This is a genomic window from Mycetocola sp. (assembly GCF_046716805.1).
GTDB lineage: Bacteria > Actinomycetota > Actinomycetes > Actinomycetales > Microbacteriaceae > Mycetocola_A.
In genome coordinates this window covers 1-49,298 of sequence record NZ_JBKJWH010000012.1, presented here as the reverse complement: position 1 = coordinate 49,298, position 49,298 = coordinate 1, and the positions used below count along the sequence as shown (strand labels likewise).

The 49,298-nt window shown below is 66.7% G+C and carries 41 protein-coding genes and 1 pseudogene; 32 read left to right on the top strand and 10 right to left on the bottom strand.

Annotation, left to right across the window (positions count from 1 at the left end):
- From ACLQ62_RS01035 to ACLQ62_RS01020, 4 genes and pseudogenes are all read left to right on the top strand, one after another.
- Positions 1 to 1,603, top strand: a pseudogene (locus ACLQ62_RS01035) (phosphoketolase); the annotation flags it as partial.
- 66 nt (positions 1,604 to 1,669) lie between these two features.
- Positions 1,670 to 3,784, top strand: coding sequence for a phosphate acetyltransferase (pta, locus tag ACLQ62_RS01030; RefSeq protein ID WP_411719801.1), 2,115 nt, complete (start codon positions 1,670 to 1,672; stop codon positions 3,782 to 3,784).
- A complete protein-coding gene (locus ACLQ62_RS01025; RefSeq protein WP_411719800.1) occupies positions 3,781 to 5,001 on the top strand; it encodes an acetate/propionate family kinase in 1,221 nt (406 codons plus the stop codon). Before pta ends, ACLQ62_RS01025 begins: the two co-directional genes overlap by 4 nt.
- Positions 4,998 to 6,635, top strand: coding sequence for an ATP-binding protein (locus ACLQ62_RS01020; RefSeq protein WP_411719799.1), 1,638 nt, complete (start codon positions 4,998 to 5,000; stop codon positions 6,633 to 6,635). Before ACLQ62_RS01025 ends, ACLQ62_RS01020 begins: the two co-directional genes overlap by 4 nt.
- On the opposite strand, the gene ACLQ62_RS01015 is transcribed toward ACLQ62_RS01020, so the two are convergent.
- The 3 genes from ACLQ62_RS01015 to ACLQ62_RS01005 are packed head-to-tail and all read right to left on the bottom strand — an operon-like array spanning position 6,610 to position 9,411.
- A complete protein-coding gene (locus tag ACLQ62_RS01015) occupies positions 6,610 to 8,118 on the bottom strand; it encodes a glycosyltransferase family 2 protein (RefSeq protein ID WP_411719798.1) in 1,509 nt (502 codons plus the stop codon). The genes ACLQ62_RS01020 and ACLQ62_RS01015 overlap by 26 nt on opposite strands.
- The gene (locus tag ACLQ62_RS01010; protein ID WP_411719797.1) at positions 8,072 to 9,040 is read right to left on the bottom strand and encodes a HEAT repeat domain-containing protein; all 969 of its coding nucleotides are present in this window, start codon (positions 9,038 to 9,040) and stop codon (positions 8,072 to 8,074) included. The genes ACLQ62_RS01015 and ACLQ62_RS01010 overlap by 47 nt, the downstream gene beginning before the upstream one ends.
- A gap of 2 nt (positions 9,041 to 9,042) precedes the next feature.
- Positions 9,043 to 9,411, bottom strand: a complete 369-nt coding sequence (locus tag ACLQ62_RS01005; RefSeq protein ID WP_411719796.1) for a response regulator transcription factor — start codon at positions 9,409 to 9,411, stop codon at positions 9,043 to 9,045.
- A 152-nt stretch (positions 9,412 to 9,563) separates the two neighbouring features.
- Between ACLQ62_RS01005 and ACLQ62_RS01000 the strand changes: the two genes are divergently transcribed.
- The 3 genes from ACLQ62_RS01000 to ACLQ62_RS00990 all read left to right on the top strand — a co-directional run bounded on the left by ACLQ62_RS01000 (position 9,564) and on the right by ACLQ62_RS00990 (position 12,251).
- A complete protein-coding gene (locus tag ACLQ62_RS01000; RefSeq protein ID WP_411719795.1) occupies positions 9,564 to 10,139 on the top strand; it encodes a helix-turn-helix domain-containing protein in 576 nt (191 codons plus the stop codon).
- A gap of 4 nt (positions 10,140 to 10,143) precedes the next feature.
- A complete protein-coding gene (locus tag ACLQ62_RS00995) occupies positions 10,144 to 11,559 on the top strand; it encodes an MFS transporter (protein ID WP_411719794.1) in 1,416 nt (471 codons plus the stop codon).
- Between the two features lie 230 nt (positions 11,560 to 11,789).
- Positions 11,790 to 12,251 carry a methyltransferase family protein gene (locus ACLQ62_RS00990; protein ID WP_411719793.1) on the top strand — a complete coding sequence of 154 codons (462 nt, stop codon included), beginning with the start codon at positions 11,790 to 11,792 and terminating at the stop codon, positions 12,249 to 12,251.
- An 86-nt stretch (positions 12,252 to 12,337) separates the two neighbouring features.
- On the opposite strand, the gene ACLQ62_RS00985 is transcribed toward ACLQ62_RS00990, so the two are convergent.
- Positions 12,338 to 13,201, bottom strand: a complete 864-nt coding sequence (locus tag ACLQ62_RS00985; protein WP_411719792.1) for a hypothetical protein — start codon at positions 13,199 to 13,201, stop codon at positions 12,338 to 12,340.
- 436 nt (positions 13,202 to 13,637) lie between these two features.
- On the opposite strand from ACLQ62_RS00985, the gene ACLQ62_RS00980 reads away from it, so the two are divergent.
- The 6 genes from ACLQ62_RS00980 (at position 13,638) to ACLQ62_RS00955 (ending at position 22,959) form a co-directional block, all read left to right on the top strand.
- Positions 13,638 to 16,307, top strand: coding sequence for a DNA polymerase III subunit gamma and tau (locus ACLQ62_RS00980; protein WP_411719791.1), 2,670 nt, complete (start codon positions 13,638 to 13,640; stop codon positions 16,305 to 16,307).
- A 6-nt stretch (positions 16,308 to 16,313) separates the two neighbouring features.
- Positions 16,314 to 16,913 (top strand): recombination mediator RecR, encoded by a 600-nt coding sequence (gene recR, locus ACLQ62_RS00975; RefSeq protein ID WP_411719790.1) that lies wholly within the window; start codon positions 16,314 to 16,316, stop codon positions 16,911 to 16,913.
- Between the two features lie 700 nt (positions 16,914 to 17,613).
- Positions 17,614 to 18,882: an aspartate kinase gene (locus ACLQ62_RS00970; protein WP_411719789.1), complete on the top strand. Its 1,269-nt coding sequence runs from the start codon at positions 17,614 to 17,616 to the stop codon at positions 18,880 to 18,882.
- 114 nt (positions 18,883 to 18,996) lie between these two features.
- The gene (locus tag ACLQ62_RS00965; protein WP_411719788.1) at positions 18,997 to 20,055 is read left to right on the top strand and encodes an aspartate-semialdehyde dehydrogenase; all 1,059 of its coding nucleotides are present in this window, start codon (positions 18,997 to 18,999) and stop codon (positions 20,053 to 20,055) included.
- 69 nt (positions 20,056 to 20,124) lie between these two features.
- Complete coding sequence (locus tag ACLQ62_RS00960) at positions 20,125 to 21,768, top strand: sensor histidine kinase (protein WP_411719787.1); 1,644 nt, start codon at positions 20,125 to 20,127, stop codon at positions 21,766 to 21,768.
- 3 nt (positions 21,769 to 21,771) lie between these two features.
- Positions 21,772 to 22,959, top strand: a complete 1,188-nt coding sequence (locus ACLQ62_RS00955) for a GGDEF domain-containing protein (protein ID WP_411719786.1) — start codon at positions 21,772 to 21,774, stop codon at positions 22,957 to 22,959.
- A gap of 97 nt (positions 22,960 to 23,056) precedes the next feature.
- Here ACLQ62_RS00955 and ACLQ62_RS00950 read toward each other — a convergent pair whose 3' ends face one another.
- A complete protein-coding gene (locus ACLQ62_RS00950) occupies positions 23,057 to 23,671 on the bottom strand; it encodes a MerR family transcriptional regulator (protein ID WP_411719785.1) in 615 nt (204 codons plus the stop codon).
- Between the two features lie 70 nt (positions 23,672 to 23,741).
- Here ACLQ62_RS00950 and ACLQ62_RS00945 point away from each other — a divergent pair, with 70 nt between their 5' ends.
- Positions 23,742 to 24,158 carry a hypothetical protein gene (locus ACLQ62_RS00945; protein ID WP_411719784.1) on the top strand — a complete coding sequence of 139 codons (417 nt, stop codon included), beginning with the start codon at positions 23,742 to 23,744 and terminating at the stop codon, positions 24,156 to 24,158.
- A gap of 61 nt (positions 24,159 to 24,219) precedes the next feature.
- Here the strand turns inward: ACLQ62_RS00945 and ACLQ62_RS00940 are convergent, their stop codons facing one another.
- Positions 24,220 to 25,071, bottom strand: a complete 852-nt coding sequence (locus tag ACLQ62_RS00940) for an endonuclease domain-containing protein (RefSeq protein WP_411719783.1) — start codon at positions 25,069 to 25,071, stop codon at positions 24,220 to 24,222.
- A gap of 260 nt (positions 25,072 to 25,331) precedes the next feature.
- Between ACLQ62_RS00940 and ACLQ62_RS00935 the strand changes: the two genes are divergently transcribed.
- The 5 genes from ACLQ62_RS00935 (at position 25,332) to ACLQ62_RS00915 (ending at position 30,767) form a co-directional block, all read left to right on the top strand.
- Positions 25,332 to 26,810, top strand: a complete 1,479-nt coding sequence (locus ACLQ62_RS00935) for a malate:quinone oxidoreductase (protein ID WP_411719782.1) — start codon at positions 25,332 to 25,334, stop codon at positions 26,808 to 26,810.
- Between the two features lie 217 nt (positions 26,811 to 27,027).
- Positions 27,028 to 28,263, top strand: coding sequence for a glycosyltransferase family 4 protein (locus tag ACLQ62_RS00930; RefSeq protein WP_411719781.1), 1,236 nt, complete (start codon positions 27,028 to 27,030; stop codon positions 28,261 to 28,263).
- Positions 28,264 to 28,282: 19 nt separating this feature from the next.
- Entirely contained in the window at positions 28,283 to 28,897 is a 615-nt protein-coding gene (locus ACLQ62_RS00925) for a thymidine kinase (RefSeq protein WP_411719780.1), read from the top strand.
- Positions 28,898 to 28,982: 85 nt separating this feature from the next.
- Positions 28,983 to 29,537 (top strand): hypothetical protein, encoded by a 555-nt coding sequence (locus ACLQ62_RS00920; protein ID WP_411719779.1) that lies wholly within the window; start codon positions 28,983 to 28,985, stop codon positions 29,535 to 29,537.
- A gap of 222 nt (positions 29,538 to 29,759) precedes the next feature.
- The gene (locus tag ACLQ62_RS00915; RefSeq protein WP_411719778.1) at positions 29,760 to 30,767 is read left to right on the top strand and encodes a diacylglycerol/lipid kinase family protein; all 1,008 of its coding nucleotides are present in this window, start codon (positions 29,760 to 29,762) and stop codon (positions 30,765 to 30,767) included.
- Positions 30,768 to 30,864: 97 nt separating this feature from the next.
- Here the strand turns inward: ACLQ62_RS00915 and ACLQ62_RS00910 are convergent, their stop codons facing one another.
- Positions 30,865 to 31,332 (bottom strand): VOC family protein, encoded by a 468-nt coding sequence (locus tag ACLQ62_RS00910; RefSeq protein ID WP_411719777.1) that lies wholly within the window; start codon positions 31,330 to 31,332, stop codon positions 30,865 to 30,867.
- 177 nt (positions 31,333 to 31,509) lie between these two features.
- Here ACLQ62_RS00910 and ACLQ62_RS00905 point away from each other — a divergent pair, with 177 nt between their 5' ends.
- The 11 genes from ACLQ62_RS00905 (at position 31,510) to ACLQ62_RS00855 (ending at position 41,643) form a co-directional block, all read left to right on the top strand.
- A complete protein-coding gene (locus ACLQ62_RS00905; RefSeq protein ID WP_411719776.1) occupies positions 31,510 to 32,067 on the top strand; it encodes a histidine phosphatase family protein in 558 nt (185 codons plus the stop codon).
- 71 nt (positions 32,068 to 32,138) lie between these two features.
- On the top strand, positions 32,139 to 32,828 hold the full coding sequence (locus ACLQ62_RS00900; RefSeq protein WP_411719775.1) for a GntR family transcriptional regulator: 690 nt from the start codon (positions 32,139 to 32,141) through the stop codon (positions 32,826 to 32,828).
- A gap of 255 nt (positions 32,829 to 33,083) precedes the next feature.
- Complete coding sequence (locus ACLQ62_RS00895; protein WP_411719774.1) at positions 33,084 to 34,043, top strand: sugar phosphate isomerase/epimerase family protein; 960 nt, start codon at positions 33,084 to 33,086, stop codon at positions 34,041 to 34,043.
- Positions 34,040 to 35,794: a dihydroxyacetone kinase family protein gene (locus ACLQ62_RS00890; protein WP_411719773.1), complete on the top strand. Its 1,755-nt coding sequence runs from the start codon at positions 34,040 to 34,042 to the stop codon at positions 35,792 to 35,794. The genes ACLQ62_RS00895 and ACLQ62_RS00890 overlap by 4 nt, the downstream gene beginning before the upstream one ends.
- Complete coding sequence (locus tag ACLQ62_RS00885; protein WP_411719772.1) at positions 35,791 to 36,258, top strand: ribose-5-phosphate isomerase; 468 nt, start codon at positions 35,791 to 35,793, stop codon at positions 36,256 to 36,258. Before ACLQ62_RS00890 ends, ACLQ62_RS00885 begins: the two co-directional genes overlap by 4 nt.
- Positions 36,255 to 37,259, top strand: a complete 1,005-nt coding sequence (locus tag ACLQ62_RS00880) for a 4-hydroxythreonine-4-phosphate dehydrogenase PdxA (RefSeq protein WP_411719771.1) — start codon at positions 36,255 to 36,257, stop codon at positions 37,257 to 37,259. The genes ACLQ62_RS00885 and ACLQ62_RS00880 overlap by 4 nt, the downstream gene beginning before the upstream one ends.
- A complete protein-coding gene (locus ACLQ62_RS00875) occupies positions 37,256 to 38,056 on the top strand; it encodes a triose-phosphate isomerase family protein (RefSeq protein WP_411719770.1) in 801 nt (266 codons plus the stop codon). Before ACLQ62_RS00880 ends, ACLQ62_RS00875 begins: the two co-directional genes overlap by 4 nt.
- 82 nt (positions 38,057 to 38,138) lie before the next feature.
- Entirely contained in the window at positions 38,139 to 39,113 is a 975-nt protein-coding gene (locus ACLQ62_RS00870; RefSeq protein ID WP_411719769.1) for a tripartite tricarboxylate transporter substrate binding protein, read from the top strand.
- Complete coding sequence (locus ACLQ62_RS00865) at positions 39,113 to 39,664, top strand: tripartite tricarboxylate transporter TctB family protein (RefSeq protein WP_411719768.1); 552 nt, start codon at positions 39,113 to 39,115, stop codon at positions 39,662 to 39,664. Before ACLQ62_RS00870 ends, ACLQ62_RS00865 begins: the two co-directional genes overlap by 1 nt.
- Before the next feature lie 3 nt (positions 39,665 to 39,667).
- Positions 39,668 to 41,173, top strand: coding sequence for a tripartite tricarboxylate transporter permease (locus ACLQ62_RS00860; RefSeq protein ID WP_411719767.1), 1,506 nt, complete (start codon positions 39,668 to 39,670; stop codon positions 41,171 to 41,173).
- 92 nt (positions 41,174 to 41,265) lie between these two features.
- Positions 41,266 to 41,643: a hypothetical protein gene (locus ACLQ62_RS00855; protein ID WP_411719766.1), complete on the top strand. Its 378-nt coding sequence runs from the start codon at positions 41,266 to 41,268 to the stop codon at positions 41,641 to 41,643.
- A gap of 232 nt (positions 41,644 to 41,875) precedes the next feature.
- Here the strand turns inward: ACLQ62_RS00855 and ACLQ62_RS00850 are convergent, their stop codons facing one another.
- Positions 41,876 to 42,631: an SDR family NAD(P)-dependent oxidoreductase gene (locus ACLQ62_RS00850; protein ID WP_411719765.1), complete on the bottom strand. Its 756-nt coding sequence runs from the start codon at positions 42,629 to 42,631 to the stop codon at positions 41,876 to 41,878.
- 170 nt (positions 42,632 to 42,801) lie between these two features.
- On the opposite strand from ACLQ62_RS00850, the gene ACLQ62_RS00845 reads away from it, so the two are divergent.
- Together ACLQ62_RS00845 and ACLQ62_RS00840 are read left to right on the top strand one after the other, a co-directional pair.
- A complete protein-coding gene (locus ACLQ62_RS00845; RefSeq protein ID WP_411719764.1) occupies positions 42,802 to 43,743 on the top strand; it encodes a hypothetical protein in 942 nt (313 codons plus the stop codon).
- Between the two features lie 133 nt (positions 43,744 to 43,876).
- A complete protein-coding gene (locus tag ACLQ62_RS00840; protein WP_411719763.1) occupies positions 43,877 to 47,320 on the top strand; it encodes a phosphodiester glycosidase family protein in 3,444 nt (1,147 codons plus the stop codon).
- A gap of 68 nt (positions 47,321 to 47,388) precedes the next feature.
- Here the strand turns inward: ACLQ62_RS00840 and ACLQ62_RS00835 are convergent, their stop codons facing one another.
- Together ACLQ62_RS00835 and ACLQ62_RS00830 are read right to left on the bottom strand one after the other, a co-directional pair.
- A complete protein-coding gene (locus tag ACLQ62_RS00835; protein ID WP_411719762.1) occupies positions 47,389 to 48,402 on the bottom strand; it encodes an ice-binding family protein in 1,014 nt (337 codons plus the stop codon).
- A 100-nt stretch (positions 48,403 to 48,502) separates the two neighbouring features.
- A complete protein-coding gene (locus tag ACLQ62_RS00830) occupies positions 48,503 to 49,156 on the bottom strand; it encodes a cyclodeaminase/cyclohydrolase family protein (RefSeq protein WP_411719761.1) in 654 nt (217 codons plus the stop codon).
- Positions 49,157 to 49,298 lie beyond the last annotated feature (142 nt).

Sequence of the window (49,298 nt, the reverse complement as noted above, 5' to 3'; positions counted from 1 at the left end):
GGAAATCGACCGCCCTCGCTGGCCGATGATCATCCTGCGCACACCGAAGGGCTGGACCTGCCCCGCCGAGATCGACGGCGAACCGGTTGAGAACACCTGGCGAGCGCATCAGGTTCCCCTCGCCAACGCCCGCGACACGGATGCCCACACCCGCGTGCTGGAGGACTGGCTGAACTCTTACCGCCCCGACGAGCTGTTCGACGCCGAAGGGCGGCTGCGCGACGACATCGCCGTCCTCGCTCCCAGGGGAAACCTGCGGATGAGCGCCAGCGCCCACGCCAACGGCGGGATCCTCCGCCGCGACCTGGATCTCCCCAACTTCCGCGACTACGCCGTCGACGTGCCTGCGCCCGGGGCGACGACGGCGGAGGCGACGAAGGTGCTCGGCACCTGGCTGGCCGATGTGATCGCCGAGAACCCGCACAACTTCCGCATCTTCGGGCCGGACGAAACAGCATCCAACCGCCTCGCGCCGGCCGTCTACAAGCACACCGGCAAACAGTGGAACGCCGAACTCCTGCCGGTCGACACCAACCTTTCCCGCACCGGCCGGGTGATGGAGGTGCTGAGCGAGCACCAGTGCCAGGGCTGGCTCGAGGGGTACCTGCTCACCGGCCGGCACGGCCTGTTCAACTGTTACGAGGCGTTCATCCACATCGTCGACTCGATGGTCAACCAGCACGCCAAGTGGCTGAAAACCTCCCGCGAGATACCGTGGCGCCTGCCTGTCTCCAGCCTCAACTACCTGCTGTCGAGTCACGTCTGGCGGCAGGACCACAACGGCTTCAGCCACCAGGATCCCGGCTTCATCGACCACGTCGTCAACAAGAAAGCCGATGTCGTGCGGGTCTACCTGCCACCGGATGCCAACACACTGCTCTCCACATACGACCACGTCCTCCGGTCGGTCGACTACGTCAACGTCGTCGTGGCCGGCAAACAACCGCAGGCGAACTGGCTGAACATGGATGAGGCGATCGCACACTGCGGCCGCGGCCTGGGCATCTGGGACTGGGCCGGAACCGAGGTGCCGGGCAGCGAACCGGACATCGTCCTCGCCTGCGCCGGGGACGTGCCGACCCTGGAGACACTCGCTGCGGCGACCATCCTGCGTGAACGGCTCCCCGAGCTGAAGGTGCGCGTCGTCAACGTCATCGACCTGATGCGTCTGCAAGCGGCATCCGAACACCCGCATGGCCTTCCGGATGCCGAGTACGACACGGTGTTCACCACGGACAAGCCCGTCGTTTTCGCGTACCACGGCTACCCGTGGCTCATCCACCGGCTGACCTACCGGCGCACCGGGCACGGCAACCTGCACGTGCGCGGCTATAAGGAGGAGGGCACAACGACGACCCCGTTCGACATGGTCATGCTCAACGACCTCGACCGGTACCGGCTCGTCATCGACGTGATCGACCGGGTGCCCCAGCTCGCCGCAACCGCGGCCGGGCTTCGACAGGAGATGCAGGATGCCCGTCTCCGTGCCCGTCAGTACACCCGTGACCACGGTGAGGATGTTCCGGAGGTCGCGAACTGGCAGTGGCACGGGGCAGGTGCTGCCCAGGAGCGGATATCCGAGACGGGCGTTGACAACGCCTAACCGGCCAGCGGGAAGCGTCGACAGTATTGAGCAATGTGCCCCGGTCGAGGGCCGTAGGGTGGAACCGTGGCGAAAAGCATTTACATAACCTCCGCTGAAGGACAGACAGGGAAGTCGACGATCGCGCTCGGCACCCTCGACACCCTTTCTCACCAGGTGCAGCGGGTTGGCGTGTTTCGTCCGATCGCCCGGTCGACGTCCGAGCGCGACTACGTCGTCGAACTCCTGCTCAGCCATGACAGCGTCGACCTCGAGTACGACGAGTGCATCGGCGTCACCTACGACGCGGTCCACGAGGACGCCGACGCCGCCCTGTCGAACATCGTCGAGCGGTACAAGGCGGTCGAGGCCCAGTGCGACGCCGTGATCATCCTCGGTTCGGACTTCACCGACGTCGGCAGCCCCACCGAACTCGGCTACAACGCCCGCATCGCCACGAACCTCGGTGCGCCGGTGCTGCTCGTGCTCGGTGGCCGGTCGAACCAGGGCTCGGGCGAGCGCCTGGGCCAGGCCGACCCGCGCAGTGCCGATCAGATGGGCGACATCGCCGAACTCGCCCTCCTCGAACTGAAGAACGCCCACGCCACCCTCCTGGCCGTCATCGCGAACCGCGTCGACGCCGATCACCTCGGTGAGGTCACCGCGGCGATCGAGAGGGCGGAGCCGGGCGTGCCCGTCTGGGCGATCCCCGAGGACCCGTACCTCATCGCCCCGAGCATGGAATCGATCATGCGGGCCACCGACGGTGTGCTACTCAAGGGCGACCCCGGTCTCCTCGGCCGCGAAGCTCTCGGCGTCGTCGTCGCCGGCATGGGCATGGTCAACGTGCTGCCGCGGCTCATCGAGGGCGCTGTCCTCGTGGTCGCCGGGGACCGCACCGAAGTGCTGCTCGCCGCGATGATGGCGCAGAGCTCGGGAACCTTCCCGTCGATCGCCGGCATCGTGCTGAACGGCGGGTTCGACCTGCCCGAGCCGGTCGAGCGGCTCCTCGACGGGCTGCCGCAGACGTTGCCGATCATCCGGACGAACCTCGGCACCTACGACACGATCGTCGCGATCACCCGGACCCGCGGCCGCCTCGCCGCCGACTCCCAGCGCAAGTACGATGCCGCCCTCGCCCTGTTCGAGAAGCACGTCGACGCCGAGGGATTGGTCCGGCTGCTCGAGTTGAGCCGCACCGACGTCGTCACCCCGCTCATGTTCGAGTACGGGCTGCTCGAGCGGGCTCGGGCGAACACCAAACACATCGTCCTGCCCGAGGGCGACGACGACCGCATCCTCCGCGCCGCGCACACGTTGCTCGCCCGCGGCGTCGCCCAGCTCACGATCCTCGGTGAACCGTTCGAGGTCCGCTCCCGGGCCATCGAACTCGGTCTGGACATCTCCGCCGCCGAAGTACTGTCCTCGCACGACCCGGTGCTCGGCCTGAAGTTCGCTGAGGAATACGCGAGGCTCCGCGCCCACAAGGGTGTCACGCTCGACCAGGCTCGTGACCAGGTCAGTGACGTCTCGTACTTCGGCACGATGATGGTGCACCTCGGCCTTGCCGACGGCATGGTCTCCGGCGCCGCCCACACCACGGCGCACACCATCCGCCCCGGGTTCGAGATCATCAAGACGAAACCCGGCGTCAACGTGGTTTCGTCCGTGTTCCTCATGGCGCTCCAGGACCGCGTGCTCGTCTACGGGGACTGCGCGGTGATCCCCGACCCGGATGCCTCCCAGCTCGCCGACATCGCCATCTCGTCCACCGAGACGGCTGTGCGGTTCGGCATCGACCCGCGCGTGGCGATGCTCTCCTACTCTACCGGCGAATCGGGCTCGGGGGCCGACGTCGAGAAGGTGCGTGAGGCCACCGCTCTCGTGCGATCGCGTCGCCCTGACCTCCTCGTCGAGGGACCGATTCAGTACGACGCCGCAGCGGATGCCGCCGTCGGCGCCTCGAAGATGCCGGGATCAGAAGTGGCCGGCCGCGCGACGGTCTTCATCTTCCCCGACCTCAACACCGGCAACAACACGTACAAGGCGGTGCAACGGTCCGCAGGGGCTGTCGCGATCGGCCCTGTCCTTCAGGGGCTCAACAAACCGATCAACGACCTTTCCCGCGGTGCCCTCGTTCAGGACATCGTCAACACGGTCGCCATCACGGCGATCCAGGCGCAAGGTGACGCACCAGCATGAGCACCATCCTCGTCGTCAACTCCGGTTCATCGTCGTTCAAGTACCAGCTCATCGACATGGACACCGAGCAGATGCTCGCCACCGGGCTCGTCGAACGGATCGGTGAGAGTTCGGGGCGCTCGGTCCACACGATCCCCTGGGATGACGTCCCGTCGGTCGACCGGTCGGATGCTCCGCAGACGACAGAACGCCGTCTCCCGATCCCGGACCACACCGCTGGATTCCGGGTCATGCTGGAAGCCTTCGACGCGAACGGACCGTCGCTTGCGCGGCATCCGCTTCGCGCCGTCGGCCATCGGGTGGTGCACGGCGGCAAGCGGTTCTTCGAACCGACCCTGATCACCGATCTCGTGAGAATCAACATCGAGGAACTCTCCGAGTTGGCTCCGTTGCACAACCCGGCGAACCTGCAGGGAATCGAGGCAGCGCAGAAAGCGTTCCCCGAGATTCCGCACGTCGCCGTGTTCGACACCGCGTTTCACCAGACGCTGTCACCGGCCGCCTACAGCTACGCCATCGACACCACACTCGCCGCCAAACACCGGGTGCGGAAATACGGCTTCCACGGAACCTCGCACAAGTTCGTGTCGGAAGAGGCGGCGGCCTTCGTCGGCCGTCCGCTCGCCGAACTCAATCAGATCGTCTTGCACCTCGGCAACGGTGCATCGGCGACCGCCGTCTCCGGCGGGCGATCGGTCGAAACCTCGATGGGGCTCACGCCTTTGGAAGGCCTGGTCATGGGCACCCGCTCCGGGGACATCGACCCGGCTGTCCTCATCCACCTGCACCGCCGGACGGGGATGAGCTTCGACGACCTCGACACGATGCTCAACCGCAAGAGCGGGCTGCTCGGGATGTCCGGCGCCGGCGACATGCGCGACGTGCTTGACCGTTCAGCGGCCGGCGACGAGCGAGCATCGCTCGCCTTCGACGTGTACATCCACCGGCTCAAGGGGTACATCGGCAATTACCTGGCCCAACTGGGCTCGGTCGACGTCATCTCGTTCACCGCCGGCGTCGGGGAGAATTCGGCGCCGGTGCGCGCTGCCGCCCTCTCCGGACTTGAGGCTTTCGGCATCCGCCTCTCTCCCGAACGGAACGAGGAGAAGTCGCGGGAAGCGCGCCGCATCTCCGCCGACGACTCCGATGTCACCGTGCTGGTGATCCCCACCAACGAAGAACTCGAAATCGCCCGCCAGACGATGTCAGTCGTATGAGAAACTCCAGTCCGGAGTTCCTCGGGACGCGGTGGTTCGGGTTCAGGCCTGAGGTCGCGTTCCAGCTCGCGACGGTCCTGATCGTCGCGACCGCGATCGTCATCGCCGTGGTCATCGACGCGACGCCGTTGCACACTGTCGCGTTCGCCATGGCCATCTCCGTCATCGCCGTCGCGACCGTGCTCGCCTTCATTCTCGGGCGGATCGATTCGGACTGGCTGCTCCTCGTTCCCGTCCTCGACATGCTTGCGCTGATCATCCTGCTGCACGTGCCGGACAAGCAGGTTCACGCTATCAGCTACCTGGCCGTCCTTCCTGCGCTGTGGCTGGGCTGGTCGGGACGTCCTCTCTTCGCGGCTGTGGCGGTGCTTCTCTCCCTTGGCCTCATCGAGCTTCCCGGCATAGGCGGCCGGGAGGAAATTTTTGATCTTGAGCACGCCCTACGGAATTTCCTCGCCCCGGCGGTCGTCGCTGTTGCCGCCGCCAGCACCTGTCTGGCCTCCCGACGTACCACGGCGAGCATCCGGTCCCTGGTCGCACAGGAGAAGAAGGCGGCCGAGGCGTTACGACGCGAACAAGACACGTCGAAGATGCTCGACGCCATCGTCGACGCCGTCGACACAGGAGTGGTCGCCTTCGACGCCGACGGCAACCAGCTTCTCGTGAACCAACGCGCGCACAACCATCCGTCGATCGTCGACGCCGGTGTCATCGGACCCGAGCTGGAGGCGCGAGGCTTCCTTTACGAGACCGACCGCGTCACTCCGATCGCAGCAGCCGACGGTGTCATCGGTCGAGCACTCCGGGGGCAGGAATTCGCCGACCGGGTCGTCTGGATCGGTGCTCCAGGTAAGCGCCAGTACGCGGTCTCGGCGTCGGCACGTTCCCTCTTCGACTCGGAGGGGAATCTGGCTGGCACGGTCATCGCCATGAACGATGTCACCTCCTACCTGGAGACCATCGCCGCGAAGGACGACTTCGTCGCATCGGTGTCGCACGAGTTGCGGACGCCCCTGGCGTCGATCGTCGGCTACCTGGAGCTCATCGAGGATGACGAGCGGGAGATCCCCGCAGACATCCGCCAGCACCTCTCGGTGATCGACCGCAACACCCAACGGCTCCAGCGGCTCATCACCGACCTTCTCGCAACCGCGAGCGACAACGAACAGGACCTCACGCTCGAGCGCCGCCCGAGCGACATCAGGGAGTTGTGCAGGACCGTCCTCGACGGCTTCCGGAAGGCAGCCCGGAATGCGCAGGTCGAGCTTCACCTGCATGCCCCGGATGCTGCGGAGGCGACGGTCGACGAGTCGCGAATGCGGCAGGCGATCGGCAACCTCGTCTCCAACGCCATCAAGTTCAGTCCGTCGGGCGTGGTCGATGTGCGTGTCGAACCGGTGGGCGGCTCGGTCGTCGTCACCATCGCCGATTCCGGTGTCGGCGTGCCGCCCGACGAACTCGAGGCGATCATGTCTCGCTTCTACCGGGCGACGACGGTGCGCGAGCACTTCCCCGGGATGGGCCTCGGGCTCTCCGTGAGCCGGGCGATCCTCGAAGCGCACAACGGCTCCATCGTCATCGCGAGCGAGGAACAGCGGGGAACGACTGTTACCGTGACACTTCCCGCACGGTGACCGCGGGTTCTTCGAGGAATCCGGCTCGGGTCATGACGCCCCACTCCTGTTTCGCGCCGCGCAGCGCGGCCCACCAGCCCTGCAGCCGCCAGAGGGCCGTCAGCTGGCGGTAGCCGAGGTTCTCGGCGAGGGCCGCCCAGATGCAACTGCCGAGGTCGCGCCAGCGGTCGTACCGGTGGAAGGACGCCTCCTCCACAACGAGGGCGGCGAGGGAGACGAAGAAGCCGTAGGCGTAGGAGACCAGCAGGAACAGCAGGCCGTAGCCGGGGTCGACGAGCCCGAACGCGAGACCGAGCGGCACGAGGATCAGGCCGCTCAGCTCCAGCAGCGGCGCGAGCAGCTCGAACATCCAGTAGAACGGCAACGCCACCATCCCGACGACGCCGTACCGCGGGTTGAAGGTCATACCGCGATACTTCCAGAGCACTTCCCACAGTCCGCGATGCCACCGGCGTCGCTGGCGGGCCAGCACGCGCATGGTCGACGGGACTTCGGTCCAGCTGACCGGCTCGGCGACGAACGTCACGCGGTACGGGCGCTTGGACCTACGCATCAGCCGGTGGATCCGCATCACCAGTTCGAAGTCCTCGCCGATGCTGTCGGCATCCAGCCCGCCCACCTCGAGCAACACATCGCGGCGGAACATCCCGAACGCGCCGGAGATGAGAACGAGGGCGTTCAGTTGGGACCAGCCGGTGCGTCCGAGCAGGAACGCCCGCAGGTACTCGACCACCTGGATCTTGGCGAGAAGCTGTTTGGGCATGCCCACTTCGACGACGCGGCCACGGTTGACGAGGCATCCGTTCACCGCGCGCACGACGCCGCCGGTCGCGACCGTGTTCTCAGGGTCGTCGGCGAACGGTTTGGAGACCTTGAGCAGCGCGTCTGGGTCGATGAGCGAGTCGGCGTCGACCATGACGACGAGGTCGCGTTCGGCGAATCGGAGACCAGCGTTGAGGCTGTCCGAGCGGCCGGAGTTCTCTTTGTCGACGACGGTGAGGTCGAAGTCGCCGCCACGGGACACCCAGACCTGGCGGATGTGGCCTCGGACGTGGAGGCGCACCGGGTGCTCCCGGTCGTCAGGCACGAGCCCGAAAGTGTCGATCAAAATCTGCAGCGTGGCGTCGGTGCTGCCGTCGTTGACCACGATGACTTCGTGATCGGGGTAACGGAGGTCGATGACCGAGCGAACGGATGCGACGATCACGGTTTCTTCGTTGTACGCCGGCATCAGGACGGAAATCCCCAGCGACAGCGGTGACGCTGCCATCGACCTTTCGCCGGTGAAAGAGGACCGGCGGATGTGCTTCGCGAAGTGCCTGCTTGCCAGCCCGATCAGGGCAAGGTACGAGGTGTTGATGGCGATGAAGTAGACGAGCATCGGGATCGCGAGAATGGCGAAGATGGTGCTCAGGATGTCGCGAGCCGCGTCCACGTCAGCCTCCGATCGGGATTGCTGTTGCCGCGCGCCGGATGTCGACATTCGGGTGATGCTTGAGGTCGTCGAGTACCTCCCGCGTCCAGGCCGGCGGGAAGGTGGCGAGGGCGGCGGTGGCCGCCACGCTGACGGCTGCGTGCTCGGAGGAGGCAGCGTCGTAGAGCGCCGGTACCGCGTCGCGTGTCTGCAGCCTCATGAGGGAACGTGCCGCTGCGATGCGAACCAGCGGTTCGGCATCCGTCGCCAGGGCCGTGATGAGTCGCGGAGTGGCGCCCGGGCTCATGACGTGGCTCGCGAGAATCGCCGTCGTGCGTCGCACGGCTGGGTCGTCATCGGTGAAGCCGCAGCCGATCGCTGCCGCAGAGTGCTCCGCCACCTCGAGGAGCGCTGAACCGACGATGACGGCGGGGACTCCGCTCGACGACGGCAGGGCGGCAAGCAGTGCCGCGATCGCCTCGGGGCGACCGGTTCGTCCGAGGGCCCGGGTCGCCACCGAGCGAACTTCGGGGCTCTCGTCCTGGGCCAACCGGATGAGGTGAGGAATGGAATCCGGGAAGTCGATCAACCCGAGGATCTCAGCAGCACGCGCGCGCCGGACCGCGACGGTGCTCGTCGTGCGGGCAACGGCCCGCTTGACGGTGCCGCAGGTGATCAGGATCCGGGTGAGGTTGGTGCGGGTTTCGCCCGTGACGTCATAGAGCATCCGGGTGGCGATCGTCTCGGCGCTGCGGCGGAGGCGGCCGCGCAGCGAACGGAAGACAGCGAGGGTGTCGTCGATTTCGTCCTGTTCGGCAACCGCCGTCTGCAGTATCGCTGGGCGGATGCGGTCGGTGAGGCGTCGTATCCTGTTTCCGCGGATGCGCCGGGCGAGTCTCATCACCAAAACGAGGACGATAGCCGTTACGCACGCGACTGTGGACGCTATGAGCAGCGAGAACACCACGGAGCTCGAGAATAGCGTCGACATGGTCAGCCTCGCATCAGCAGCGCATTGACCCGCGCGAGCAGTGCCCGCGGGCTGAACGGCTTGGTGACGTAATCGTCGGCGCCGACCGCGAAGCCTGCCTCGACGTCGCGTTCCTGCGCTTTCGCGGTCAGAAGCAGCACGGGGGTGGTGATATCGGCCTGTCGCAGGGCGGAAAGCACGTCGATGCCTGACATGCCCGGCATCATCACGTCGAGCACGATGCCGTCGAAGTTCCCGGTCAGCGCTTCGTGGAGCCCGCTGTTGCCGTCCATCGCCACCTGCACGTCGTATCCGGCGGATCCCAGCTTGAGAGCGATCAGATCGCGGATGTCGGCCTCATCATCGACGACGAGAATTCGCTTGTCTGGCATGGGTCCCCCGGTGCAAATAATGTGGGGATGTCCTGCCGCGATAACGCGCCCCCTCGTAATCCTAAGGGGCTGGCGCCTCAGCGTGCGTGACCGAACGGGGCGTACTCACAAGAACTCTTGCACAAGAACTCTTGTGGGTTTACCTTGAGGCCATGACCGGCGCTTCAGATCCCCCGCGCTCACTCGTCGACCCGCACGCCATGCGAGCGCTGGCTCATCCGTTGAGGGTGCGGATGCTCGGTGAGTTGCGCGTTTCAGGGCCACGCTCGGTGGGCATGCTGGCCGATCTGCTCGACGAAGCTCCTGGCTCGATCAGCTACCACGTCGGTGTGCTTGCCCGAGCGGGTTTCGTCGTCGAGGCGCCTGAGCACGCCCGCGACGCCCGCGAGCGCTGGTGGCAGTCGGCACAGTCCCACACCCGATTCGAGCCGAGCCGGCTCAATGCAGACCTGACGCGTCTGGCGAGCGCGGCGATGCGCCACACCTTCGTCCAGGCGCTCAGCACCGAAGTCGGGGAGTACATCGACCTCGAGCCGACCCTCGACCCGGAATGGGTGGCTGCCGCCACGAGTGGAGACTCCGTGGCTTTCCTGTCCGTGGACGATCTGCGTGAGCTCTCCGAGGAACTCGACGAGCTCGCGCGCCGGTGGGAGGCACGCAGTCGCCCGGGCGAGCCGGGCACGCGGGCCACACGACTGATGTACAACGCTTTCGTCCGACCGAGGTGACCCGGTGCCAACACGTGAATCGACCGCCCTGCGTTCACCGCTGATCGGATTGCTGGCGGCTGAACTGGTCTCGAAGGCCGGCAACGCCGTCACGATGGTCGCCGTGCCGCTGTACGTGCTCGGATCCACCGGCTCGGCCCTGGCCACCGGCGTCGCTGGAGTGTTCACAACGGTGCCCGTCATTGTCGGCGGCGCCCTCGGCGGTGCGGTGATCGACCGATTCGGTTACCGCACCTCGAGCATCGTGGCCGACCTCGCCAGCGGGCTGACCGTCCTGGCGATTCCTGTCTTCGCGTCGACCAGCGGGCTGCCGTTCTGGCTCCTGCTGCTCCTCGTCTTTTGCGGCGGCCTCCTCGACACTCCGGGCGACACCGCGAAGACCGTCCTCCTCCCTGAGCTGGCCGAGCGTGGTCGTGTTCCGCTGGCGCGGGCGGCCGGTGCGCAGTCCGCCGTTCAGCGCAGCGCGTCGATGATCGGGGCGGCGAGCGCCGGGATCCTGGTGGCGGTGGTGGGCGCGACGAATTCGCTCGTCGTGAACGCGGCGACGTTCGCGGCATCCGCTGTGCTCATTGCCGTGTGCATTCCGCGGGATGTCGCTGGGCCGCTGCGGGAGGAGACCGGCTCGTATTGGCGGGAACTGGCGGATGGTATCCGTTTTCTCAGCAGGCAGCCACTGCTGCGAAGCATCGTGCTGCTGGTGATGTTCACCAACGCGATCGACATCGCCGGGATCACGGTGATCAAACCGATTTACGCGACGGAGGAATCGGAGACGGGGGCTTTGCTCGGGTTCATGATCGGATGCTTCGCCGGGGGTGCGCTCGCCGGGTCTGTGCTGTTCGCGATGTGGGGGCACCGGCTCGCGGGGCGGGCGCTGTTCGTGCTGTCGTTCTTCTGCGCCGGTGTTCCGCCTTACGTCGCGATGCTTTTGGGCGTGCCGGTGCCGGTACTGCTGCTTGTTTTTGCGCTGTCGGGGCTCTCGGCCGGGGCGATCAACCCGATGTTGTCGACGGCGATGTACGCCCTGACGCCCGAGGCGATGCGGGCGAGGATCTTCGGCGCGACGACGGCTGGGGTCGCGGCCGCCATGCCGGTCGGCAGCTTCGTCGCCGGTGTGGCGGTCGCGGGCTCGGGTTGGTCCGACGCTTCTCGGCTGCTCGGTCCTCTACGCCGTGTTGACGCTGCTGCCGCTGTTCGGGAAGCGCTGGACGGGGCTGGATGCCGCGCGGGCGCAGGGCGGGTAGGCTCCGGTTTCCAACTGCGGAGTTTCCTGCGGATACCGAGGCTTCGGCGTCGGATTCCGGGTGAAACCGCGAAATCTCCGAAGTTGAGGACAGAACCTCTGGGTTCAGGTCGCCGGTGCGGACACCGCGATCACATCGGCCGGTGGCGGCCAGCTCGACCTTGTCGCCCGCGGTGATCGACGCCCAGCCGCGGGATTCCGCCACCGTGCCGCCGCGGGTCGTCCGTAATTTCGGAGATTGTGCTGACAGAGGCGCGTGTCGGGCCGCAAATCGGGCAGCTTCCACGAATCTCCGAAACTGGAAACACCGCCGCCTCGCGCTTCGGATCTCTTTACTTCGGGTTTCGACCGAGGCGTAACGTGGAAGCCGGCGCTCTCAGCAGTGGAGCGCCGGGAGGGCAAGGCGCGTGCACAACGGGTCGGCGCGGTGGCGGGATCGGCTGAGCAATCTGCCGATTCCCGAGCAGCACGTCGTCCCGCTCGTCGTCGCTGCCGTGCTCGAGCGGGTTCAGCCGCGACGGCTGCCCGGGCCGCCCACGGTGCTGCGGGTCTCGGGCGCGCTCCTCTTGGTCGCCGGCACGGTTCTGGCCGCAGGTGCGTGGCGCGAGACGCAGGACATCCGGCTCGCCGACCCGGACCGGCTGGTAACGACGGGTCCCTACGCTCGATCGCGGCATCCGATGTACCGGGCATGGGCGCTCGGGCATCTGGGCTGCGGGTTGCTGGTTCGCTCGGGTTGGGCGCTCGCAGCGTGGGTGCCGGCCGTGCTGGCAGTGCGGCGGCAGGTCGAGGCGGAGGAGGCGGCGCTGCGGCGGCGCTTCGGGGCCGCCTGGGACCGGTACGCCGAGGCGGTGCCGCGCTACGGCTGACTCGCGGGTGTGGTGTTTCCCACTGCGGAGGGTGTGGACCGGGAGGCGATCCGCACCTTGAGCGGCGGGTTCTCCGAACTTACGACTTAGGGCCGGCGTCGCGGCCGTCGTGCAGGAAGCCCGCGCTGTGCGTCGGTCACCATCCGCCGGATCGCCGCACGTGTCGTGTCCCAATCGTCGAAGACGTGGAATCCGCCGATCCGAAGCATCCGCATTCCCTGCAACTCGGCATTGCGATCCTTCGTTCGATCATGAAGGAATCGTTCCGGCCCGTGCCACTTCTCGCCGTCGACCTCGAGACCGACACACTCTTCAACGATGATGTCGACCGGCCCGGCTCCGGGCACGTGACCCTGTGTCCGAACCGCGAAGCCCGCCCGGAGAAGTTTCAGCCGCGCGAATGTCTCGTAGCCGGACTGGGCGCCACGGTCTATCCCGGACAGAATCGGCTGGAGCCGTGCCGGCGCGTGAAGGAACACCAGATCGAGTTGGTCATCGCTGAGGAATTTCATGTGCAGCGCGGACTCAACGCAGGCGAGTGCGTCATCGGGACCCAGGCACCGGATGGCCTGCAGGACCGCGTCGACCGGGGCAACTTCGAGCAGATGTGCCTTCTGGACAGTGCCACTCCAGTGGACGAAAGCGCTGGGGATCGATCGTCGCGCGTGCTGGTGGGGTTCCATGCGAAGGTGCAAGCCGGGTCGCTCCAGGCCTGACCACACGCCGTGCCTCGCGAGGCTGCTCACGCAGTCGAGGCGTCCGCCAGTCTGAGCCGCGAGGGCGAGCGGGGTGTCGATGTGCGTGCATGCGTAAATGCCTCGTGCCAGGCGCCTGATGAGCCCGCTCTCGCGTGCCCTCCTGAGATCGCGGACAGAGAAGTAGCGCTGCAGTTGACCGGTCGTTGCTACATGTCCTGAGTCACACAGCCAGGCGATGATGTCGGTGCTCATCCACAGAGTGTCGGAGTCTGCGGTGCCGGATTCGCGCGCCCGGTCTTATCGGTGGAAAGGTGCTCCTGGGCGAGCGATGGGGGAGGGAGGGGAGCGGCTGCGTTCGCAACGTCGGGGATTCTGGGGCGAACGTGCCGATTCTCTGCTTGAGACAGTCGGTCAGCGCAGAATCTCCGACGTTGCATTCCGGGATCTCGGGCCCGCTCCAGGTCAACCGCCTCCGCTTCTCGTGGCAGGGGCACGGAGAGTAGCGAGGCGAGAAACCCTGTCCGCAACTTCGGAGCTTTCAGCGCGTTGAGGCACTTTTCGGCCCGCAACCGGGCGTGACCGGGAGAATCTCCGAAGGTGCGATCCGTAGCAACCGGGGTCCACGTTTCAGCGACCATCCAAATGCACACCCGGCCGCAGTGTCAGCGGCGGCGACTACGATGAGACAGTGGTTACAGCCCTGTATCGCCGTTACCGGCCAGAGTCCTTTGCCGAGCTGATCGGTCAGTCTCAGGTGACCGATCCACTGATGACGGCCCTGCGCACCAACCGGGTCAACCACGCCTATCTCTTCAGTGGCCCACGCGGTTGCGGCAAGACCACTTCGGCCCGCATCCTCGCGCGTTGCCTCAACTGCGTCGAAGGCCCCACGGACACCCCGTGCGGTGTCTGCCCGAGCTGCGTCGAGCTCAGCCGTGACGGCGGCGGTTCCCTCGATGTCGTCGAGATCGACGCCGCCAGCCACAACGGTGTCGACGACGCCCGCGACCTCCGCGAGCGGGCGATCTTCGCCCCGGCGCGTGACCGCTACAAGATCTTCATCCTTGACGAGGCCCACATGGTCACGCCGCAGGGCTTCAACGCGCTGCTCAAGATCGTCGAAGAACCGCCGGAGCACATCAAGTTCATCTTCGCGACGACCGAGCCAGACAAGGTCATCGGCACCATCCGTTCGCGCACCCACCACTACCCGTTCCGGCTGATCCCGCCCGCGCAGATGCTCGAATACGTGCAGTCGCTGTGCGAATCCGAGAAGGTTCAGGTCGAGCCGGGCGTCCTTCCGCTCGTGGTCCGCGCCGGCGGAGGTTCCGCCCGCGACACCTTGTCCCTCCTCGACCAGCTCATGGCCGGGTCCGAGGGCGACACCGTCGACTACGAACGCGCGGTGGCACTGCTCGGCTACACCCACTCGGCGCTTCTCGACGAGGTCATCGACGCGCTCTCCGCCCGGGATGCCGGCGCCGCCTTCTCCGCCGTCGATCGCGTCATCCAGACCGGCCAGGATCCCCGCCGCTTCGTCGACGACCTCCTCGAGCGGCTCCGCGACCTCATCGTCGTCGGCGCGACCGGGGGAGACGCGGCATCCGTGCTTCGTGGCATCCCGCAGGATGAACTCGACCACATGGCACTGCAGGCCACCGGATTCGGCCAGGCCGAACTCAGCCGCACCGCCGACATCGTCAACACGGCCCTGAGTGAGATGACCGGCGCGACCTCGCCCCGCCTGCACCTCGAGCTCATGGTGGCGCGAGTGCTCGTGCCGTCGATGGATGACACTGCCCGCGGCGCCCTCGCCCGGGTCGAACGGCTGGAACGCCGGGTCGGCATGTCCGACACCGCGTCTGCGATCACCGAATCTGCGGATGCCGTCGACGCCGCTCCGGCCGCGTCCGCACATCGCTCGTTCGATGAGCCGGTCGAGCCGGTCCCGTCCCGGCCCCGGGTCACGCCGGAAGCCGCATCCGCTGCTCCCGAGGCGCCTCGGCCTCCCGCGCCGGTCACCGTGAAGCCGGTCGGGCCGGTCACCCTGCAGCAGCTTCGTGACTCCTGGACTGAGGTCCTCGACCGGGTGGCGGCGACCAAACGGTCCGCGTGGTTGGTGGCGCAGACGGCATCCGTTCGCGCGTTCAGCGACGACGCCGTGCTGCGGTTGAGCTTTCCCAGCGCGAAAGATGTCGAAGACTTCAAGCACCTCCACGCCGGCGACGGCGTCAGCACGATCGTGCGCCAGGCGATCCTCGACGTGCTCGGCGTCACCGTCAAGTTCATCGCTCATGTCGACGCCCCCGGCGATGCGGATGCCGCTCCTCGCACGTCGCCCGCCCCGACCCAGCCCGGTTCCGGTGGGCCAGCCGGTGGGAATGACGGTCCTGCCAACCCGGGCGCACCAGGCGCCGGAAATTCGGCGCCCGCCGTGGCCGGCGCGAATGTGTCGGCAGCTCGGGGCGCGGCCAGCCCGACCGCGGTTTCCGAGGCGGCTCCCGCTGCGAGCTCAACCGGTGCCCGCCCGAACGTTGCGCCATCGGCCGTGGCTGCGTCGCCGGCGAGCGGCGTTCCTCGCGCGCAGACCGCCCCGACTGCTCCTGCGGCAGCCGGCCCCCGGTCTCCGCAAGCCGATGCGCGGGCGTCCGCGGCACCGCGTGCGACAACGACCGTTGCGCCAGCCCGAGGCGTGTCCGTCCCAGCCGCACCCTCTGCCCAGGCTCCGGCCGCGGGCGGCTGGCACGTTGTTGCCATCCCGACCTCCGATCCCACCCACCAGCCGGACGACGACGCGCCTCCGCCCGACGACGCGCCTCCGCCCGACGACGCGCCTCCGTTCGACGACGCGCCACCGCCCGAGGACGAACCGCCCTACCCCGACCCCCAGGTGGACCCGGGCTATCGAGAGCCGGTAGCGATCGGCGATGTGCCGTCGGTCATCCCACCAGGGCGTTTCGCGCCCCCGCCAGCGAAGTCCGCCGCGAATGCCGGCGGCTGGGCGGCGACCGCGCCAACCTACGCCACGCCGACCGGGGGAACGGATGCCGCCTCCGCGGCACAAACACCACCGAGCGTTTCCGCACCGGCCAGCCCCGACCCGATCACCGCAGCAAGGCAGGCCGCGCCGAAAGCCCAGCCCGCCGATCCCACCCAGCGCCCCGCGGACGCGGCCGCGTCCGACCGGCCGAGCGCTGCGGCATCCGTCGCGCCAGCAGGGGGGCGTCCGACGCACCGTCAGCCGGTGCACCCAGCGGCGAGCTCCCGTTACGGCGAATCGGTGGTGCGCGAACTTCTCGGAGCGAGCTTCATCGAGGAACAGCCGCACACTCCGCCGACCCGATTCAACAGGGACTAGAACCTCATGTACGAAGGCATTGTCCAGGAACTGATCGACGAATTCGGTCGACTGCCTGGAATCGGTCCGAAATCCGCCCAGCGGATCGCGTTCCACATTCTGCAGACCGAGACGTTTGACGTGAGCCGGCTGGCCGAATTGCTCACCGAGGTGCGCGAAAAGGTGCACTTCTGCGAGATCTGCGGAAATGTCGCCGAACAGCCGACTTGTTCCATCTGCCGTGACCCGCGCCGCAACCCGGCGAGCATCTGCGTCGTTGAGGAAGCCAAGGACGTTGTCGCCATCGAGCGCACCCGCGAGTTCCGCGGGCTGTACCACGTGCTCGGCGGGGCGATCAGCCCGATCGACGGCATCGGCCCGGACGACCTCCGCATCCGCCAGCTGATGCAGCGGCTCGCCGACGGCACCGTTCAGGAAGTCATCATCGCCACCGACCCCAACCTGGAGGGCGAGGCGACCGCGACGTACCTCAGCCGGTTGCTGACCGTGCTCGAGATCAAGGTCACCCGGCTGGCCTCAGGGCTCCCGGTCGGCGGCGACCTTGAGTACGCCGACGAGGTCACTCTCGGCCGCGCCTTCGAGGGTCGCACGGTCGTCAAGCGCTAACCGCGGCGCTTCCCGGATGCCGCGCGGCACGTCGCCGCGGCGCGCCGATTCACCCACTCCGGTCGCGTTCACGCGGTGCGCCGGGTGTATTGGTCCGGAACGGGTGAACTGGCGCGAGAAACTGACGCTGTTTTCCGCCGCATCGGGTGCCCGCCGGCGTGCCGCGCCGCTCGCCGCTCCGATGACCCACCGGATGCCGCGCCGCTCACATGACCCACCGGATGCCGCGCCGCGCGCAACGGCATCGGTGCGCCGATTCACTCACTCCGGTCGCGTTCACGCGGTGCGCCGGGTGTTTCTGTCCGGAACGGGTGAACTGGCGCGAGAAACTGACGCTGTCCTCCGCCGCATCGAGAGCCCGCCGGCGTGCCGCGCCGCTCCGATGACCCACCGGATGCTGCGCCGCTCACATGACCCACCGGATGCCGCGCCGCTCGCCGCGCGTGACCGCATCGGTGCACCTATTCACGCGTTCCGGTCGCGTTCACGCGGTGCGCCGGGTGTTTCTTGTCCGGAACGGGTGAATCGGCGCCCCAGCCCGCGCGGACCGAGCGCCGCACCGAGCGCCCCGGATGCCGCGCCGCACGGCGCGAGTGACGGCATCCGTCACGTGCATCCGTCACATAGCAGCCCCGGCATGCAGCCGCGTTTAGAATGGAGAGTCGGGTCGGACCCGATCGACCCCCACCCAGGAGTATCCGTGAGCCTTATCGTGCAGAAGTTCGGCGGTTCGTCCGTCGCAGACGCCGAAAGCATCAAGCGCGTCGCCAAGCGCGTCGTCGAATCGCACAAGGCCGGAAACGAGGTCGTCGTCGTCGTCTCCGCGATGGGCGACACCACCGACGAACTGCTCGACCTCGCAGCGGCCGTGTCACCGCTTCCGCCGGAGCCGCGCGAGATGGACCTGCTGCTCTCCAGCGGTGAGCGCATCTCGATGTCCCTCCTCGCCATGGCGATCAAGAACCTCGGCGTCGACTCGCGCTCGTACACCGGGCTCCAGGCCGGGATGCGCACCGACAAGCACTACGGATCCGCCCGCATCATCGAGGTCAACCCGGTGCGTGTGCGCAAAGCCCTCGACAACGGCGCGATCGTCATCGTCGCCGGGTTCCAGGGCTTCAACGACGAAACCGAAGACATCACCACGCTGGGCCGCGGCGGCTCCGACACCACAGCGGTCGCCCTCGCCGCCGCCCTCAACGCCGACGTCTGCGAGATCTACACGGATGTCGACGGCATCTACACCTCGGACCCCCGCATCGTTCCGCGCGCACGAAAGATCGAAACGATCACGAGCGAAGAGATGCTCGAGCTCGCGGCGAACGGTGCCAAGGTTCTCTATATCCGCGCAGTGGAATACGCCCGCAGGCACGGCGTGACACTCCACGTACGCTCATCGTTCAACAACAACGAGGGAACCCTCGTCTACAACCCGAAAGAGGGCGAACAGATGGAACACCCCATCGTCACCGGTGTCGCAACCGACCTCACCGAGGCCAAGATCACAGTCGTCGGCGTTCCGGATGTTCCGGGCAAGGCCGCCCAGATCTTCAAGATCATCGCCTCCACCGACGCCAACGTCGACATCATCGTGCAGAACGTGTCAGCGGCGGCCACCGGTCGCACCGACATCTCCTTCACCCTGCCGCAGGACGAAGCCCATAAGGTCCTCACCGCGCTGCTCGACCAGCGCGAAGAGGTCGGGTACGAGTCGCTGCAGCACGACGACCAGATCGGCAAGCTTGTTCTCGTCGGCGCCGGGATGAAGGCGAACACCGGTGTTTCGGCCCGCCTGTTCGAAGCCCTGCACCTGGCCGGCATCAACATCGAGATGATCTCCACCAGTGAGATCCGCATCTCGGTGATCACCCGCGCCGACAACGTGAAGGAAGCCGCCCGCGTCGTGCACGCCGCGTTCGGCCTCGACAGCGACGAAGAAGCCATTGTCCACGGCGGCACCGGCCGCTGACCGCAACTGCGGAGATTCTTCGCAAAACCACCCCCGGATCGCCGACCAAGCGTCGATTTGGAAAGATTGTCCGAAGTTAGGCGCGGGCCCCCGCGCGGCACAGGAGAGAACATCATGAGTAACGGAGTCAACCTCGGCATCGTCGGCGCCACCGGCCAGGTCGGCGCAGTCATGCGCATCCTGCTGGAGCAGCGCGAATTCCCGATTGCGAGCATCCGTTTCTTCGCGTCGGCGCGTTCCGCCGGCAGCACCCTGACGTTCCGCGGCGAAGAGATCGTCGTTGAGGATGCCTCCACCGCTGACCCGACCGGCCTCGACATCGCCCTGTTCTCGGCCGGCGCCACCAGCAGCCGCGCCCAGGCTGAGCGGTTCGCGGCGGCGGGCGCCACCGTCATCGACAACTCCAGCGCGTGGCGGATGGACCCCGACGTTCCCCTCGTTGTGTCCGAGGTGAACCCGCACGCCATCGACGAGGCGAAAAAGGGCATCATCGCCAACCCGAACTGCACCACCATGGCGGCGATGCCGGTGCTCAAGGTCCTGCACGAGGAGGCCGGTCTCGAGCGCCTCATCGTCAGCACGTACCAGGCAGTCTCCGGCTCCGGGCTCGCCGGTGCCCGCGAACTCGCCACCCAGGTGCGCGTCGCCGTTGAGGACGGCAACCTCCTCCAGCTCGTGCACGACGGCTCCGCTGTGCCTCTGCCCGAGCCCACCATCTACCGGCGCCCGATCGCGTTCGACGTCGTTCCGCTGGCCGGCTCGATCGTCGACGACGGTCAGAACGAGACCGACGAAGAGAAGAAGCTCCGCAACGAGAGCCGCAAGATCCTCGAACTGCCCGGGCTCCTGGTGTCAGGCACCTGCGTGCGGGTTCCGGTGTTCACCGGCCACTCGCTTTCCATCAACGCCGAGTTCTCACGCGACATCACCCCGGAGCGGGCCACCGAATTGCTGGCGGATGCCCCGGGCGTCGCGCTCGCCGACATCCCCACGCCGCTGGAAGCAGCGGGCAAGGACCCCGCATTCGTCGGACGGATCCGGGCCGACCAGAGCGCCCCCGAGGGCAAGGGCCTCGCCCTCTTCATCTCGAACGACAACCTGCGCAAGGGAGCCGCGCTCAACGCTGTTCAGATCGCCGAACTCATTGCAGCGCGACTCACCGCTGCCGTTTAGCGCCCGCCACGCAGTAGCACAAGTATCCGAGCGGCGCCGACCGCCGACCAGCGTTGCTAGTGTTCACACATGAGCAGTCCCTCGGCGTCGCCGAAGAAGTCGCACGGGCGAGAACGCCTTGAGCGTTCGGTGTTCCTGTGGCAGCTGCTTCTCGGGGTCGGGGTGCTCATCCTCGTCTGCATCCTGCTCGTCGTCGACATCAACCTGTCAAGTGAACCGCTCCTGCTTGTGGGGGTCGCGGTCATCTTCCTGACCACCATGGCGGCATCCGTTGTGCCGTGGCGCAACCTGCCGCGGCGCGCGACGATGGCGCTGCCGATCCTCGACATCTTCGGTATCGGCCTGATCGAAGTCGGTGAACCGTCGTTGGGTGCGGCGCTCTTCCTCGTCTTCCCGGTGATCTGGCTCGCCACTTATTACAGCCTGTTCGGCGCTATTCTCGCCCCAACGCTGTCCTTCCTCGCTGTTGCTGTGAACTGGTTCGTGAACCCGCACAAGACGGTCAACCTCCCCACGTTGCTCGTGCTGGCGATCGTCTTCGCGTTCGTGGCCACGGCCAGCTACACCGGCACGCAGAAGAACCGGGCCCAGCGGCGGCTGCTCCGCCAGCAGGCGATGCTGCTCGAGGAAGCCTTCGACCGGACCCGACGTCAGGAACGCACCCTTGACGAAGTGATCAACGCGGTCACGTTCGGTGTGGTCGCTTACGACAAAATGGGCAGGCCCACCATGGTCAACCGGGCGCACCGGCAGCGGTTGCGCCAGTTCGGTTTCGACGAGAGCGAGATCGTTCCGGATGCCATCTACCGCGAAGACCGCGTGACACCGTTCCCGGAAGAGGAACGTCCGCACAAGCGCCTCGCCCGAGGTGAATCGTTCGACGATGTTGTCATGTGGTACGGCGACCCGGGCGGATACCGGATGGCCCTCGCGGTGACCGGGCGGCCCCTGTCGAACGCGGCGGGACATCAGGACGGCTCCGTCTGGGTGTCACGAGACGTCACCAGGGAGCTCGAGGCGATCGGGGCGCGCGACGACCTCGTCGTTTCGGTTTCGCACGAGTTGCGCACACCGCTGACCTCCATCCTCGGTTACCTCGAACTCGTGCTCGACGGCGACGATGTCGGCGTCGAGAGCCGCACCCACATCGAAGTCGCCCTGAAAAACGCGGACCGCCTGCTCTCCCTCGTTTCCGACCTGCTCGTGGCATCCCACGACGACCAGGTCGGTTTCCTGCTGAACTTCGCCCCGACCGACGTCGCTGTGATCGCCAAACAGTCGATCCAGGCGCTGAAGCCGATGGCCGAGGAGCGCAAGATCTCACTGCTGCTCACCACGATCGGCGATTCGATCGTGCAGGCGGACGAGTTCAGGATCCGACAGGTCATCGACAACCTTCTCTCCAACGCGGTGAAGTACAACAACTCGGGCGGCCGCGTCAGCATCGCCGTCATCGGCGATTTCCATGAGGTCGAGATCTTCGTGTCGGACACGGGCCGCGGAATGACCGAAGAAGAACAGAAGAACCTGTTCGCACGGTTCTATCGAGCCGAGTCCGTGCGAAATACCACCATCCACGGCACCGGGCTCGGGCTGAGCATCAGTCGCGAGATCGCTCGCGCCCACGGCGGCGACATCCGGATGTCGGCAAGCAGCCCCAGCGGGACGACCATGGTGGTCACCCTTCCCCGCGAAAACGACGAGGACGCCTGAGACATGATCACAGCAGCCGGCAATGGGGCATCCGTGCTCGACCTTCAGACTCTGCTCATCGCGAGCGGGATGGTGGTCGCCATCTGCGGAACCTCGTTCGTCATCAACACGGTGTTCGGCCGCAACGACCCGCCCGGACGGCTGTGGAGTGCCGCTTTCATCGCCGGCATCCTGACAACGATTTCGTTTGCGATCTGGGGAGCTGAGCCGTCCGCGTGGTGGGCGATCGTGTTGGGCAACGCCTCACTGGTGCTCGCCATGGGATGCGTGTGGGCGGGTTCGCGGCTCTTCAACGGCCGCTCCTCCCGGTTCGTTTTCGTGATCGGTGGCTCCGCAGTGGCGGCCGCCGCCGCCACGATCGACTCCCCGGAGGGCGGTGACTGGGCCGGCGGGTTCGTCTTCCTCCTCGGTGTGTCCGTGTTCTCCGCACTGGCGGGAGTCGAGTCACTTCGGGGGCGGATGCGACGCAACCTGAACGCGCGGATCCTCGCGACTTTGATGCTCGTCGTGGGCGCCTACTACGGAGCCCGGGCGGTGGTATTCCTTCTGGCGTCGCCCGAGAGCGACCTTTTCCGGGAGGCCTTCGGGACGGAAATCACAACCTTCTTCACCATCCTCTTCGTGATCGTGGCGTCGACGTCGATGTCGATCCTGCGGGCTGAACGCTCGAGTGCTCGGCCGTCCCGGCCGCTCGAGCAGGCCAACTGGAACGGCATCCTTCCTGACGCGATGTTCTCGACCCCCGCAGCGGACCGCATCCGCCGTGCCAACCGGCACGGGGAACGTGTCGCCTTCATCGGCGCCGAGATCGACAACATGGCCGACATGAACATCGCGTTCGGCCGGACCTTCGGGGACGACACGATCGAGTCGTTCAGTTCGATCCTGCAGGACCACCTGCCGCCCACCGCCATCATCGGGCGCCGGGCGGGTGCGCAGTTCGCGTGCGTCGTCATGGCCGATGACCTCGAGCAGGCGCAGGACATCGTCGAACGGGTGCGTGTCGCGCTGATCGACGAGCCGGTGGAGAAATCCACCGGGATTCGCCTCGCCGTCAGCTGGGGTGTCGTCATGGTGGAGCCGGGCGAGCCGGACATCGCCGCTCTCACCGCCGAGGTGCGCGGCCTGGTGAAGGCGGCGCAGCAAGCCGGCGGCAACCGCATCGCGGGGAGTTCTGCGTCCACCTGGTAGCGGGCTGCGCACGCTCGACAGGGGCCGACCCTCCGGTTGAGTCGTTTCCTCCTGCTGAGCGTGCGCCGGCGCGGTTTCTCCCGGGCGGGCCGCGGCCTCAGTCGGCCGGGTTGCCGAGGCGCTTGGCGGCAATGTCCTGGTGGGCCAGCCGGCGCATCGCGAGGAGAACCGGCTCGGAGAGAGCGGTGCCGAGCACGGCGTATTCGATCGGGCTGAGGTCACTCGCTCCCATCCGCTGCAGGTCGTACTCGGCGATCGCGCGGATGTGCCGCGCGTACACCTCGAACCTCTCGTCGCTCATCCCGACGCCGGCCTCCTCGGCCGCTTCGAGCGCGTGCTCGAGCTGCGCCGTGGCCGCATAGCCCGGGTCGTAGAGCTGCCCGATGCGCTCGAGCAGTGTGCGCGCGCGCGGATGCTCCGCCGCGGCACCGGCGCGATACGGCGGGAGGCTGGCGACCGCCTGCCCGAGGGCGGAGTACAGGTCGCTGCCGGGGTCGTCAATGAGGTGGAGCACCACTTTCACCTTGTGGAGGGGGAGTCCAGCGGCCGATGTGAGGGCCTTGATCACCTGCAACCGGTGCACGTGGTCCTCGGTGTAGCGCGCCTGTGTCGCTCCGGTGGGTATCCCCGGCTGCAGCAACCCCTCACGGAGGTAGTACTTGACGGTGGCCAGCGGAACGCCGGTTCGCTCGACGAGCGCAGAAACTCTCACGAAACCCCTTGCTTGGATAGTCACGGTATCCAATACTGGATATTACCACTATCCAATCACGGGAGTTCCGATGAACGCGTCCAACCTGATCACCGCCGGGATCGTCCTCCTCACCGTCGTGGCCGTGGAGTCCGGAGGTCTGTTCATGCTCAAGGTGGTGCGCGGCAAGCAGCCCGCCAACGCGCTGCAAACGAGCTTCTACCGGGCGGGGCACGCCCACGCCGGGGTCCTGGTGATCCTCGGGCTGGTGACTCTTCTCCTCGTCGACGGCAGCGGCGCGTCCGGTCCGGTGGTCGCCGCTCCGACCCTCGTGCTCTCGGCCGCCATTCTGATGCCCGCCGGGTTCTTCCTCTCCGTGATCGGCACCGACCCGCAGAAGCCGAACGGCTTCGCGGTGCTGCTCTACGTCGGCGCGGCAGCGCTCGCCGTCGGGCTCATCCTGGGCGGGGTCGGCCTGATCGGGGAGGGCGTGGCCCAGCTCGGTTAGCCCCGCGCGATTTCGGCCGACCCAACACCCCCTGCTGTGCGTGCGATTGCCTGCGCGAGCCTCAGCGCACGGACGGACGCCCTTGCGCGAGGATCCGCCGCACAACCTCGATGCACCGGTTCATCGAGTTCATCAGCTGTGGATGATCGAAACGGTGATAGCGGTAGCCGAGCAGGATTAACTCGGCATCCCGGCTGCGATCGATGTGCATCTGCTCCAGTTCCGCATGCGAGCCGCCGTCCAGTTCGATGACGAGCCAGCCGTCGATCAGCACGTCGACGTGGCCCACGCCGCGAACGAACACCTGAATCTCGACGTTCCAGCCTTCCGCTTCCGCCGCGAGGCGGAACAGCGTTTCGATTCCGGACATCGCCTTGCGGTGGCTCCGCGCGACACCTCGTCGCAACCGTCGTGGCAGGACGTTCTCGATGTCGCGTACCAGGACGTCGTCGATCAACCCCATGTACCGCGCGCTCTCCAGAGAGGCGATGGCATCCGTCGCGTCACCGCGCACAATTGTCTGGGCCAGGGCGTCCGGAACCGACACCCGCCACCGGATGTCGGTGGTCGCCGGGAATCGTTCGGGTGCCATGATGCGGTGCTCGCCCGGGAAGAGGACCGGTAAACGGCTGGCGTGCGGCGGCGAGCACACCCACAGGCCGGAACTTCTGCCGACCCAGACCCCGTAGCTGCGGAGAGCGGACGAAGCAGCCAGCTTGCCGCCCCGGTTGATCGCCCGAACCGCCTCCGGATGCGCCAGTCGCGTGGCCACCCACGGCCGGCGAAGCGCCACCATCGACCCCTCCGCCAGTGCGGATCGAACCCGGTGGGCAGAATGGCCCAGCTCAAGCAGCTGGCTGCGCTGGGCGAGATGGCCGAATCGGCGCATGTCTTCAACGATGTCGCGGGTCATGCGTCCACTGTCGGCGTCGTGGCGGGCTCCATGGGCGCGAAACCGGCAATTGTGAGTTCTTCTGCCCATCTGGTGCACGGTGGAGGACTACTGGTCGGGCGACGCCGAACAGGGGAGTGGCTGGCGAAACAGCCCGATCCTCCTGTCGAGCGTTCGCGACCGAACGAATCTCCTGTCGAAGCAGCGGCAGGGCGTGCAGGCGCGAGCCGCACCGGCCGGCGCGTGCGCGACCCACTCGTGCCGCCGCCTAAACTAGAGCCATGACCTCTTCCAGCCCGGTGGATGTCGCCCTGATCGGTGGCGGCATCATGAGCGCAACTCTCGCAGCCCTGATCAAGCAGCTTCAGCCGGACTGGACCATCGAAATCTTCGAACGACTCGGCGATGTCGCCGAGGAGAGCTCGAACCCCTGGAACAACGCCGGCACCGGCCACGCCGCGCTCTGCGAACTCAACTACATGCCCGAGGGCAAGGACGGCTCGCTCGACCCGTCCAAGGCGATCAGCATCAACGAGCAGTTCCAGTTGAGCCGCCAGTTCTGGTCCTCGCTCGTCGCCCGCGGCATCCTTCGCGATCCGTCTACGTTCATCAACCCGACCCCGCACATGACCTTCGTGCAGGGCGAGAAGAACGTGGCCTACCTGCGCGAGCGCTACAGCGTGCTCAAGAAGCAGCCGTTGTTCGACGACATGGAATACTCCGAGGACTCCCGCGTCATCCACAAATGGGCGCCGCTGCTCATGAAGAAGCGTCTCAAGGGCGAGCCGTTCGCGGCGACCCGTGTCGCCTCCGGCACCGACGTCGACTTCGGCGCGCTGACCCATCAGCTGTTCGACGCGACAACGGATGCCGGCGCCAAGCTTCGCCTCAACACCGAGGTCCGCGGACTGAAGAAGCAGAAGGACGGGACGTGGCTCATCCGCCACCGCCTGCTGGTCGGCAGGACTCCCGGTGTGACCCGCGCGCGATTCGTGTTCGTGGGCGCAGGCGGCTGGGCGCTGAAACTCCTGCAGAAGTCCGGGATTCCTGAGATCAGGGGTTACGGTGTCTTCCCGATCTCGGGGCAGTTCCTGCGCACCGACAACCCCAAGATCGTCGCCGAGCACCGCGCCAAGGTTTACAGCCAGGCCGCGGTCGGTGCACCGCCGATGTCGGTTCCGCACCTCGACGCACGGGTCGTCGACGGTGAATCGAGCCTCCTCTTCGGGCCGTACGCCGGCTTCAGCCCCAAGTTCCTCAAGAATGGATCGATCCTCGACATCGTTACGCAGGTGCGCCCGTCGAACCTCGTGCCGATGCTCGCCGTCGCGAAGGACAACCCGAGCCTGATCACGTATCTGGTCGGTGAGCTGCTCGCCAGCAAGTCGAAGAAGTTCCGGTCGCTGCAGGCGTTCATGCCGACGGCGAAGCCCGAGGACTGGTACCTCATCACCGCCGGCCAGCGCGCCCAGGTGATGAAGAAGGACGAGAAAAAGGGCGGTGTACTGCAGTTCGGTACCGAGGTGATCGCCGCGGGCGACGGCACCATCGCCGGGCTGCTCGGGGCATCGCCCGGGGCATCCACCGCGGTCCCGATCATGATCGATGTGCTGAAGAAGTGCTTCCCGAACGAGTTCTCGCAGTGGGAACCGCAGATCAGCGGCCTGATGCCCAGCTACGGGATGCTGCTCAACGAGAACCCGGCGCAGGCCAGCGCCGTGCTGTCGAAGACCGCCGAGGCCCTGGCGATCACCCGCTGACGGCCCCGCGCAGAACCAGCCCTACCACTTGTCCCCTCTTTGGGGGAACCCTCAGTGACCGAGATTGAGCATTTCTCACAGTCGCCGGTATATTGAACCCCAACCGGGGGGTTCGGACCGTACTCCGGCTGGACCTTGCGCCTGTAAACGCGACCGGCGGGAGACACCCCCTGTCGGTGTCGGAGGGTGATGGTTTGCTGTGGGTGCAGCAGGAGGAATGGACGCGAGATCCGCGTCGCTGAGGATTTTGTACAGTTTTCCCGGAGCGATCGGGAGTCCCGGTCCGGGAGCGATCGCCTGGCATCAGGTCAACCAGCTCGTCCGGCTTGGGCACGATGTCACACTCGTCGTGGCGAGCGTCGCCCGCGCGGTCGTCGGCATCCGTTCGATCGTCCGCTCCCTCGATTTCGGCGGGCGTCGCATCCCTGAGCGCAGCATCGGCCGTGCTCGTGCGTACGCGTGGCACGACTGGCGCGCACGCCGGGTGCTCGCCACCGGCCGGTTCGACGTCGTCCACGCCTGGCCGCTCGCGGCCGCACGGACCCTTGAACTCGCGGAGCGCCTCGGCGTCGTCGGCCTCCGTGAGGCCCCTGGCACGCACTTCGCCCAGGCCTGCACCGCCGTCAGCCGCGAGTACGCCCTCCTCGGCCTGCAGATCCCGCCCGTATGGTTGAAGTTCGGTGACGGCGACCGCATCGAACTCGAGGAACGCGAGTACGCTGCGGCAACCGCTCTCCTGGTGCCATCGGATGCCGTCGCGAACTCGTTCCTGGCGCGCGGCTATGATCCTTCCCGCCTCATCCGGCACCAGTACGGGTTCGACCCGGCGGAGATCCGCGTGCAGGTCCGTGAGAAAGAGCATCCGTTCACCGCTCTCTTCCTCGGCCGGTGCGTGCCCCGCAAAGGACTCCACTATGCGCTCAAGGCCTGGCTCGCGTCGCGGGCCAGCGAGACGGGGCGTCTGCTGATCTACGGCACCTTCGACGAGGACTACCGAGAGGTGTTGCGGCCGTTCCTCGCGCACCCGTCGATCACCCTCTACGGGCCGACAGAGAAACCCGGTGCCGTGTACGCCAAGGCCGACGCGCTGCTCCTGCCCAGCGTCGAAGAGGGCAGCGCCCTCGCCACCTACGAGGCACAGGGTGCCGGGGTGATCCCGCTGGCGTCAACGGCGAGCGGCGGCATGATCGAGCACGGGGTGAACGGGCTTCTCCATGAGGCCGGTGACACCGACACGCTCGCCGGGCACATCGACCTGCTCTACGAGCAGGAGAAGGTGCGCCGATTCCTCCGGACGTCGGCGCTCTCCCACGCCCAGCAGCTGACCTGGGCGACCGCCGGGCGGGAACTGGAGCACGCGTACCGCGTCGCCCTCGACCAGCCCACCGAGGACGCCTATGGCCGACCATCCGAGCGCACCACGGCGAACTGGGACGACAGCGCCGTCTCATAGCCGCTACTAAACTCAATCCGTGGCAAAACTCTACTTCCGCTACGGCGCGATGAACTCCGGCAAGAGCACGGCCCTCCTGCAGGCGGCGTTCAACTACGAAGAGCGCGGCCACCACGTTCTGCTGGCCAAACCGGCCGTGGATACGAAGGCTGAGTCGAGCATCGAAAGCCGGCTCGGTGTGATCCGCCCCGTGGATTTCATCATCGAACCGGATGCCGACGCCTACGCCCTTTTTCTGCACCACCGTGCTGCCGCCCTCGCCAGGAACGGCGCAGACATCAGCTGTCTTCTGCTCGACGAGGCCCAATTCCTCACCGACGCACAGGTGAACGACCTGCTGCGTATCGCCCTGCTCGAGGGGATCCCTGTGCTGGCGTACGGCATCCGCAGCGATTTTCAGACGGTGGCATTCCCGGGCAGCCGGCGTCTGCTCGAGATCGCGCACACCCTCGAGGAGCTCAAGACGATCTGCCGTTGCGGTCGCAAGGCGCTGTTCAACGGGCGCCGCCTCGGTGACCGGTTCATTTTTGACGGCGACCAGGTCGCGATCGATGGCGTCGAAGTGACCTACGAGTCGCTGTGCGGTGTCTGCTACCTGCAGGAGTCGGCGGGAGCGCTCGGCCCGGTTCGCTGACTCAGCAGAGCTGTCAAGTCCCTGCCTCGCCGGAACATCCGGGCGTAAGTTTCCTTCAACATTCACCGTTTAAGGAAGGACTGTCATGCCCAGTCGCAACACAATTGTCCGAAGCATGCACGACGCCGGCCTTGCCGCCTGGTTCGGAGGGTCCCTGATGGGCGCCGTCGGACTCAACGGCGCCGCCGCGCAGGCCCGTTCATCCGCGGAAGGACTCAAGCTCGCGTCCATCGGCTGGTGGAGGTGGTTGCCGGTCGAACTCGTCGCGATCATCATCCACGGGATCGGTGGAGCCGGTCTCATCGTCAGCAACAAGGAGCGCCTCAAGAACCAGGCCGAGAGCCGCACCAACACGGCGGTGAAGCTCGGCGTCACGATCGCTGCCGGCGCAACAACGGTGGTCTCGGGCGTGCTCGGCAAGATCATCGACGACCGTTCCAGTGAGGGAGCGGAAGGAATCACGGAGCCGGCGCCCAACGCCTCCGAGGGTCTGAAGACGGCCCAGCGGGTGCAGAAAGTGCTGCAGTGGGTCACTCCCGCCCTCACCCTGGTGATGATCGTGCTCGGAGCCCAGCAGGGCGAGCAGCAGCGCCCGGTGAAGGGACTGTTCGAGACGACGCTGAGAAACTTCCGCCGCTGACCCACGAGTTCAGCTGGGATGCTCCGGTCGATTCGCTGGGAAGTCAAGGCTCTGCCGTTGTTTAGGCACGCTACCGGGTGCTCAATAAGCTTTCCCGGAAGCGACGGGAGACGAACCCAGCGTCAACGGAACGGTGGACCGCCTCGATTCGTCTGGACGGTCCACCGGGACGCATGAGGTCTCTTGCTTCACAGATGCCCGAAAGTACAGGAAGCTGGACCCATGACTGATTCGACCGCATCCCAGGCGCCTGAGGCGTCCGTGGCATCCCGAACCTCCATCGCCGCGGTGATCTACAACCCGATCAAGGTTGACCTCGACGCCATCAAAGCTGTTGTCGCCGCCGAGCAGGAGGCCGCCGGCTGGGGGGAGACCCTCTACTTCGAGACCTCCGTCGAGGACCCGGGCCAGGGTGTCACCAAGAAAGCGGTCGAAGCCGGTGCCGACATGGTGATCGTGGCCGGAGGTGACGGCACCGTCCGTGCCGCAGCGGAAGCCATCCACAACACCGAGGCGAGGCTTGCGCTCCTGCCGTCCGGCACGGGCAACCTCCTCGCCCGCAACCTCGACCTCACCCTCGACGACCTCGAGCACTCCATCCACTCAGCGTTCTCGGGCAAGGACCGGGATGTCGACCTCGGCCTCATCGACATCCGTCACGGTGACCAGTCGCTCACCAATCACGTCTTCCTGGTCATGGCCGGGCTGGGGCTGGACGCCAAGATGCTCGCGAACACCGACGAGGATTTGAAGGCGAAGGTCGGCTGGCTGGCGTACGTCGGCGCGATCTTCAAGGCGCTCACCGACAAGAACGAGCTGCGGGTGCGCTACCAACTCGACGCGCACAAGACGAAGTCGGTGCGCGCGCACACCATCATCGTCGGCAACTGCGGCTCGCTGCAGGCCAACGTGATGCTGCTACCGGATGCCGCGGTGGACGACGGCAAGTTCGACATCCTGATTCTTCGGCCGGAGAACCCGTTCCACTGGATGCAGATCACGTTCAAGATTTTGTGGGAGAACGGCGTGCTGCACCGCACGAAGCTGGGCCGCAAGCTGCCGAAGAAGGATGTCAAGGCGCTCAATTACGTCAAGGGCACTTCGCTGACCATGCGGCTCAGTCGCGCTGAGGAGATCGAACTCGACGGCGACGGAATGGGCACCGCGCAGGCGGTGAAGATCCAGATCAAGCCCGGCGGGCTGACGGTGCGGGTGCCGCAGGACGCCTAGCCCTGCTCCGTCCGCGAGATGGCATTTGCGCACGCAAAACGAAGACTCTGGCTCCGTTTGAGTGCGTAACTGCCATTTCGGTGCGGATGTCGCGTGGTCAGGCGTTCTCGAGTTCCGCGATCACGATCTTCTTCTGCTGCATCATCACCTGCATCTGCTCGGGCCGACGGGTGAGCTCGCCCATGTTCGCCGGGATGATCTGCCAGCTGATACCGAACCGGTCCTTGCACCAGCCGCACCGCTCCGACTCGGGCACGTGCGAAAGCTGTGACCAGTACCGGTCGATCTCGTTCTGGTCGTCGCAGGCGACGACGAACGAGATCGACTCGTTGAAGGTGAACGGCGGCCCGCCATCGAGGCAGACGAAGTCGACGCCGTTCAGTGTGAACTGCCCGTTCAGCACCTTGCCCGACATCCCGACGAAGTGTTCGTCCAACGATTCGTCCGGGTATTCGTCGATCGACGAGATCTGGGAGTTCGGGAACACGTCCACGTAGTACTCCATGGCTTCGCGTGCCTGATCGTCGAACCACAGACAGGGTTGGATTGGTGAGAGCTCGGCCATGAGATCCTCCTCGTTGAGTTCACTGCGTGACCATTCACGCTACGCGGATGCACCGACGGTGGCGAGGGGCAGAGGCCGGGACTCGCTGAGGAATGCTCCCGAGTTGCGAAGGCCGCCGGAGCGGAGCCCGGGGCGAGTACAGGCATCCCTCAGGAGTGCCTCAGCTACGGTGGAACCATGACGACAATAGCCCTCGTGCGCCACGGTGAAACCGACTGGAACCTTCGCCGACGCCTGCAGGGCCGTGCCGACATCCCGCTGAACGAAACCGGGGTCGAGCAGGCGCGAGTGCTCGCCGGAAGCTTCTCGCCCGAGGACTGGTCCTTCGTGCTCAGCTCACCGCTCTCCCGTGCCTCAGCGACGGCGCTCGAGATCAGCGCCGGCGCGGGTATCCCATTCGCCGGAACCGTCGACGACCTGATCGAGCGCAGCTTCGGGCAGGCCGACGGTGCGACCGCCGACGACATCTCGGCCAAGTGGGCGGACCGGGTCTTCCCCGACGCCGAACCTGTCGAGGATGTTCGGCGCCGGGGCGCCCGTGTCGTCGACGAACTAGTCGACAGGCATCCGGGCAACCTCATCCTGGTGTCGCATGGCGCTTTCATCCGCGCCACCGTGTTCGCGCTCACCGGTGAAGACATCGGCGGAATCGCGAACGCCACCATGGTGCTGCTCTCACGCACGGATGCCGGCGGCTGGGAAAGCCTGCCCGCCGTCGTGACGGTCGCGGGCTAAGCGGAGCCGCGTTGTTCCGCAGGCGCGGCACGGCGCTCGCCCGCCCCCGCTCGGGGAACTAAGGTGTGTGCATGGCTATAGGATCTTCTATTCGCGCCGTGGCCTCGCGCCAGGTGCTCGCCGACCACGTCTACGACGAACTCATGGTTGCGCTCGTCGACGGCCGGCTCGAAGCCGACGAACCGCTCAACATCGACGCCCTCGCCCGCAGCATGGAAATCTCGCAGACGCCGATCCGTGAAGCGCTCGCCCGGCTCGAGTCCACGGGGCTCGTCGTCCGTGCCGCTCTCAAGGGCTACCGCGTTGCACCCCTTTTCTCGGTCGACGAGGTCCGGGAACTCATGGAAGCCCGCGCCCTCCTCGAGCCGGAGAATGCTTTCCGCGCCTGCACCGCCAACTCGGAGAGTCTCATCTCAGAACTGGCGCAGTCGATCGATGACCTCCGCAACTCTCCGAAGGATCCGAGCACCGGCACCATCAAGCCGTACTGGGAGGCCGACGAGCGCTTCCACCGCCTCATCGCCGAAGGTGCCGAGAACCGCTTCCTGCTCTCCGCGTACACGGCCCTGGGTGGGCACGTGCAGCGCTTCCGGCTCTTCGGCGGCCTGGGCGTGAGCGACGCCGATCATGCGATCGCCGAGCACGCCACCATCCTCGACGCCTTTACGGCAGGGGATGCCGCCGCCGCCCGCTGGCAGATGGCGGCCCACATCGAGGGCGTTAAGCAGCGCGCGATCGCGGACAAAACCCAGCTCTCCTGACCGGCAACGGCTCGCCGGCCCTTCCCGTACCTGCCCCGAGGTTTCGCTGCCCAACAGGTGACGCGCCGAAGAATGGCTCAATCGGCCCGGTTGAGTGTGCGTCCCAGCGAATTCCTCCTGTCGAGCGCGCGTCCTCGGGTGCCAGAGGCAGTGTGTGGATGCAGCGGGAACTTGACACACGGCCCAATATCGTGAAACCAATAGGAAACAGGATGACAGCCACGGTACTCCCGCCGCCACACGACGAGGTGTTGTATGCCCCACTCACGAGAGACCTGGCCCATCGCGGCCGCTCTTCACCAGTTCGCTGACCCGAGGGTTCAGCACGCTCAGCCGGAGGAGTGGCTGAAGACCTTCCGTGAGGTCGCATCCGTCGGTTTTGAGCACGTCGACCTGACGGACAACTGGCTCCGGATCGGCGACCTGGACAGAGAGCGCCTCCGCGCCTTCGAGCTGATGGTCCTCGAGTCGGGGCTCCGCGTCCCCGCCCTCTCGATCACCCGCCGCAGCATCATCGACCCCGCGACCGGCGTCGACAACCTGGCCTACACGCACCGCACGATCGACGCCGCGGCATCCGTCGGTGTCGAGGTCCTGTCGCTCGGCCTCCACCGTCCGTTCACCGAAGCACAGCAGAAACAGCTGTGGTTCTGGAACGCCCCCGGCGCAGAAGACCCCGTCGACGACCCCGCCACCTGGGCCCTGGCCGTCGAGCGGTTCCGCGACATCGGTCGCCATGCCGCAGAGAACGGCATGATCGTCTCGCTGGAGCTCTACGAGGACACCTACCTCGGCACCGCCGACAGTGCCGTCCGCATGATCGAGGACATCGACCTGCCGAACGTCGGCCTCGACCCCGACATCGGCAACCTGGTCCGACTGCACCGACCGATCGAGGACTGGCGCGAAATCCTGGCGAAGACCCTCCCGTACACGAACTACTGGCAGGTCAAGAACTACTACCGCGACGAGGATCCCGCCACCGGCTCCATCATCTCGATCCCCGCCCCGCTCGCCCTCGGCTTCATCAACTACCGCGAGGCGATTCGCGAAGCCCTCACGCTCGGCTTCTCGGGTGTCTTCACCTGCGAGCACTACGGCGGAGACGGCCTCGGTGTCAGCGCCATGAACATGCAGTACCTCCGAACCCTGCTGCCGCAGGCGCAGCCGGCCGCAGCCCCCGCAGAAGCGACAACGATGGGAGTCCTCTCATGACCCAGCTGATCACGGATGCCACCACCTTCGCGGATGCCGCCATCACCGGTTTCGTCGCGGCGAACGAACGCTACGTCCGCCGCGTCGACGGGGGAGTGGTTCGTTCCACCGTCATCCCGAACGGCCGTGTCGCCGTCGTCGTCGGCGGTGGCTCCGGGCACTACCCGGCGTTCGCCGGACTCGTCGGCCCCGGCCTCGCCGCCGGCGCCGTCTGCGGCAACATCTTCGCGTCTCCGGCATCCGGCCAGGTCTACCGCGTCGCCAAGGCTGTCGAACGCGGTGCGGGCGTGTTCCTCACCTTCGGCAACTACGCCGGCGACGTGCTCCAGTTCGGCCTCGCCGAGCAGCGCCTGCGCGGTGAAGGCTTCGACGTGCGCTCACTCGCCGTCACCGACGACATCGCCAGCGCCCCCGCCGATCAGGTCGAGAAGCGCCGCGGCATCGCCGGCGACCTCACCGTCTTCAAGATCGCGGGAGCGGCGGCTGAAGCAGGCGCGACCCTCGACGAGGTCGAACGCCTCGCCCAGCGCGCCAACGATCGCACCCGCTCGCTCGGCGTCGCCTTCAGCGGCTGCGTGCTCCCCGGCGCCGCCGAGCCCCTCTTCACCGTGCCCGAGGGTGTCATGGCGATCGGCCTCGGCATCCACGGCGAACCCGGCATCGACGAAGCGCCGATCCCCACCGCCGTCGACCTGGCGAAGCTGCTTGTCGGCCGACTCCTCGGCGAACTGCCGGCCGGCGTCGAGGCGGCGGGCGGCCGCGCCGTCGTGATCCTCAACGGGCTCGGCACCGTCAAGTACGACGAACTCTTCACCGTCTTCGCCGCCGTCACCGACGAACTGAAGCAGGCGGGCGTCGAGATCGTCGCCCCCGAGTGCGGCGAGCTCGTCACCAGCCTCGACATGTCGGGCATCTCGCTGACCCTGTTCTGGGTCGACGACGAACTCGAGCAGCTCTGGAATGCCCCGGCCGACAGCCCCGCCTACCGCAAGGGCGCGATCACCGCCGCGCGCGACACCGCGATCGACACAGTGACGGATGCCGTCAGCTCAGCCCCCGAGAACGCGACAGCTGAGCAGCGCGCGGCCGCGGCAACAGCACTTGAGCTCCTCCGCGTCGTGCACCAGACCGTGCTCGACGGCGAAGAGGAGTTCGGTCTGATCGACGCCATCGCCGGTGACGGCGACCACGGCATCGGCATGGCCCGCGGTGCGACTGGCGCCCTCGCCGCCGGCGAGCAGGTCGTCGCCGAGAACGGCGGAGTGATCCGGCTGCTCGCCGAAGCCGGCGAAGGCTGGTCGGAGCACGGCGGCGGAACCTCCGGCGCCCTTTGGGGCATCGCGTTGACCGGCGCCGGCACCCAGCTCGCCGCCGAGTCCTCCCTCGACGCCCCGGCTGTTGCCCGCGCCGTTCGCGCCGCTCTGGACGCCGTCCAGAACCTGGGTAAAGCGCAGGTCGGCGACAAAACCCTCGTTGACGCACTCGTTCCCTTCGTCGAGACGCTCGACGAAGCCGTGAGCAAGGGAGCCGACCTCGGCGCCGCCTGGACCGACGCGGCATCCGCTTCGACCGCCGCAGCGATCGGAACGGCGGAGCTGCGACCGCGACTGGGCCGTGCCCGCCCCCTCGCCGAGAAGAGCCTCGGACACCCGGATGCCGGTGCGATCTCTCTCGCCCGCATCGTCACCTCGATCGGCGCCCACCTGGCATCCGCAACGACCAACGGAACCACAGACAAGGACAACTCATGAGCGAGCTGCTTCGCATCGTCATCGGCAGCGATGACGCCGGTTACGCCTACAAGGAAGCGCTGAAGGCGGACCTCGAGAAGGACCCGCGCGTCGCATCCGTCACCGATGTCGGCGTCGGAGCCGAGGGCCATACCGCGTACCCGCACGTCGCCGTCGACGCGGCCCGGGTCGTCGCTGCCGGCGATGCCGACCGTGCGCTGCTCTTCTGCGGCACCGGACTCGGAGTCGCGATCGCCGCCAACAAGGTCGATGGCATCCGTGCCGTCACCGCCCACGACAGCTACTCCGTCGAACGCGCGATTCTCAGTAACAACGCCCAGGTGCTTACGATGGGCCAGCGCGTCATCGGCCTCGAGCTCGCCCGCCGCCTGGTGGGGGAATGGCTCGGCTACACGTTCGACCCCACCTCCTCTTCCGCTGAAAAAGTGGATGCCATCTGCCGCTACGAAGGAACCAACCGATGAACGACACCCAGACCGCAGCACGCCGCCCGCGCATCGCCCTCGTCATGGGTGACCCGGCCGGTGTCGGTCCCGAGCTCGCCGCGAAACTTCTCGCCCGCCCGTCGACTCTCGCCGACGCGGAGGTCTACGTACTCGCCGACCGGTCCGAGCTCGACGAGGCGGCCCGCACCGCCGGTGTCGAGGTGCCGCTGAGCGACGAGCCCACCCCGGGTTTCGCTGTTCTGCTCGACGATGACACCGCTCCGACGACTCCGATCCCCGTGCAGCAGGTCAGCCCCGAGGCCGGGGCTCGCGTGATGCACCAGCTGACCCGCGCCCTGGACCTCGCAAACGACGGCAAGATCGACGCCATCGTCTTCACTCCGCTCAACAAGACCAGCCTCAAACTGGCCGGCATGAACCACGAAGACGAGCTGCGCTGGTTCGCCCAGGCTCTCGGCCACTCCGGTGTCACCAGCGAGCTCAACGTGCTCGAGGGCCTCACCACCGCGCGGGTCACCTCGCACATCCCGCTGTCCGAGGTGGCCGGTTTCATCAAGGCCCCCGCCGTCACCGCGGCGATCCAGCTGCTCGACGAGACCCTCAAGGCGGCTGGCAACGCTGCTCCGCGGATCGGCGTCTGCGCCCTCAACCCGCACGGCGGAGAAAACGGCAACTTCGGTCGCGAAGAGATCGACGAGATCGGCCCGGGCGTTCTGCGTGCCACCGAGCTCGGCATCGACGCTCAGGGTCCGTTCCCCTCCGACACGATCTTCGCGGCCAAGCGTCACGAGTTCGACGGCATCGTCACGATGTACCACGACCAGGGTCAGATCGCCATGAAGCTCATCGGCTTCGACGCCGGCGTGACCATCCAGGGTGGTCTCCCCGTCGCAATCGCCACTCCGGCGCACGGCACCGCCTTCGACATCGTCGGCAAGGGCATCGCGAACACCGGGGCCACCGAGCACGCGTTCGACCTGGCTGTCGGCATCGCCCGCCGGAAGATCGCCGCCGCATGACCGCAACCGCCGTCTACATCGGCGCGAGCACGAAAATGTATCTCGGCTATGCGCAGACCGTCGACTGGCTCGACCGGCTCGCCGCCGAGCTCGATGCCCGGCCCGGCCTCACCGACGCCGGCGTCGTGACGTATGTGATCCCGTCGTTTCCGTTGCTTCCTGCTGCGCTCGACCGGCTCGCCCCCCGCGGTGTCCTGGTCGGTGCGCAGACGGTCAGCTGGGGGAGCGGCGCACTCACGGGTGAAGTCTCCGCCGCGCTGCTCGCCGAGATGGGCGTCACGCTGGTCGAAATCGGTCATGCCGAGCCGCGCGAACACTTCGGTGAGACGGACGAGGTCATCGCCCGCAAAGTCGACGCCGCGGATGCCGCCGGGCTGCGTACCCTTCTCTGTGTCGGCGAACCGGAACGGACCGATCCCGGATCGGCCGTGGAGTTCTGCCTCGGCCAGGTCCAGAGCGCGATCCGGTCGGATGCCGCGAAGCTGGCATCCGTTTGGGTCGCCTACGAACCGGTCTGGGCGATCGGCGCCCAGGAGCCCGCCGACCCGGGGTACGTCACCGACGTTCTCAGCGGGCTTCGTGCGGCGCTCGGCGCCCTCGGCGACGCAGTGCCGCCGCTGATCTATGGCGGGAGCGCCGGTCCAGGCCTGCTCGACCGGCTCCCCACCGCCGACGGCCTGTTCCTCGGCCGTTTCGCCCACGACGCCGCCCGTTTCGCGGCGGTGCTGGACGAAGCATCCGCTCGCCATCGTAACGATCAGGTGTCGGCCGAAAAAGAAAGCGCACTGTATTCGTAGATCCGATAGGATCTTTGATTGCAGCCTCTCGGCCGTCACTTGTACCTCAATCACATTGGTATGAAATCAAAGGAGATAGACAATGGTGTCAACCACCGTCAAAGCGGTCGCCGTCGCAGGGATCGCCCTGCTGGCACTGACCGGATGCAGCGCGTCAGCTGCCGAAGGAAAGTCAGCGGCCGAAGGCGAGTTCAAGCCCAGCGCTGACTCGCGCATGATCGTTCCGTTCTCGGCCGGCGGAGGAAGCGACCTGAGCGGCCGTGCCATCGCGGCAGGGCTCGAAGAGGTCGGCGGCATCAACATCAGCACCGAGAACCGCGAAGGTGGATCGGGTGCCATCGGCTACTCGCACTTCCTCGCGCAGGAGGGCAAGGACAACTACCTCCTCGCCGCTGAAACCGCTCTGCTCGCTCTGCCTCTGACCCAGGACGTCGAGTTCGAGTACACCGACTTCACGCCGATCATGAAGCTCGGCGACGACTACACCCTCCTCGTGGTCGCACCGGACTCGCCGTACGAAACCTGCGACGAGGTCGTGGATGCCGCCAGGAAGGATCGCGTCGTCGCTGCTGTCTCCGGCGCCACGAGCCTCGACGAGATCGTCTTCAAGCTCGTCGAGGCCGAGATGGACGTCAAGTTCGACCGTGTTCCGTTCGAGTCGGGCAGCGAAGTTCTCGCCGCACTGCTCGGTGGCACCATCGACATCGCCTCGCTGAACCCGGGTGAGGTGCTCGGCCAGCTCGAAGCCGGTGACCTCAAGGCTCTGTGCGCGTTCTCGGACGAGCGCTACGAGTACGAGCAGCTCGCTGAGATCCCCACCGCCAAGGAGCAGGGCATCGACGTGTCGTTCGCGCAGTTCCGCGGTTTCATCGCCCCCGGCGGAATCTCGGACGAGGCCAAGGAATACTGGATCGCTCAGGCCGAGAAGTTCGAAAAGTCCGACGCATACGCCAAGTACATCGAAGAGAACGTGATGCAGGCCAACGCGGTCTACGGCGACGACTTCGCCCAGTACCTCGACGGCAACTACGAATCGCTCGAGAAAGCACTGGGCTAGTGGAATCTGCACGACTCAAGGTCGCCGGGATCGCGTTCACCGCGGTCCTGGCGGCCGTCGGCGTAGCCGCCGTTCTCGGCGGCCTCAGCTACGGCGCCTTCGGTGAAGAAGGCCGGATCGGTCCGGGCTTTCTCCCGGTGATGGCCGGCGCTCTGGTGGCACTCTTCGCCATCAGCGACGTCGCGTCGCGGATGCGTGCCAAGAAACACCTCGCCGACGAACGGGAACTCCTCCTCGACGACGAGTCCGCTGCCGAGCTCGAGGCCGAAGCGGTCGTGCCAGACGTCGACATTTTCGGACGCAACCAGAAGCAGCGCAACCTGCAGCTCGTCGCGGTCATCGGCATCCTGATCGCCACTCTTCTCCTCGTGTCGCTCATCGGCTTCATCCTCGCTTTCGGCGTGCTGCTCGTCGTCACCGCCGTCTTCGTCGAGAAGCGCAAGCTCCTTCCTTCCCTCCTCGTTGCGGTCGTCGCACTTGGGGTGGCCTACCTTGTCTTCGGAGTGCTGCTGCGTGTGCCGCTGCCCCAGGGCCTTCTTGGAATCTTCTAAGCCATGATCGACAACCTCATCCTCGGTTTTCAGACCGCTCTGACGCTGGAGAACATCCTCTGGTGCTTCATCGGTGTCCTGATGGGCACCATCATCGGGCTCATGCCCGGTCTCGGCTCCACCACCGGTGTCGCAATCCTGATCCCGCTCACCCTGACGCTCGAGCCGGTCACCGCGCTCATCATGCTCGCCGGAATCTATTACGGCGCCCAGTACGGCGGAACGATCACGTCGGTGCTCATCTCAACGCCCGGTGAAGCAGCATCCGTCGTGACCACGCTCGACGGCTACCAGATGGCACGCAAGGGCCGGGCCGGTTCGGCTCTCGCCATCAGTGCGATCGGCTCGTTCATCGCCGCCATCATCTCGCTCGCTCTGCTGATGGCGCTCGCGCCGCCGCTCGCGGACCTGGCGCTCAACTTCGGCCCGGTCGAGAACCTCGCGATCATGATCCTCGGCCTGGTGATCGTCGTCAGCTTCGCGGGCGGGTCGCTCAAGCGCGGTCTGATGATGGCGGCCCTCGGTCTGCTCATCTCCACCGTCGGCGTCGCCACCGGCTTCAGCCAGGCACGGTTCACGTTCGGCAATGTCGACATGCTCGGCGGCATCCCGTTCGTCGAGGTGATGATCGGTCTGTTCGCCGTCGGTGAGGTCCTTCACCAGATCCGCATAGGTGCAGCGGCGCCGATCCGCACGCGTTTCAAGGACATGGTCATCACCAGGTCGGAGCTCAAGCGCAGTGCTGCCCCGATTCTCCGGGGGAGCGGTATCGGCTTCCTGCTCGGCATCCTGCCTGGTGCCGGTTCCACCCTCGCGTCGTTCATGGCCTACGGCATCGAGAAGCGGGTGTCGAAGAACAAGCACGAGTTCGGCAAGGGCGCCATCGAGGGTGTCGCCGCTCCCGAGGCCGCCAACAACGCGGCGGCGAACGCGAACTTCGTGCCGACGCTGGCGCTGGGCATCCCGGGTGGAGGAACGACCGCCGTGCTCCTCGGTGCGTTCACCATCTACGGCCTGCAGCCCGGTCCTCTGCTGTTCGAGACGCAGCCCGCCCTGGTCTGGGGCCTGCTGGTGTCGTTCTTCATCGGGAACGTGCTGCTGCTCGTGCTGAACCTGCCGCTCGCGCCGGTGTTCGCACAGATGCTGCGGATCCCGTACGGCTACCTGTACCCGATCATCCTGCTCACGAGCTTCATCGGTGCCTACTCGGTGAGCAACAACATGTTCAGTGTTGTGCTCGTGCTGATCTTCGGGCTCATCGGCTACGTGATGAAGGAGCTCGACCTGCCGGTCGCGCCCCTCGTGCTCGGCCTGGTGCTCGGCCCGCTGTTCGAGAAGGCGCTCGTGCAGACCTCGGCTCTCGGTGAGGGCAGCTTCGCGATCGTGCTCCAGAGCCCGATCTCGGTGACCATCCTCATCGCGGCGGTGTTCTTCGCCTTCGGGCCGAACCTCCTGGCTCGTGCCCGCAAGCACGCGGCCGAGAAGAAGCAGTCCGAGCTGGTGAAGTAATTCTTCCCGCCAGTTGCTGACTTTGCGGCGGTCCTGACGCGACCACTGCAAGGTCAGCACCTCGCGGGCGGACGAGCCGCTAGGGTTCAACCATGACCACCGCTGCGGCGATCCTCGCCTGCCTCATCCTTGCTGCGCTCGCCGTGCTCCAGGCAGCCCTCATCGCCGGGCGCCCCTACGGCCGGTTCGCGTGGGGCGGCCAGCACGAGGTGCTGCCGCGCAACCTCCGCGTCGGCAGCGCAGTGTCGATTCTGCTTTACGCCGTGTTCGCGATTTTCATCCTCGAGCGCGCCGGACTCTCCGACATACTCCCGGATGCCGTCGCGCAGGTCGGTATCTGGGTCCTGACCGCCTACTTCTCGCTGGGCATCCTCATGAACGGCATCTCGCGGAGCAAACCGGAACGCAACGTGATGACTCCGGTCTGCCTCGTGCTCGCGGGACTCTGCCTGATCATCGCCCTGAGCTGAGCCCGGGTCACGGACGGCCGGGGGCTGGTGACGCAACTTCGGAGATTTCCGCGAGAACGGGCACTTTTGCCCTGAGCGCGCTGCGCCACCAGATTTCTCCGAAGTTGCAAACAGGGACTCCGGCGTCGGGTCGCGGGGCGGCGCATTTCGCGCGGGACGACAGCCCAGGAACAACGACAAGGGCACCGGATGTCGCCATCCGGTGCCCGTTCGAACGCTCAGTGCGTCAGATCTAGATCGTGGTGTAGCCGCCGTCGACCATCACGTACGAACCGGTCATGAAGCTGGCCTTGTCCGACAGGAGGAAGGTCGTCACGTTGGCGATCTCCTCGGGCCGGCCGAGTCGGCCGAGGGGGTGCTTGGCCTCCAGGCCGTTGAGAATCTCGGGTGCAGCGGTCTTCAGCAGCGGGGTCTCGATGTAGCCGGGGCCGATCGCGTTGATGCGCAGGCCCTGTGCGCCATATTCGGCAGCGGCATTCTTGGTGAGACCGACCACCGCGTGCTTGGAGGCGGTGTAGGCGGAGCTGCCCAGAGCAGCGACTGTGCCGTGGATCGATGCCATGTTGACGATCGCGCCTTCGGCGGCTCCGGCCTTGAGGATCTCCGGGATCTGGTAGCGCATGCCGTAGAGCACGCCGCTCAGGTTGATGCCGATAACGCGGTCCCAGTCGGCGATGTCGATTTCGCCGGTGGGGGTGCTCGCGCCGCCGATGCCCGCGTTGTTGACCGCATAGTTCAGGGCACCGTAGGTCTCGACGGCGAAGTCGACGGCCTTCTTGCTCTCGTCGGCGACCATGGTGTTGGCTTTGAACGACACGGCGGTTCCGCCCGCTGCGGTGATCTCGTCGACCACCCGGTTGGCGCCATCCATGTCGATGTCGACAACGACCACATTGACGCCGTTTCTGGCGAGGTCCTTGCTGATCGCCTCACCGAGCCCCGAGCCGCCTCCCGTGACCAGTGCCGTCTTGCCTTCGAAGTTACCCATGATGTCTCCTCCTGCGCGGGATCGAATCCTGCAGTTCGTTGATTCAGGCGGTCCGACGTCGGACCGCCACTCTGTCCAACCTCAGGCTACGCGGTCTATTCCATACTTATGCATGGAGTTGCAGCGGAACCCCTTCACGCATCTAGCCCCGCAGCCCTAAGCTGCCCCGCATGACCGTCACCGACTGGCTGCTCGACTCCGACCCGGCGATCCGCTGGCAGGTGATGCGGGACCTCCTCGACGAACCTCACAAGGTCGTCGCCGCCGAGCGAGCCAGAGTCGCGACCGACGGCTGGGGTGCGCGGCTTCTCGCCCTGCAGGAGCCGAGTGGTCTGTGGGATGGCGGCGTCTACGACCCGGCGGAACGGCGCGACCCGGATGCTCCCGGGCAGCCCTGGACGGCCACTCACCACACGCTGGTCGTGCTCCGCGAATTAGGCCTCGACCCAGCCAGCGCCGAAGCCCGCACGGCGATCGCCCGCGTGCGCGACAACGTCATCTGGGATCACGCCGGCCAACGCTACTTCGACGGCGAGATCGAGCCCTGCGTCAACGGTATGGCGGCGGCGATCGGCAACTACTTCGGCGAGGATGTGCAGGGCATCGTCGACCGGCTCCTCGACGAGCAGCTCGATGACGGAGGTTGGAACTGCGACATCGAGATCGGCTCAACCCGCTCCTCGTTCCACACCACGATCTGCGTGCTCGAAGGGCTGCTCCAGCACGAGAAATCCACGGGACCATCGGCTGAGGTGACGGCGGCACGAAAGCGCGCAGAGGAGTACCTCCTCGAACGACGGATGCTCCGCCGCCTGTCGACGGGTGAGTTGGCCGACCCCGCATGGACGCTCTTCTCCTTTCCCAACCGGTGGTACTACGACGCGCTGAGAGGTCTCGACTACTTCCGGGCTGCCGCGCTCGCGCCGGATCCGCGCCTCGATGAGGCCATCGACCTCGTCGAGAACAAGCGAGGCCCCGACGGTCGCTGGCTTCTGGAGAACCCGCATCCGGGCAAGGTGCACTTCGAGATGGAGAAGCAGGGCGAGCCGAGCCGCTGGATCACCCTCCGTGCGTTGCGCGTCCTGGACTGGTTCGTCAGCGGCGCGGGCTGACTCACGGCTATCGGGCCGCCCAGCACGCGGCGACCAGCCGTTCACCATCCGGTCGTTTGGGGGACATCTGGCATCCCTAGGGTCGTCGATGGCGCCTGCAAGGGGTGCCGCTTCGAAGCCTGGAAGGTCCACCGTGCTCGGGTCCCCATCTGCCGTTCAACCGCCATCACAAGTCCGACAGGAGCTGAAACGACGGCCTGCCCGTTGGCTCGCTCTGTCGCTCACCGCCGGTCTCCTCCTCGGAGGCACCGTCGCCAACACCGCCCCGATCGCGCCGGCAAGCGCTGCGGAAGACACCGGCGGACTCAACCTCAGCGGTGAGAACTCCTCGCTGCTCAGTGCAGACACGACGGCAATCGCGCCCGGGCTCGATCTCACCTCCTTCAAGCGACTGCAGCCGCAGGGCTGGGTTACCGGGCACGTGATGGTCGCTGACCTCGACACCCCGACGTTGAGCATGGATGTTCTCGACAGCGGCACCGTCTCCGGCGGCGCAACGGTGAGTGCCCAGGTCGAAGGCACCGGTGCGGTAGCCGCCGTCAACGGCGACTACTTCGACATGAACGCCTCGGGCGCCCCGGTCAGCACGAACGTGTCCTCGACGCGCGGTGTGCTCAACGCCACGGACTCCAACCGACCGGCGCTCACGATGGCCGACGGGGTCGCTGCCATTCAGCAGATCGCGTCCGCCGCCACCGCCACAATCGACGGTGACACCGTTGACATTCCCTCGGTCAACGCCCCGAACGTACCGAGAGACGCCATCGGTTACTACACACCGCTCTGGGGCAGCCACCCGCTCTCGCGCGTCCTCGGCGGCCCGGCAGCCATGACCAGGACCTTCGCGATCGCGACGGTCACTGACGGGGTCGTGACATCCGTCACATCCGACCCGGCAGCGGCCACAGCACTCGTCACCGCAGCCACCGCCATCCCGAGCGGTAGCGCTGTGCTGGTCGGTCGCGAAGCTGCTGCGGCCCGCATTGCCGCGTTGACCGTCGGCCAGGCCGTCGACGTCACCGTCGGCACGACGGCCGACGTCGACCTCGCCGTGAGCGGATCCCAGCGACTCCTCGTCGACGGTGCGCAAACCAAGGACGACCAGGTCGAAGCTGCTCGCACCGCCGTCGGTGTCAGCAAGGACGGCACCGTCGTCTACGTTGCATCGATCGAAGGCCGCGCCGGCGACGCCCGCGGCATGACCGTGCAGGAACTCGGCCGGCTTCTGCTCGACCTCGGCGCCCACAACGCGGTGAATCTCGACGGCGGCGGCTCGACCACGCTTGTCGCGCGTGCCCCAGGCACCGACGCTCCCACCCTGGTGAACCGGCCGTCGGACGGCACCGAGCGCGTGGTGGCCAACAGCCTTGCGTTCTTCTCGTCCGCCCCGGCAGCCGTCCTGGCTGACGTCGCAATCTCCACCGCATCCACGAACGACGAAGCGGATGCCGTGTTCCCCGGTCTGTCGCGCACCGTCACCGGAACAGGTCTCGACGCCAACTACGCGGGCATGGACGTCGCCGGTGAGTTCGCAGCAAGTAACGACGGCGTCACGGTTGAGCAGGTCGGCGACGCGAGCGCGCGTGTCACCGGTGTGAAACCGGGCAGAACGGAGGTCTCGTTCAGTGCGGAGGGCAAGACCGCGGCTACCGAGCTGCACGTGCTGGGCGACCTGGCGCGGCTGCAGGCATCCCGAACGGTCATCTCCCTCGCCGAACCGGGCTCGTCCGCGGTTCTCAGCATTGCCGGACTCGACGGTGACGGCTTCCGTGCGCCGATCGAAACCTCAGACCTCACGGTGACCTCCGGCAGCGACATCACTGTCGCGCCGAGCGGTGTTGACAGTTTTCTCGTCACCCCGAACGTCGAATCAGGTTCGGCGACGATCACCGTTGAGGCAGGCGGTCAGAGTGTCGAGATCGCGGTGACCATCGGCTATCGCTACGAGCCGGTCACCGACCTCAGCGACCTGGCCTCGTGGACCTCAGCCGCCGCCCGGGCTACCGGCACGACAACCGCCGCGACCGGACCGAACGGTGAGCCGGCCATGAAACTCAACTACGACTTCACCACCTCGACGGCCACCCGTGGCTATTACGCCATCGCCCCGGCACCGATCACGCTCGCCGGGCAACCGCAGGCTCTCACGATGTGGATCCACGGCGACGGGAACGGCGCCTGGCCCCGGCTGCAGGTGAAGACCGGCAACGGTGTCACCACCAACCTCGACGGTGCTCTCGTCGGCTGGACCGGCTGGAAAGAGGTCACCTTCACGGTGCCTGCCGGTACCGCGTACCCGCTGAAGCTCGAACGAATCCGGATGATGGAAACCCGGTCGGCGGCGTCATACCACGGTGAGGTCACCATCGCGGGAATCTCGACGATCGTCGCTCCCGACGTGGAGCAGCCGGCGGCATCCGTCGTTTATGACGACGTCATCGTCACCGACGGGACCGTGAAGAACCGCAAGCAGCGCATCGCCGTGATGAGCGACGCGCAATTCGTCGCCCGGAACCCGGACAGCGCCATCGTGCAGGCCGCCCGGCGCACCCTGCAGGAGATTGTGGCTGAGGAGCCTGACCTGCTCGTGATCAACGGGGACCTCGTCGACGAAGCATCCGTCGCGGATTTCGATCTCGCGCGCACCGTGCTCGATGAAGAGGTGGGCGACACGATCCCGTGGATCTACGTGCCCGGCAACCACGAGGTGATGGGCGGCGCGATCGCCAACTTCGAGGCGGAGTTCGGGGACACCACACAGACGAAGCGACTCGGCTCGACGCTCGTAGTCACGCTCAACTCGGCAAACGGCTCGCTTGGGCGGTCCGACAGCGCACAGCTGCGGATGCTTGAGGACGCGCTCGCCGAAGCGGAGAAGGACAGCGGCATCACCGGGGTGATCGTCTTCGCGCACCACCCGGCGAACGACCCGCTGCCGTCGAAGGCCAGCCAGCTCAGCGACCGGTATGAGGCCGAGGAACTCGAAGCGACGCTCGCTGCCTTCCGAGCCGACTCGGGCAAGTCGATCGCCACCGTGAACGCCCACGTGGGGGTGTTCCACGCGACGAGTTTCGATGGCGTGTCGAGCATCATCAACGGCAACTCGGGTAAGGGCCCGTCTGGCACCCCTGAGACGGGTGGTTTCACCGGCTGGACGATGCTCGGCATCGACCCGAAGGCTGGCGTCGTCGGCTCAACGCCGGCGACGGTTGTTGACCGCACCGAATGGTTGAGGGCTGAGACGAAGCCGCGCGTCGACGAGGTGCGACTCGAGGCGCCGGCCGTGATGACGGTGGGCGAAACGCTGTCCATCGACGCGAGCATCCTGCAGGACGAAGGGCGCGAGGTTCCCGTGCAGTGGCCGATGAGCGCCGACTGGTCTGGTGCCCGGGTGGTCATCGACGGCGGTCGAGAGAAGGAAGGGCCGGCCTCGGTGCTGCGGTTCAACCCGGCGACGAAGCAGCTGACCGCGGTGGCGACTGGAACCGCGGTACTGAAGCTGACCGTCAACGGCAAGAAGGTCTCCACGGAGGTGACGGTGGTCGCCGCTCCTGGCGGTACCGCAGCCGCCGGCTGACCTTCCGTTCGCTGGAGGCGGACAGCGACCTACCCACAGGGAGGTCGCTGCCCGCTCACTGCCAATGGTTACGAGTGCACCCCGTGCCGGCGCTTCAGCAACACAACGAGGCCGCCGAGCGCGACGAGAAGGGAACCGACGGCGAGCAACGTGAAGTTCGGCTCGGCGCCTGTCCTGGCAAGCACCCGGTCGCCCGAGGCTTCCGTCGCGTCTGCCGGAACCACCGGAGCCGCGGGAACAACAGGAGCGGTGGGAATTACCGGCGACACCGCCGGCGGGCTCACCACGGGCGCGGCCACGACAGGCGCGGCCGCCGGGGGAGCGGACGGCGTGATCGTGGGGCTGGTCGACACCTCGGTGCTGCCCGTGTCGCATCCGGTCGGGGCTGTGATCGTGTTCGAGTCCAGGGTCACCGCGCCCGTGTCCGCCAGCAGTCGGCCGGCGATGTCCGCACCGGTGACAGCGGTGATCGACGCATTCGCCATCACTGTGCCGACGAACTCGGAATCGCTGCCGAGCGTTGCCGAGCTTCCGACCTGCCAGAACACGTTGCAGGCGCTAGCCCCACCGGTCAGGGTGATTCGCGAGCTTGATCCTGCTTTGAGGGTGCTGGCGGCCTGGAACACCCAAACCGAGTTCGCAGAACCCGCCAGGGTGAGCTCGCCGTTGAGCGACAGTTCACCACCCGAGTAGACGCCGGGTGTCAGCGACAGGCCGGCGAGTTCGCCGTGCCCGGTCGAGGTGGGGGTGAGGCTGGCCGCGACGTTGTAGGCAGTGGCCAGGTCACTTTGCGCCTGTGCCGCTTCCGCGTCGGCCGAGTGGATCACACCGTTAGCGATTCCGGGCGGGAACCCGACGATCGCCGTTCCCGGGCTGACCCCGACGTCGCCTCTGATGACGCTGTCCCCGGTGTTCGTCACGGTAGAGGCGCTCAGCACCCCGAAATTCGCTGCACTGCCGAGGCCGACCGGCCCGTCGAGGACGGTCGCGGCATGGGCAGGTGCTGAGACCAGCAGGAGGCCGGCCGAGGCCAGCGCGGCGGATGCCGTTATCAGGCGGGTGAATTTCGGGGACCGGGCCATGCTGACGCCTCTCAATATCGAAGGCGTCCGTCGAGACCCGTCGTCCCTCGTCCACTACCCCCTGTGTAGGTATAGCACGGCACATGCGACGAACGAGCAATCAACCCGCCGGTGTGGCGCGTCCTTCAATCTCACCCGACAGCCGGTCGATGCGGCCGAGGACGACATCCAGTTCCTGGACCGTTTCCCAGAGCACCGGATGCCGCTCGCGCACGTCCGCGAGCGACTCGCCGCTCGAAGTGAGTGAGCCCAGATCGAAGCTCACGTTGGTGCGGGCGCCGGCGATCGCAGCCCGAAGCGACCCGCAGGCAACCGCGACATCGGCGACGAGCGCGGGGTTGCCGTGCCGCTCCAGCCACTCCAGGTCGGCGACCGCCTCCGTTCCCTGTTTGCCCAGGGCGGCGGAGGCGCGGGCCGCTTCGACGGAGGCATCCCGGATGGCATCCTCCCGCTGCTTGCCGCGCTCCAGCCGGAACGCGCTGCCGAAAGACTTTGACGCCGCGGCATCCCGATCGGCCAGCCGAAGAGCGGTCTCCCGTCCGGCACCTGCTCGCTGGCGAAGCTCGACGCACTCACGCTCGAGGCCACCCTCAACCTGCGTGTAGCCGGCGACCATCGAGGTCAGGCCGTAGGCGATGGCGAGCATCACACCCGACGCAGCACCACCACCGGGGGAGCCAATAGATTCGGCAAGCGCTTGAGACCATTCGTCGATTGTGGATCGCCGCGCCGACACCTTCTCGAAGTTCGTCATGCCTCCAGTGTCGCCTCTACCGGTCGCTGGAGGGGGCGTCGACCTTTCGGATCGCTGGAAGGAGCGAACCGACTGAAGCGCAGCGAGCATCGAAAGTGGTCACGGATGCTCCCGCCAAATTCGGCAATCGGTCAGTATGCTG

Bases quoted from the DNA above. Each gene is read 5' to 3' on its own strand.
- ACLQ62_RS01025 (WP_411719800.1), top strand. From the start codon at position 3,781: ATGAGCACCATCCTCGTCGTCAACTCCGGTTCATCGTCGTTCAAGTAC.
- ACLQ62_RS01020 (WP_411719799.1), top strand. From the start codon at position 4,998: ATGAGAAACTCCAGTCCGGAGTTCCTCGGGACGCGGTGGTTCGGGTTC.
- ACLQ62_RS01015 (WP_411719798.1), bottom strand. From the start codon at position 8,118: ATGTCGACATCCGGCGCGCGGCAACAGCAATCCCGATCGGAGGCTGAC.
- ACLQ62_RS01010 (WP_411719797.1), bottom strand. From the start codon at position 9,040: ATGTCGACGCTATTCTCGAGCTCCGTGGTGTTCTCGCTGCTCATAGCG.
- ACLQ62_RS01005 (WP_411719796.1), bottom strand. From the start codon at position 9,411: ATGCCAGACAAGCGAATTCTCGTCGTCGATGATGAGGCCGACATCCGC.
- ACLQ62_RS01000 (WP_411719795.1), top strand. From the start codon at position 9,564: ATGACCGGCGCTTCAGATCCCCCGCGCTCACTCGTCGACCCGCACGCC.
- ACLQ62_RS00985 (WP_411719792.1), bottom strand. From the start codon at position 13,201: ATGAGCACCGACATCATCGCCTGGCTGTGTGACTCAGGACATGTAGCA.
- recR (WP_411719790.1), top strand. From the start codon at position 16,314: ATGTACGAAGGCATTGTCCAGGAACTGATCGACGAATTCGGTCGACTG.
- ACLQ62_RS00965 (WP_411719788.1), top strand. From the start codon at position 18,997: ATGAGTAACGGAGTCAACCTCGGCATCGTCGGCGCCACCGGCCAGGTC.
- ACLQ62_RS00960 (WP_411719787.1), top strand. From the start codon at position 20,125: ATGAGCAGTCCCTCGGCGTCGCCGAAGAAGTCGCACGGGCGAGAACGC.
- ACLQ62_RS00955 (WP_411719786.1), top strand. From the start codon at position 21,772: ATGATCACAGCAGCCGGCAATGGGGCATCCGTGCTCGACCTTCAGACT.
- ACLQ62_RS00945 (WP_411719784.1), top strand. From the start codon at position 23,742: ATGAACGCGTCCAACCTGATCACCGCCGGGATCGTCCTCCTCACCGTC.
- ACLQ62_RS00940 (WP_411719783.1), bottom strand. From the start codon at position 25,071: ATGACCCGCGACATCGTTGAAGACATGCGCCGATTCGGCCATCTCGCC.
- ACLQ62_RS00935 (WP_411719782.1), top strand. From the start codon at position 25,332: ATGACCTCTTCCAGCCCGGTGGATGTCGCCCTGATCGGTGGCGGCATC.
- ACLQ62_RS00930 (WP_411719781.1), top strand. From the start codon at position 27,028: ATGGACGCGAGATCCGCGTCGCTGAGGATTTTGTACAGTTTTCCCGGA.
- ACLQ62_RS00920 (WP_411719779.1), top strand. From the start codon at position 28,983: ATGCCCAGTCGCAACACAATTGTCCGAAGCATGCACGACGCCGGCCTT.
- ACLQ62_RS00915 (WP_411719778.1), top strand. From the start codon at position 29,760: ATGACTGATTCGACCGCATCCCAGGCGCCTGAGGCGTCCGTGGCATCC.
- ACLQ62_RS00910 (WP_411719777.1), bottom strand. From the start codon at position 31,332: ATGGCCGAGCTCTCACCAATCCAACCCTGTCTGTGGTTCGACGATCAG.
- ACLQ62_RS00905 (WP_411719776.1), top strand. From the start codon at position 31,510: ATGACGACAATAGCCCTCGTGCGCCACGGTGAAACCGACTGGAACCTT.
- ACLQ62_RS00900 (WP_411719775.1), top strand. From the start codon at position 32,139: ATGGCTATAGGATCTTCTATTCGCGCCGTGGCCTCGCGCCAGGTGCTC.
- ACLQ62_RS00895 (WP_411719774.1), top strand. From the start codon at position 33,084: ATGCCCCACTCACGAGAGACCTGGCCCATCGCGGCCGCTCTTCACCAG.
- ACLQ62_RS00890 (WP_411719773.1), top strand. From the start codon at position 34,040: ATGACCCAGCTGATCACGGATGCCACCACCTTCGCGGATGCCGCCATC.
- ACLQ62_RS00885 (WP_411719772.1), top strand. From the start codon at position 35,791: ATGAGCGAGCTGCTTCGCATCGTCATCGGCAGCGATGACGCCGGTTAC.
- ACLQ62_RS00880 (WP_411719771.1), top strand. From the start codon at position 36,255: ATGAACGACACCCAGACCGCAGCACGCCGCCCGCGCATCGCCCTCGTC.
- ACLQ62_RS00875 (WP_411719770.1), top strand. From the start codon at position 37,256: ATGACCGCAACCGCCGTCTACATCGGCGCGAGCACGAAAATGTATCTC.
- ACLQ62_RS00870 (WP_411719769.1), top strand. From the start codon at position 38,139: ATGGTGTCAACCACCGTCAAAGCGGTCGCCGTCGCAGGGATCGCCCTG.
- ACLQ62_RS00860 (WP_411719767.1), top strand. From the start codon at position 39,668: ATGATCGACAACCTCATCCTCGGTTTTCAGACCGCTCTGACGCTGGAG.
- ACLQ62_RS00855 (WP_411719766.1), top strand. From the start codon at position 41,266: ATGACCACCGCTGCGGCGATCCTCGCCTGCCTCATCCTTGCTGCGCTC.
- ACLQ62_RS00850 (WP_411719765.1), bottom strand. From the start codon at position 42,631: ATGGGTAACTTCGAAGGCAAGACGGCACTGGTCACGGGAGGCGGCTCG.
- ACLQ62_RS00845 (WP_411719764.1), top strand. From the start codon at position 42,802: ATGACCGTCACCGACTGGCTGCTCGACTCCGACCCGGCGATCCGCTGG.
- ACLQ62_RS00835 (WP_411719762.1), bottom strand. From the start codon at position 48,402: ATGGCCCGGTCCCCGAAATTCACCCGCCTGATAACGGCATCCGCCGCG.
- ACLQ62_RS00830 (WP_411719761.1), bottom strand. From the start codon at position 49,156: ATGACGAACTTCGAGAAGGTGTCGGCGCGGCGATCCACAATCGACGAA.